General features: G+C 39.0%; 59 protein-coding genes, 1 tRNA gene, 1 other RNA gene and 1 pseudogene (2 of these 62 cut by a window edge). 15 read left to right on the top strand and 47 right to left on the bottom strand.

The annotated features are described in order from the left end of the window. Window positions 1-1018 carry the 5' portion of a FecCD family ABC transporter permease gene (locus ACLHDF_RS12515; protein WP_413919129.1) on the bottom strand. It extends 32 nt beyond the left edge of the window, so 1018 of the gene's 1050 nt are visible here — the first part of the coding sequence; the start codon lies at window positions 1016-1018; the stop codon falls past the left edge of the window. Next, window positions 1015-2019 carry a FecCD family ABC transporter permease gene (locus ACLHDF_RS12510; RefSeq protein WP_413919128.1) on the bottom strand — a complete coding sequence of 335 codons (1005 nt, stop codon included), beginning with the start codon at window positions 2017-2019 and terminating at the stop codon, window positions 1015-1017. The genes ACLHDF_RS12515 and ACLHDF_RS12510 overlap by 4 nt, the downstream gene beginning before the upstream one ends. Before the next feature lie 179 nt (window positions 2020-2198). Between ACLHDF_RS12510 and ACLHDF_RS12505 the strand changes: the two genes are divergently transcribed. Then, a complete protein-coding gene (locus tag ACLHDF_RS12505) occupies window positions 2199-3188 on the top strand; it encodes an ABC transporter substrate-binding protein (RefSeq protein ID WP_413919127.1) in 990 nt (329 codons plus the stop codon). 106 nt (window positions 3189-3294) lie between these two features. Then, window positions 3295-3468 carry a YozQ family protein gene (locus ACLHDF_RS12500; protein ID WP_413919126.1) on the top strand — a complete coding sequence of 58 codons (174 nt, stop codon included), beginning with the start codon at window positions 3295-3297 and terminating at the stop codon, window positions 3466-3468. A gap of 31 nt (window positions 3469-3499) precedes the next feature. Here the strand turns inward: ACLHDF_RS12500 and ACLHDF_RS12495 are convergent, their stop codons facing one another. Further along, the gene (locus ACLHDF_RS12495; protein WP_264388288.1) at window positions 3500-3637 is read right to left on the bottom strand and encodes a hypothetical protein; all 138 of its coding nucleotides are present in this window, start codon (window positions 3635-3637) and stop codon (window positions 3500-3502) included. Between the two features lie 49 nt (window positions 3638-3686). After that, window positions 3687-6776, bottom strand: coding sequence for an efflux RND transporter permease subunit (locus tag ACLHDF_RS12490; protein ID WP_413919125.1), 3090 nt, complete (start codon window positions 6774-6776; stop codon window positions 3687-3689). Between the two features lie 269 nt (window positions 6777-7045). Here ACLHDF_RS12490 and ACLHDF_RS12485 point away from each other — a divergent pair, with 269 nt between their 5' ends. Further along, window positions 7046-7918: a TetR/AcrR family transcriptional regulator gene (locus ACLHDF_RS12485; RefSeq protein ID WP_413919124.1), complete on the top strand. Its 873-nt coding sequence runs from the start codon at window positions 7046-7048 to the stop codon at window positions 7916-7918. Window positions 7919-7942: 24 nt separating this feature from the next. Here the strand turns inward: ACLHDF_RS12485 and ACLHDF_RS12480 are convergent, their stop codons facing one another. Beyond that, window positions 7943-8527 carry a DUF502 domain-containing protein gene (locus ACLHDF_RS12480; protein WP_413919123.1) on the bottom strand — a complete coding sequence of 195 codons (585 nt, stop codon included), beginning with the start codon at window positions 8525-8527 and terminating at the stop codon, window positions 7943-7945. Between the two features lie 267 nt (window positions 8528-8794). Here ACLHDF_RS12480 and ACLHDF_RS12475 point away from each other — a divergent pair. Beyond that, window positions 8795-8905: pseudogene (locus ACLHDF_RS12475) on the top strand (short-chain dehydrogenase); the annotation flags it as partial. 129 nt (window positions 8906-9034) lie between these two features. After that, window positions 9035-10237: an MFS transporter gene (locus ACLHDF_RS12470; protein WP_413919122.1), complete on the top strand. Its 1203-nt coding sequence runs from the start codon at window positions 9035-9037 to the stop codon at window positions 10235-10237. A 195-nt stretch (window positions 10238-10432) separates the two neighbouring features. Here ACLHDF_RS12470 and ACLHDF_RS12465 read toward each other — a convergent pair whose 3' ends face one another. The 4 genes from ACLHDF_RS12465 to ACLHDF_RS12450 all read right to left on the bottom strand — a co-directional run bounded on the left by ACLHDF_RS12465 (window position 10433) and on the right by ACLHDF_RS12450 (window position 14555). Continuing rightward, complete coding sequence (locus ACLHDF_RS12465) at window positions 10433-11059, bottom strand: FMN-dependent NADH-azoreductase (RefSeq protein ID WP_413919121.1); 627 nt, start codon at window positions 11057-11059, stop codon at window positions 10433-10435. A 142-nt stretch (window positions 11060-11201) separates the two neighbouring features. After that, entirely contained in the window at window positions 11202-12557 is a 1356-nt protein-coding gene (locus tag ACLHDF_RS12460) for an ATP-binding protein (RefSeq protein ID WP_413919120.1), read from the bottom strand. After that, window positions 12535-13260, bottom strand: coding sequence for a response regulator transcription factor (locus tag ACLHDF_RS12455; RefSeq protein ID WP_413919119.1), 726 nt, complete (start codon window positions 13258-13260; stop codon window positions 12535-12537). The genes ACLHDF_RS12460 and ACLHDF_RS12455 overlap by 23 nt, the downstream gene beginning before the upstream one ends. A gap of 158 nt (window positions 13261-13418) precedes the next feature. Continuing rightward, window positions 13419-14555, bottom strand: coding sequence for an MGDG synthase family glycosyltransferase (locus tag ACLHDF_RS12450; RefSeq protein ID WP_413919118.1), 1137 nt, complete (start codon window positions 14553-14555; stop codon window positions 13419-13421). Between the two features lie 154 nt (window positions 14556-14709). Here ACLHDF_RS12450 and ACLHDF_RS12445 point away from each other — a divergent pair, with 154 nt between their 5' ends. From ACLHDF_RS12445 to ACLHDF_RS12430, 4 genes are all read left to right on the top strand, one after another. Continuing rightward, window positions 14710-15336, top strand: coding sequence for an undecaprenyl-diphosphatase (locus ACLHDF_RS12445; RefSeq protein WP_413919117.1), 627 nt, complete (start codon window positions 14710-14712; stop codon window positions 15334-15336). A 132-nt stretch (window positions 15337-15468) separates the two neighbouring features. Beyond that, window positions 15469-15648: a hypothetical protein gene (locus ACLHDF_RS12440; RefSeq protein WP_413919116.1), complete on the top strand. Its 180-nt coding sequence runs from the start codon at window positions 15469-15471 to the stop codon at window positions 15646-15648. Window positions 15649-15815: 167 nt separating this feature from the next. Further along, window positions 15816-16253 carry a MarR family winged helix-turn-helix transcriptional regulator gene (locus ACLHDF_RS12435; RefSeq protein ID WP_413919115.1) on the top strand — a complete coding sequence of 146 codons (438 nt, stop codon included), beginning with the start codon at window positions 15816-15818 and terminating at the stop codon, window positions 16251-16253. A gap of 24 nt (window positions 16254-16277) precedes the next feature. After that, window positions 16278-16922, top strand: coding sequence for a nitroreductase family protein (locus ACLHDF_RS12430; protein WP_413919428.1), 645 nt, complete (start codon window positions 16278-16280; stop codon window positions 16920-16922). Window positions 16923-16953: 31 nt separating this feature from the next. Here the strand turns inward: ACLHDF_RS12430 and moaD are convergent, their stop codons facing one another. Genes moaD through ACLHDF_RS12405 form a run of 5 tightly spaced genes read right to left on the bottom strand, consistent with a single transcriptional unit; the run spans window position 16954 to window position 20465 of the window. After that, window positions 16954-17187 carry a molybdopterin converting factor subunit 1 gene (gene moaD / locus ACLHDF_RS12425; RefSeq protein ID WP_413919114.1) on the bottom strand — a complete coding sequence of 78 codons (234 nt, stop codon included), beginning with the start codon at window positions 17185-17187 and terminating at the stop codon, window positions 16954-16956. 2 nt (window positions 17188-17189) lie between these two features. Beyond that, window positions 17190-17654 (bottom strand): molybdenum cofactor biosynthesis protein MoaE, encoded by a 465-nt coding sequence (locus ACLHDF_RS12420; RefSeq protein ID WP_413919113.1) that lies wholly within the window; start codon window positions 17652-17654, stop codon window positions 17190-17192. Beyond that, on the bottom strand, window positions 17651-18178 hold the full coding sequence (gene mobB / locus ACLHDF_RS12415) for a molybdopterin-guanine dinucleotide biosynthesis protein B (RefSeq protein ID WP_413919112.1): 528 nt from the start codon (window positions 18176-18178) through the stop codon (window positions 17651-17653). Before mobB ends, ACLHDF_RS12420 begins: the two co-directional genes overlap by 4 nt. After that, a complete protein-coding gene (glp, locus tag ACLHDF_RS12410) occupies window positions 18166-19431 on the bottom strand; it encodes a gephyrin-like molybdotransferase Glp (RefSeq protein ID WP_413919111.1) in 1266 nt (421 codons plus the stop codon). The genes mobB and glp overlap by 13 nt, the downstream gene beginning before the upstream one ends. A gap of 17 nt (window positions 19432-19448) precedes the next feature. Further along, window positions 19449-20465 carry a molybdopterin-synthase adenylyltransferase MoeB gene (locus ACLHDF_RS12405; protein ID WP_413919110.1) on the bottom strand — a complete coding sequence of 339 codons (1017 nt, stop codon included), beginning with the start codon at window positions 20463-20465 and terminating at the stop codon, window positions 19449-19451. Between the two features lie 161 nt (window positions 20466-20626). On the opposite strand from ACLHDF_RS12405, the gene ACLHDF_RS12400 reads away from it, so the two are divergent. After that, the gene (locus ACLHDF_RS12400) at window positions 20627-21196 is read left to right on the top strand and encodes a molybdenum cofactor guanylyltransferase (protein ID WP_413919109.1); all 570 of its coding nucleotides are present in this window, start codon (window positions 20627-20629) and stop codon (window positions 21194-21196) included. Window positions 21197-21208: 12 nt separating this feature from the next. Here the strand turns inward: ACLHDF_RS12400 and moaA are convergent, their stop codons facing one another. The 3 genes from moaA to ACLHDF_RS12385 form a co-directional block, all read right to left on the bottom strand. Beyond that, window positions 21209-22225, bottom strand: coding sequence for a GTP 3',8-cyclase MoaA (gene moaA / locus ACLHDF_RS12395; RefSeq protein ID WP_413919108.1), 1017 nt, complete (start codon window positions 22223-22225; stop codon window positions 21209-21211). A gap of 46 nt (window positions 22226-22271) precedes the next feature. Further along, entirely contained in the window at window positions 22272-23018 is a 747-nt protein-coding gene (gene fdhD, locus ACLHDF_RS12390; protein WP_413919427.1) for a formate dehydrogenase accessory sulfurtransferase FdhD, read from the bottom strand. Window positions 23019-23084: 66 nt separating this feature from the next. Continuing rightward, on the bottom strand, window positions 23085-23429 hold the full coding sequence (locus tag ACLHDF_RS12385) for a DUF2294 domain-containing protein (protein WP_413919107.1): 345 nt from the start codon (window positions 23427-23429) through the stop codon (window positions 23085-23087). Window positions 23430-23776: 347 nt separating this feature from the next. On the opposite strand from ACLHDF_RS12385, the gene fdhF reads away from it, so the two are divergent. From fdhF to modB, 4 genes are all read left to right on the top strand, one after another. Further along, the gene (gene fdhF, locus ACLHDF_RS12380) at window positions 23777-26716 is read left to right on the top strand and encodes a formate dehydrogenase subunit alpha (protein ID WP_413919106.1); all 2940 of its coding nucleotides are present in this window, start codon (window positions 23777-23779) and stop codon (window positions 26714-26716) included. 11 nt (window positions 26717-26727) lie between these two features. Next, on the top strand, window positions 26728-27207 hold the full coding sequence (locus ACLHDF_RS12375) for a DUF1641 domain-containing protein (protein WP_413919105.1): 480 nt from the start codon (window positions 26728-26730) through the stop codon (window positions 27205-27207). A gap of 125 nt (window positions 27208-27332) precedes the next feature. Further along, window positions 27333-28130, top strand: coding sequence for a molybdate ABC transporter substrate-binding protein (modA, locus tag ACLHDF_RS12370; RefSeq protein WP_413919426.1), 798 nt, complete (start codon window positions 27333-27335; stop codon window positions 28128-28130). Window positions 28131-28137: 7 nt separating this feature from the next. Then, on the top strand, window positions 28138-28794 hold the full coding sequence (gene modB / locus ACLHDF_RS12365) for a molybdate ABC transporter permease subunit (RefSeq protein ID WP_413919104.1): 657 nt from the start codon (window positions 28138-28140) through the stop codon (window positions 28792-28794). Between the two features lie 155 nt (window positions 28795-28949). On the opposite strand, the gene ssrA is transcribed toward modB, so the two are convergent. The 15 genes from ssrA to ACLHDF_RS12290 all read right to left on the bottom strand — a co-directional run bounded on the left by ssrA (window position 28950) and on the right by ACLHDF_RS12290 (window position 44190). Further along, window positions 28950-29311: a transfer-messenger RNA gene (ssrA, locus tag ACLHDF_RS12360) on the bottom strand. A 137-nt stretch (window positions 29312-29448) separates the two neighbouring features. Continuing rightward, a complete protein-coding gene (smpB, locus tag ACLHDF_RS12355) occupies window positions 29449-29916 on the bottom strand; it encodes an SsrA-binding protein SmpB (RefSeq protein ID WP_013059694.1) in 468 nt (155 codons plus the stop codon). Between the two features lie 145 nt (window positions 29917-30061). Then, window positions 30062-32380, bottom strand: a complete 2319-nt coding sequence (rnr, locus tag ACLHDF_RS12350) for a ribonuclease R (protein ID WP_413919425.1) — start codon at window positions 32378-32380, stop codon at window positions 30062-30064. A 62-nt stretch (window positions 32381-32442) separates the two neighbouring features. Next, a complete protein-coding gene (locus ACLHDF_RS12345) occupies window positions 32443-33183 on the bottom strand; it encodes an alpha/beta hydrolase (RefSeq protein WP_029714523.1) in 741 nt (246 codons plus the stop codon). Between the two features lie 267 nt (window positions 33184-33450). Beyond that, entirely contained in the window at window positions 33451-33684 is a 234-nt protein-coding gene (secG, locus tag ACLHDF_RS12340) for a preprotein translocase subunit SecG (RefSeq protein WP_014457843.1), read from the bottom strand. A gap of 208 nt (window positions 33685-33892) precedes the next feature. Beyond that, window positions 33893-35188 carry a phosphopyruvate hydratase gene (eno, locus tag ACLHDF_RS12335; protein ID WP_413919103.1) on the bottom strand — a complete coding sequence of 432 codons (1296 nt, stop codon included), beginning with the start codon at window positions 35186-35188 and terminating at the stop codon, window positions 33893-33895. Between the two features lie 25 nt (window positions 35189-35213). Next, window positions 35214-36746, bottom strand: a complete 1533-nt coding sequence (gene gpmI, locus ACLHDF_RS12330; protein ID WP_413919102.1) for a 2,3-bisphosphoglycerate-independent phosphoglycerate mutase — start codon at window positions 36744-36746, stop codon at window positions 35214-35216. Further along, window positions 36746-37501 carry a triose-phosphate isomerase gene (tpiA, locus tag ACLHDF_RS12325; RefSeq protein ID WP_413919101.1) on the bottom strand — a complete coding sequence of 252 codons (756 nt, stop codon included), beginning with the start codon at window positions 37499-37501 and terminating at the stop codon, window positions 36746-36748. The genes gpmI and tpiA overlap by 1 nt, the downstream gene beginning before the upstream one ends. Before the next feature lie 175 nt (window positions 37502-37676). Further along, window positions 37677-38861, bottom strand: a complete 1185-nt coding sequence (locus ACLHDF_RS12320; protein WP_413919100.1) for a phosphoglycerate kinase — start codon at window positions 38859-38861, stop codon at window positions 37677-37679. Between the two features lie 309 nt (window positions 38862-39170). Beyond that, window positions 39171-40178, bottom strand: coding sequence for a type I glyceraldehyde-3-phosphate dehydrogenase (gap, locus tag ACLHDF_RS12315; protein ID WP_013059702.1), 1008 nt, complete (start codon window positions 40176-40178; stop codon window positions 39171-39173). Window positions 40179-40223: 45 nt separating this feature from the next. Continuing rightward, on the bottom strand, window positions 40224-41252 hold the full coding sequence (locus tag ACLHDF_RS12310; protein ID WP_413919099.1) for a sugar-binding transcriptional regulator: 1029 nt from the start codon (window positions 41250-41252) through the stop codon (window positions 40224-40226). Between the two features lie 133 nt (window positions 41253-41385). After that, a complete protein-coding gene (locus tag ACLHDF_RS12305) occupies window positions 41386-41634 on the bottom strand; it encodes a glutaredoxin family protein (RefSeq protein WP_413919098.1) in 249 nt (82 codons plus the stop codon). A 12-nt stretch (window positions 41635-41646) separates the two neighbouring features. Further along, window positions 41647-42957, bottom strand: coding sequence for an RNA polymerase factor sigma-54 (gene rpoN / locus ACLHDF_RS12300; protein WP_413919097.1), 1311 nt, complete (start codon window positions 42955-42957; stop codon window positions 41647-41649). Window positions 42958-43242: 285 nt separating this feature from the next. Next, window positions 43243-43917 (bottom strand): hypothetical protein, encoded by a 675-nt coding sequence (locus ACLHDF_RS12295; RefSeq protein ID WP_413919096.1) that lies wholly within the window; start codon window positions 43915-43917, stop codon window positions 43243-43245. Window positions 43918-44118: 201 nt separating this feature from the next. Further along, window positions 44119-44190: transfer RNA gene (locus ACLHDF_RS12290), tRNA-Arg, on the bottom strand. A gap of 220 nt (window positions 44191-44410) precedes the next feature. On the opposite strand from ACLHDF_RS12290, the gene clpP reads away from it, so the two are divergent. Beyond that, window positions 44411-44998, top strand: a complete 588-nt coding sequence (gene clpP / locus ACLHDF_RS12285) for an ATP-dependent Clp endopeptidase proteolytic subunit ClpP (RefSeq protein ID WP_013059707.1) — start codon at window positions 44411-44413, stop codon at window positions 44996-44998. A 34-nt stretch (window positions 44999-45032) separates the two neighbouring features. Here the strand turns inward: clpP and ACLHDF_RS12280 are convergent, their stop codons facing one another. The 15 genes from ACLHDF_RS12280 to ACLHDF_RS12210 form a co-directional block, all read right to left on the bottom strand. Then, window positions 45033-45287, bottom strand: a complete 255-nt coding sequence (locus tag ACLHDF_RS12280; protein ID WP_013059708.1) for an HPr family phosphocarrier protein — start codon at window positions 45285-45287, stop codon at window positions 45033-45035. Between the two features lie 28 nt (window positions 45288-45315). After that, window positions 45316-46260, bottom strand: coding sequence for a DNA-binding protein WhiA (whiA, locus tag ACLHDF_RS12275; protein WP_413919095.1), 945 nt, complete (start codon window positions 46258-46260; stop codon window positions 45316-45318). Between the two features lie 33 nt (window positions 46261-46293). Next, window positions 46294-47280, bottom strand: a complete 987-nt coding sequence (locus ACLHDF_RS12270) for a gluconeogenesis factor YvcK family protein (RefSeq protein ID WP_013085391.1) — start codon at window positions 47278-47280, stop codon at window positions 46294-46296. Then, complete coding sequence (rapZ, locus tag ACLHDF_RS12265; protein ID WP_013059711.1) at window positions 47277-48170, bottom strand: RNase adapter RapZ; 894 nt, start codon at window positions 48168-48170, stop codon at window positions 47277-47279. The genes ACLHDF_RS12270 and rapZ overlap by 4 nt, the downstream gene beginning before the upstream one ends. Window positions 48171-48211: 41 nt before the next feature. Further along, window positions 48212-48670, bottom strand: coding sequence for an 8-oxo-dGTP diphosphatase (locus ACLHDF_RS12260; protein ID WP_413919094.1), 459 nt, complete (start codon window positions 48668-48670; stop codon window positions 48212-48214). A 304-nt stretch (window positions 48671-48974) separates the two neighbouring features. After that, window positions 48975-49928, bottom strand: a complete 954-nt coding sequence (gene trxB, locus ACLHDF_RS12255; protein WP_413919093.1) for a thioredoxin-disulfide reductase — start codon at window positions 49926-49928, stop codon at window positions 48975-48977. 111 nt (window positions 49929-50039) lie between these two features. Beyond that, on the bottom strand, window positions 50040-51542 hold the full coding sequence (locus tag ACLHDF_RS12250; protein WP_413919092.1) for a tetratricopeptide repeat protein: 1503 nt from the start codon (window positions 51540-51542) through the stop codon (window positions 50040-50042). Between the two features lie 181 nt (window positions 51543-51723). After that, complete coding sequence (gene hisIE, locus ACLHDF_RS12245) at window positions 51724-52347, bottom strand: bifunctional phosphoribosyl-AMP cyclohydrolase/phosphoribosyl-ATP diphosphatase HisIE (RefSeq protein WP_251397339.1); 624 nt, start codon at window positions 52345-52347, stop codon at window positions 51724-51726. Next, the gene (gene hisF / locus ACLHDF_RS12240; protein WP_025752585.1) at window positions 52344-53102 is read right to left on the bottom strand and encodes an imidazole glycerol phosphate synthase subunit HisF; all 759 of its coding nucleotides are present in this window, start codon (window positions 53100-53102) and stop codon (window positions 52344-52346) included. The genes hisIE and hisF overlap by 4 nt, the downstream gene beginning before the upstream one ends. After that, window positions 53102-53836 carry a 1-(5-phosphoribosyl)-5-[(5-phosphoribosylamino)methylideneamino]imidazole-4-carboxamide isomerase gene (gene hisA, locus ACLHDF_RS12235; RefSeq protein ID WP_413919091.1) on the bottom strand — a complete coding sequence of 245 codons (735 nt, stop codon included), beginning with the start codon at window positions 53834-53836 and terminating at the stop codon, window positions 53102-53104. The genes hisF and hisA overlap by 1 nt, the downstream gene beginning before the upstream one ends. Then, entirely contained in the window at window positions 53823-54470 is a 648-nt protein-coding gene (gene hisH / locus ACLHDF_RS12230) for an imidazole glycerol phosphate synthase subunit HisH (RefSeq protein WP_413919090.1), read from the bottom strand. Before hisH ends, hisA begins: the two co-directional genes overlap by 14 nt. Next, window positions 54471-55055, bottom strand: coding sequence for an imidazoleglycerol-phosphate dehydratase HisB (gene hisB, locus ACLHDF_RS12225; protein ID WP_013059719.1), 585 nt, complete (start codon window positions 55053-55055; stop codon window positions 54471-54473). 75 nt (window positions 55056-55130) lie between these two features. Next, complete coding sequence (gene hisD, locus ACLHDF_RS12220; protein WP_413919089.1) at window positions 55131-56399, bottom strand: histidinol dehydrogenase; 1269 nt, start codon at window positions 56397-56399, stop codon at window positions 55131-55133. A 15-nt stretch (window positions 56400-56414) separates the two neighbouring features. Further along, window positions 56415-57047, bottom strand: coding sequence for an ATP phosphoribosyltransferase (hisG, locus tag ACLHDF_RS12215; protein ID WP_413919088.1), 633 nt, complete (start codon window positions 57045-57047; stop codon window positions 56415-56417). After that, on the bottom strand, window positions 57047-57671 hold the 3' portion of the coding sequence (locus ACLHDF_RS12210; RefSeq protein ID WP_413919087.1) for an ATP phosphoribosyltransferase regulatory subunit. Its footprint extends 557 nt past the window's final position; the window shows 625 of its 1182 coding nt (coding positions 558-1182); its start codon lies off the right edge, out of view — the gene reads right to left on this strand; the stop codon is at window positions 57047-57049. Before ACLHDF_RS12210 ends, hisG begins: the two co-directional genes overlap by 1 nt.

The raw sequence follows: 57671 nt of genomic DNA, 5'->3' as shown, positions 1-57671 counted from the left end.
TGAAGTACGGTGCGCCAATTGCAGCCGTGAATACACCTGCTGGCACTTCGATTGGCAAGAAAAATGTTCGGCCAATTAAATCTGCTGCCGTGATTAAAATCGCTCCGATTAGTGCCGATAGCGGTATTAAAGCTCCAAATGATGAACCTACAAGCTTTCGGGCAATATGTGGAGCAAGTAGTCCTACAAAGCTAATTCCGCCGGCAAATGCAACGGCACTTCCTGTTAAAGCTGTGCTCAGCAACAAAAGTGACAATCGATTTTTTTGAACGCGACTTCCAACGTTAGTCGCAATTTCTTCACCTAACTCTTGAACATTTAAATTTCGAATCATTAAAATCGTGATGATAACCAGCCCTAGTGTAACGGGAACTAGTACGGAAACACTTGCCCAATTTGAGCCATACACCGTTCCGGTTATCCAAATGTTTGCTTGGCTGGCGCGGTAGATAGGACCCATAATCATAAACAACGTGGTCATAGCTTTCGTTAACGCTGTTAATCCAATTCCTATTAATACTAGTGTAATAGGAGAGACGCCATTTTTCCAGGCAAACACATAAAGTAAAAGCGCCACTGCCACCGCACCTAAAAATGCGCTAACAGGCATCCAATTAATACTTACGGTTAATGAGTTGCTTTTATCACTAAACAGTGTCAAAAATAACACCACACCGACTGAAGCTCCTCCTGTTAATCCGATTAAGTCTGGTGAAGCAAGTGGATTTCTTACAAGCCCCTGCAAGATAGCGCCCGCAATAGCTAGACAAATACCGGCACAAATGGCCACGATAATACGCGGCAATCTAAAAGATGTAACAACTAATCGTTCAAACTCCAGTCCATGCCCCGCTAAAATTTTAATCACACGAAATGGATTGATAAATAAATCACCCGTACCTGCACTTAGTAAAAAGAGTGCAACAAGCGCAACTGAAAATCCAGTAATAATCAGAGCTGCTTTTATATTAACTAAAAACGAAATCCGCTTTACGCGAAGAGATAAGTATGTTTTCATGACGCCTTCGCTCCTTTCCTTGCCATATAGATAAAGAAAGGTGTACCAATAACAGCAGTCATGACTCCAACAGGGATTTCTTGAGGCATAATAACATACCTGGCCGCAACGTCAGCTAATAAAATTAAAATCCCGCCGGCAACCGCACTATAGGGAAATACCCAGCGATAATCTTGTCCTACAATTGCCCTTACAACGTGAGGAACAATGATTCCTACAAAGCTAATCGGACCGGCTACTGCAACGGCTCCACCAGCTAAGATAGCAATAATGATGCCGCTTATAATTTTGACTAGAGCCGTTCTTTGACCTAACCCTTTAGCTACATCTTCACCAATCGTTAAAATATTAATTTTGGAAGCGATGAAAAAAGTGACAATAATTGCTGGCACTACATAAGGTAGTATGCCATACAGCATTTCCACCTTGCGTCCTTGCACAGACCCAGCTAGCCAAAAGAGAACTTGATCAAGAGAAGATTCATCCACGGCCAGCAGTCCTTGTGTTAAAGAAGAAAAAAAGGCTGCAATAGCCGCTCCTGCGAGCGTTAATTTAATAGGCGTCAGCCCTTCTTTTCCGATGGACCCAAGAAAATAGACAACCACTACAGTTAATGCCGCTCCTACAAATGCAATCCATGTAAAAGCTTGAAGTGAATTGACCGAAAAAATCATCACTGCAACAACAATAAAAAAGCTGGCCCCAGCGTTCACACCAATAATATCTGGTGAAGCAAGTGGGTTTTTCGTTAACGCCTGCATCATTGCTCCTGCAATTCCTAAACAAATACCTACCACAGCACCGATTATAGCGCGCGGCAATCGAATATCTTGAATAACTATGTGCTCATTCGAACCGTTAAACGCTTGAAAAGCTTCAAATGCTGTTTTGATACTTGTATCTGTGTATCCGAGTACGATACTTAATCCAATACAGATTAAAAGCAGCATGATTCCAATGATGAGCCCCATTACTTTCATTTGAACACTGCGTAGCATCATTTTCATTGCTCTCCTCTAAGATGATTCCTATATATATCTAACCTTTAGTTTAGGAAACATTGAAAAAAGTGTCAATGATTTTGAGAATCATTTTCAATTTTTAATTGACACTGCTTAAAAGTTAGAATATTATCTTAATTGTTAATGAAAATCATTATCACTGACAAGGGGGAAAAGACGTGAATACATATCGTAAAAGTAAGCTATCATATTTGTTATCAATTCTTACAATTATGACATTGCTTGTGCTGGCAGGCTGCGGTAATTCAAACAGCGCTGAAGGCGATAAAAAAGAAAAAAACGCAGGTTCTGGCGAAACCTATACAGTGAAACATGCCATGGGCAAAGCAGACATTAAAGGAACACCTAAACGAGTGGTCGTTTTAACAAACGAAGGTACTGAAGCCCTTCTTGCAATGGGTGTAAAACCTGTTGGTGCTGTTCAATCATGGTTAGGAAATCCGTGGTATGACCACATTAAAGGCCAAATGAAAGGCGTTAAAAGTGTGGGTACAGAAAGCGAGCCAAGCTTAGAAGCAATCGCTGCTTTGAAACCTGACTTAATTATTGGAAATAAAATGCGCCAGGAAAAAGTATACGACCAGCTGAACCAAATTGCTCCAACTGTATTCTCTGAAGAGCTGCGTGGAGACTGGCAATCAAACTTTAAGCTATATGCAAAAGCTCTAAATAAAGAAGAAAAGGGGAAAGAAGTATTAGCTGATTATGATAACCGCGTAGCAGATTTAAAGAAGCGTCTTGGTGAACAGTTAAAACAAAAAATCTCAGTTGTACGCTTTACAGCTGGAGACGTTCGTATCTATCATAAAGACTCATTCTCAGGCGTTATTTTAGATCAGCTTGGATTTGCTCGCCCTGAGTCTCAAGACAAAGATGATTTTGCTGAAATGAATGCAACAAAAGAACGCATTCCCGCAATGGACGGCGATCAGCTATTCTACTTCTCTTATGAAACGGGAGACGGTGAAGCAACAAAGCTTGAAAAAGAATGGATAAACGATCCGCTTTTCAAAAAGTTAAAAGTAGCTCAAGAAGCTCATGTCCACAAAGTAGATGATGCTACTTGGAACACAGCAGGCGGTGTTTTAGCAGCTAATATCGTACTTGATGATATTGAAAAAATCTTCTTAGATAAAAAAGAGCAATAATATGAAAAAAGAGCTTCGAGGAAACGAAGCTCTTTTTTATGTATAAAGCATTTACTTTCATCGCACACTAACCGTGATCTCACTTTATTAAATAGGAGTGGTGAAAATGAATTTAAAAAAACAGCCTAAAAAGCAGCCCAATACAACTGAAATGGCAGACCGCCAGTTCGAAACGGAAGATTATAACCGACAAGATGCACTCTCACAAGGCTTAGCAGAAACGCATGAGCAAGTAAGTGACGCTTATCAAGAAGGATCATTTGAAGATACAGATCGTTAATAAAAAAGAGCTGACTTAAAGTCAGCTCTTTTTATTTTGAATGTTGCCATGCCGTTTTAGGCAATGACATGGACATCCACTGCTGGCGCTTTGATTTATCAATCGTCACTTTCTTTGCTTTAATTCCTTGTTGAATCAGCTGTTTTATTAGTTTATCAATTGACTTCATCGCTATTCACCTCAAAAGCGGAAATTTGTTTTACAAAAATGCTTGGCTTCTATTCTTTTAGTTTTTTGCGCTTAAATTTCATAAAAAACTCATAGACAATTGGAACGATAATGAGCGTGAGTAGCGTAGAACTTGTTAGTCCCCCAATTACCGTAACTCCTAGCCCTTTTGAAATGAGGCCTCCACCTTCAAATCCAAAAGCTAATGGAAGCAGTGCACCAATCGTTGCAATAGCTGTCATTAAGATTGGACGAAGACGTGTCATTCCAGCTTCTAGTAAAGCTTCACGCGTTGAAAGGCCCTCTTGCTCTTTATGAATAACGCGATCAATCAGGACGATCGCATTTGTTACCACAATTCCAATCAGCATAAGAGCTCCAATCATCGAAGAAATGCTAATCGTTTCTCCAGAGATTAAAAGCGCTACTAGCGCACCAATTAGTGTAAACGGAAGTGAGAATAAGATAGCAAAAGGAGCTAACCCTCCACCAAATGTCAGTACCAGTACGAAATACACGATACCGATGGCTGCAAGCATTGCAATTCCTAATTGACTAAATGAGTCATTAATTTGCTCTGATGCTCCGCCAAAGTTAATATCCATATCACTTGGCAAATCAATTTTTTTCACTTCTTTTTGGACGTTTGAAGAAACGCCGCCTACATCGTCACTCTTAATATCGGCACTTACCTCTGCATAAATTTTATTATCACGGCGAGTTACCGTATTTGATGTTTTACCTTTTTTAATATCTACAACTTCATCTAATGTAAATTCCTGTCCAGTTTGAGAGGTCACTTTTGTGCCTGAAAGTTCGGCAAAAGTAGCGAAATCCTCTTTTTCTTTCGGAAGGTACACGTTAATTTCGTTTCCGCCTTTTTGAATAGTTGTTAATACTTCACGCTGTCCAAGGTTCGAGATCTGCATGCCGATTTGACTAGCAGACAAGCCCAGTTCAGCTGCTTTCTTTTGATTCGGTACTAACGTATATTCATCAAACGTATCTGAAAGCGTAGAATCGACATTTTTTAGTTCTTTATGCTTTTCTAAAACGTGCTGAACTTTATCAGCATAAGGTTTAATTTCATCTAAGCTATCTCCGTAAATAAGGACATTTAATGAATTATTGCTGCCGCTAGACGCCGTATTCATTGAGCCCCATTCACCTTGGTTCGCTTGTTTATTAAGAGCTTTTAATACTTTATCCTGCTCTTTATCAAAATTTTGTGTATCCTCGTCATATTGTACAAATGTTAAAACATTATTTTTGCTTCCCGGATTAAAAGAGTTACCTTCGCCGAAAGAATACTGAACCGTTTTGACACCATCACGTTTCATCAAGTACGCTTCTGCACGATTTGCTGCTTTTTCTACATCGCTTTGAGACTGTCCAGCTTTCGGTGTATACGTAAGCGTCAGCGTTTTTTCTTGATCAGATGACAAGAAGCTCACGCCAATAGAAGGAACTAAGAATAAGCTTCCTACTAATAACAATACGGCTAACCCAAAGGAAATAAGCTTATGGTTTAACGTCCAGTTCAAGATTCGCTTATATCCGTGTGCTAGCTTGCTTGGCTTTTCTTCTTTTACTTTTACATTTGTTTTAAATAAAGAATGAGCAAGCATTGGCACGAGTGTTACGGCTACTAGCAGTGATGCTAAAAGCGCAAAGACAACCGTTAACGCAAACGGTAAGAATAGCTCTCCTACCGGCCCTTCCACTAGACCTAACGGTAAAAATACGGCTACGGTTACGACTGTGGAAGAGAAAATTGGAACGAACATTTCTTTCGTCGCAGCGACTATTAAATCTTTCCCTTTAAGCTTTTCTTCCTGATAAGCCATGCGGCGGTAGATATTTTCAATAACGACAATGGAATCATCTACAACCCTTCCGATTGCTACAGTCATCGCCCCAAGCGTCATGATATTTAAAGAAATATCCATTGATTTGAGCGCTAAAATGGCGATTAATAGCGAAAGCGGAATCGAAATAACGGCAATAATCGTTGAACGAATATCACGTAAAAATAAAAGAATGATAATAACCGCAAAGACCGCACCGATAATAGCTTTATTTAGCATTGTATGAACAGAATCTTCAATCGGTTTACCTTGATCAAAAATATTGTCAACGTGAAGGTCTTTATTTTTCTTTTCCAGGCTATTCATTTTTTCTTTAAAATCATTTACAACATTTACTGTGTTAGCATCTTTCGCTTTGACAACTTGCACAGCAATTGAAGGTTTGCCGTTCGTACGAGAAATTGATTCTGCTTTCCCAGTCACTTTAACATCAGCAATTTCTTTTAATTTCACAGTTGGAATAGAAGCTGCGGACGTGGACTGCTGCTGACTCATTCCTTGTTGCTGACCTTGAGCAGCTCCTTGGCTAGGCACAGCCGGAATCTCTAAGTTTTCCAAATCTTTTTCTGTTGTCATCTTTCCGTCTACCACAACGGATTTCTGAGATCCATTCATCGTGTATGTACCAGCTGGCACTTTTGCATCGGATGCTTGGATAAGTTTTTTCACGGTATCTTCATCGAGTCCCAGCTGCTTGAGCTTGTCTTGTTTAAATACAAGTTCTGCTTCTTCAACCTGTTCTCCCGACACGCTGACAGAAGAAATTCCTTGCACTTTTTCAACTTGTGGAACAACTGTATTTTTTACATACTTCGTTAATTCTTCTAATGACTTTTTATCATCTGAAACGCTTAATGAAATAATCGGAAAATCACTAATGCTTTGTCTTGAAACATTTGGTTCCTCTATATCATCTGGCAGACCTACGTTTGAAAGAGCCCGTCTAACTTCGTCTTCTGCCTTCTCCATATTTTTACTAAAACTATATTCAACTTGAATGGTAGCCATATTTTCATAAGAAGATGAGCTAACTGTATCAACACTGCTCAGTCCCTGAAGCTTTTGTTCAATCGGCTTACTCACCTTGTCTGCTACTTGTTCCGGAGTGGCTCCCGGATAAGTTGCACTGACTGTTACAACAGGCGTTGAAATATCAGGAATGGTCTCTAGCTTCATATTAAATCCTGAATACAGCCCTGCAATAATGACAAAGAGTGTTAACAGCCATACTGCAAATTTATTTTTCAATGAAAATTTAATAAACTTCCCCAATGCATATCCTCCTTCAAATGTATGTATACTAATAAAATTGACCGATCGGTCATAACAACTTAAAATATAAATGACTAACCAGTCAGTGTCAACCCTAAGCAGGCCCTCTCCTGACATGTTCATAATAAAGACATATTTACGGGGAAGCGTTTTTTAAAAGAACTGACTCTAGGTCTTAACTTTGATATATACCTATATCTTTTTTAGTGTATGATACTATTATCTAACGAAATGAATGGCGAAATTGTTCAATAAAGGAGGTAGAATACGTGAAAGAAAAAGAAAAAAGAATCATTGAAGCAGCGATTAAGCTTTTTGCGAAAAAAGGATTTAATGCTACCTCTGTGCAAGAAATTGTAGATGAATGCAATATTTCTAAAGGTGCATTTTACCTACACTTTAAATCTAAGGATGCACTTTTATTATCGATTCTAAACTTTTACTATGAAAAGCTTTTTAGCTCTGTTTATGCCCTCGATGAGGAGGTAAACGATGCCCGCAGCCGCTATATGAACCAGCTCATCTATTTCTATGAATTCATTACGGAGCACAGGGATTTTATTATCATGCAAATTCGTGAAAAATCTATTCCATTTAATAAAGATGTGGAAAACTTTGTTCATAAAATGCAGAGAGAAACGTTTTACTTTCACTGCAAAAGCCTTGTTAGCGTATACGGGGAAAACGTAACGCCTTATATCTCGGATTTAACAAAAATGATTGAAGGTATTCATCAGTCCTTTTTAGAAATTATTATCTTCAATCAATATGAACTTACCTTTAAAGAAGTCGCGCAGTACATAATGGACCGAGTAGATGTATTAGTAGAAGATTTATTAACTAAAAAACCTCGTCCCCTTATTCCCGCTTCTTTTGGTGAAAACATATATGGAAAGGAACGAACAGCTTTTTTAAGCAAAAATGAGCAGGTGCAAAAAGCTCTCGAGGAAATTAAACAGCTGTTAGACACCCGTGATCATATTTCTGAAGAGCATGCGGACAGCTTTCAAATTTTAAAAACGGAGCTTAAAAAAGATAATCCTACCGCTGCTATTGTGAAAGGCATGATTGGAAACTTAACAGAGCTTGAGATATTAGAAGAACCACTAAATCTTTTAACAGTCCTACTCCAACAAAAATAACAGAAGGCTTACACAAGCCTTCTGTTATTTTTCTGCTTTAGAACTCGATACTCCCCCAGATAACACGAACTTCATTGCTTCTTCCGGCTTAATATCTAACCATTCAATTTCTTCTTTTGGAATCAAAAAAGTAAAACCGGCTACTTGAAAAGTTTGGGGGATATAGACGGCTACATGGTCTTTTAATGAGTGAATAATCCCTTCTACTTCTTCAGACGTGACAAATCCAATGACTTTCATTGACGTGCCAGGCATCGTCACTAAAGCGACTTTTGAAAATGACTTTTTCTCTCCAAGAAAAGATTGAAATGTATCTTTAATGACGGTATATAGCGTCTTAACAAGCGGTATTCTTTCTAACAATCGGTCGATTAAGTTAATAATTTTCCCCGTAAAAAAACGAGTAGATAGCCACCCTAATAACGTAATTAAAACAAGCGTCGCTAAGATTCCAATACCAGGTATGTAATCCTGCTTCATATAGGGCTTCAATACGTTCCCTAAAATGCTGTCTAAAAAATTAAACACTCTTACTAAAATATAAATAACAAGGATAATAGGGACAATCGTTAAGAGTCCATTAATAAAACTTTTCAAAATTGCTTTCATGCAAACACCTCATTTTTTCTGACATACTGCTGTTCATTATACAATGGATTTGCCTTATCTGCGTCTCATTATTTTTATTCACATATGTATAAACTGGCAACGTTTTATCAAAATAATAGAGGAGGACATGAACATACATACTTATATACTTATTTTTGCGGAGGGATACAATTGGGACGTCTAAAATCAAAAGTTTCTGTTATTACAGGGTCAAGCTCTGGCATAGGAAAAGCAACCGCTGAACGCTCCGCGAAAGAAGGTGCGGTATTATTTTTAGCATCCGATGACAGCTCATATGTAACAGGCGATTGCATTGCGGTAGACGGCGGTCATATGGCTTATACATGGTCTGGAAAAATGCTTTACGGTAAAATGTGAGAATAAAACTAGCTCTATACCATTAGGTATAGAGCTTTTCCGTTTGAATTTTTTCTTTAAAATAGACGTGACATTATGTCAAGACAGGTGTAAACTTAAAGCAAAATTCTTTGCTTCTAGGAGGAAGACATGAAAACAAAACAATTATCAGAACGTCAGCTTCTTGGCATCGCAGGACTAGGATGGCTCTTCGATGCGATGGATGTTGGCATTTTGTCTTTTATCATTGCAGCTCTTCACGCTGAATGGGGGCTTTCCCCTACTGAAATGAGTTGGATAGGCAGCGTCAATTCTATCGGAATGGCCGTTGGAGCTTTGGTGTTTGGATTGCTGGCTGATCGAATTGGGCGAAAAACCGTTTTTAGTGTTACTCTTGTTCTTTTTTCAGTAGCAAGCGGCCTTTCAGCTCTTACTACTACACTTGCTGCTTTTTTAGTATTTCGGTTTTTAATTGGAATGGGTTTAGGAGGAGAGCTTCCTGTTGCTTCTACACTTGTTTCTGAGACCGTGGCGCCGGAAAAACGCGGTAAAGTGGTCGTCCTGTTAGAAAGTTTTTGGGCGTTTGGCTGGCTATTAGCAGCGCTTATTTCTTACTTTGTAATCCCAGCTTACGGGTGGCAGCTAGCGCTTATCCTAACCGCTATTCCAGCGTTTTATGCCATTTATTTGCGCATTAAACTGCCGGATTCTCCTCAGTTTGTAAAAGCGACAAAGGAAAAGAAACCGTCGATTGCGGACAATGTAAAAAGCGTGTGGTCTAAGCCTTATCGCCAATCTACCATTATGCTATGGGTTCTGTGGTTTTGCGTTGTATTTTCATATTATGGAATGTTTTTATGGTTACCCAGCGTCATGATCATTAAAGGGTTTAGCTTAATTAAAAGCTTTGAATATGTATTGATTATGACATTAGCTCAACTGCCTGGCTATTATACGGCTGCTTGGTTTGTTGAACGCATGGGCCGAAAATTCGTATTGGTTACTTATTTGTTAGGTACTGCTGCCAGCGCATATATCTTTGGAAATGCGGAGTCACTTTGGCTGCTGCTAACAGCAGGTATGCTGTTGTCTTTCTTCAATTTAGGCGCTTGGGGAGCTTTATACGCGTATACACCTGAGCAATATCCGACATCTATTCGAGGCACAGGAGCTGGAATGGCCGCTTCTTTTGGACGAGTTGGAGGAATTTTAGGTCCGCTGTTAGTTGGGTATATGTCAACGCAAGGTGCCTCTTTAACCGTTACGTTCTCAATCTTTTGTGCAGCTATTTTGATTGGTGTCGGTTCGGTTGTTTTTCTAGGAAAAGAAACTAAACAAAAGCAGCTCGCATAAAAAAAGACGCTCTTTTAGAGCGTCTTTTTTTGCTTATCATTTATTTCTCACTAAACCTTCTCTTTATTTTACCTCCACTTTGATATCATACTGAGCAACTATTTCTAATCCTGTTTCACTCGTTATATTTTTAAAAGTATACAATAGAAATATAAAGAAGCCATAGTGTGTAAGCCTTGATTTTACTACTGTTATTTAAAATGTTTTGGCTGCTTGTACTGCTTGTTCTAGGCCGCTTTTAATAATTTGTTGAGCACGATCTGGAAATTGATTATGTCCTTCAATAATAACAGAGTTCACCTTTGTGATGCCAAAGAATTGAAAGACGCTGCTGACATATTTAACGGCCATTTCGACAGCGGCTGACGGACCTTCTGAATATACTCCGCCTCGTGCATTTAATAACATCACTTTTTTATCGCCTAGTAATCCCACAGGACCTTCTGGCGTATACTTAAACGTTTTGCCTGCTTGATTTAAATAGTCAAAGTACGTATGAAGCACAGCCGGCACAGTAAAATTCCAAAGCGGAAAGGCAACGACGATTTTCTCGGCTTTCACAAATTGTTCTAAGTAATGGTTAGCAATTTCTGCTGCTTTATTTTCCGCTGCTGTCACTTCTAACCCTCTTGCTAATTTAAACTGACCGTTTATCATGTCTGTACCTAAATAAGGAAGTTCTTCTTTGAACAGATTCAATTCTATTATTTCTTCACCTGGATGCGATTGTTTATAGCTTTCTAAAAACACATCATATAGTTTCACGCTTACGGCTTCACTTGTCGATCTGTCATTTGCTTTTATAAAAAGAGTATAACTCATACTAAAACCTCCACTGATTGTTGATACTCTTATCTTATTCACTTTTTTCTTGCATTTCGAACGACTTTGTAATGAAATACCTTCATACTTTAGTCTGAGAAAAATCACATAATCACACAAAAGCCGCCTAACGGCGGCTTTCTCAGTTTATAGATGAAATAGGAAGATGAATAACAACTTCCGTTCCTTGTTCTTCTTCACTTTTAATAAAAATCTCGCCTTTGTGTTGACGGACAATAGTCTGTGCAATTGATAGTCCAAGCCCCGTTCCTCCCGTGGCTCTGCTTCTAGCTTTATCGACTCGATAGAAGCGTTCAAAAATATGTGCAAGATCTTCTTTCGGAATGCCAATTCCATAGTCTTTTACTTTAATAATGACATCTTCCTTCTTTTTTGTAACGGTCACTTCAATTTTATCCGTACTGTATTTAATCGCATTATCAAGCAAAATAATTAACACTTGCTTCATTTTTAATTCATCCACTTCAATCATAATTGGGGTTTGATCATAATGAAGAACTAATTCTCTTTTGTATACTTGCTGCAGCTGCTTAACGATTTGTTCAAAAATAAGAACAAGATCTGTTTGCTTCATATCAAGCGTTTGTTCTTTTTCTACACTTGCCAGATCAAGCAGAGTTTCAATCATTTTTTGCATTTTAGTTGCTTCTGCATAGATAGTGTCAATCGCATCTAGCGTAATTTCTTCATTTTTAATCCCTCTTCTTCTTAATAGATTAGAATAACTGCGAATAACGGTTAGAGGGGTTTTTAATTCATGAGAAGCATCGGATACAAACTGATTTTGCTTTTCAATATTTTCTCGCAAACGGTCAATCATATGATTAAAGGTAACGGTCATACCCTGCAGTTCATCTCTCGTCTCCGTTTGAATGAGGACCTTTTTAGGAACACCGCTCTCTTCAATCTCTTTCATCGTTGTGACCATATTTTTAATAGGATGCATAATGACGCGTGATAACCATCTTCCTCCTAAAAGAGACAGTAAAATGGAGACAAGCGAACAGAAAATCAAAATCGATAGCAAAATATCTTTACGGGTCTCAAAACCGGTCAAGAGTTCACCAATTTCAAGCGTTTCAACGACTTGATTATTTACTTTGACAGGCATACGAATAACCAATACCTGCTTTTCCCTAATTTTACGAAGCTTCACCTTTTTTTCCTTCGAAAATTCGGGCTTAATTTTCACAAGATGAGGATCATTTGATACTTGATTAATGACCGTAGAGTTTTCTGAGACTGTTCGTATAAATGAATGATTGGTCAAATAAAATTTTAGTAAATCTGAGGAGAGTTCAACAGAATGATCTTGTTGACCTTTTTGAATAATCTCGCGTGCTTTTTCGAATAAAATGTCCTGTTCCATATTCACCGTAGATTTAGTAAAGGAGAAAAAAACAACGATGTTCATGATTAATAAAATAACAACCAGCCATGCTGTTGTCAGCAAATTAATCTTCGTCGTGATCTTCATGTTTCTCCTCTTTCATCATATATCCTACGCCCCGCACGGTATGAATGAGAGAAGTAGAAAAACCTTCATCTACTTTTTTTCTTAAGTGGCGAATATACACATCAATTACGTTCGTTTCTCCTTCGTATTCATAACCCCAAACGTTTGTGAGAATTCCTTCTCTCGTGACAATTTTATTTTTATTCGTAAGCAAATACACAACTAAATCATACTCTTTTGGTGTCAACGTAATGGATTCATTGTTTCTTAGGACTTCCCTTGTTTCGAGATTAATGGTCAAATCACTTATCGTTAAGCGCTCCGCTTCAGCCTCTTTCGTTCCTGACGCTTCTACGAGTGAACGATAGCGAATACAAGAGCGAACTCGTGCTAACAGCTCTTCAATTTCAAACGGTTTTGTAACATAATCATTAGCCCCTTGGTCTAAACCCATTACTTTATCTAGCGTCGTATTTCGGGCAGTTAATAATATAACGGGCGTAAATACTTCCGCTTTCCGAAGTCTCCTTAACACCTCAATACCGCTCAAGCTTGGAAGCATCACGTCGAGCAAAATGAGGTCATATTGAGCGGATATTGCCGTCTCTAACCCGGCTTTTCCATCGTATTCAATATCTACTTCATAATTTTCAAATTCCAATTCAATTTTTAATACTTTTGCAATTTGCGCTTCATCTTCCACAATTAAAATTTTTTCTTTCATATTATACACCTCTCACCACGTGTCTTAAGTGAAAGAATAGCTTCTTTAGATAAAAAAACAACACCTTTTCCAAAAGATGTTTGTTTTTTTATCTAAATTCTACTTTTTCAACATATTTGTCTTTTAGCTTATCCTTATTATTTGTAAACATGAATGTTTTACGCATGAAGACCAATTGTTTGCTTTTCACCTAAAATCCAATTGACTACTGCTAGAAGTTCTTCAGGCGTTTGTGCTTCCATTTCTTTATGGTAAGCAGTAATCGCGTTGTATAATGTGTTCATTTTATCAGCATCTTGCAACACTGCCTGAAGCTGAACTTCTAACGATTGATCCGCTTTTAGTTCTTGAACTAATTTTCGTTCTGTTAAATAGCGTAAATTCACTTCTTCTTGACCTGGTAAAGCAGAATGAACAAAAATCGGTAAATTTTTGCGAAGAGCTTCACTGACCGTGATACCACCTGGCTTTGTTACTATAGCATCCACTTGTTCATACAATTCATTCATTTCTGCACGTGACGAAATATACGAAATTGGTGTAACATGTTGTAATTTCCACCCATTGATTTCTTCATATAACTTTTGATTTTTGCCACATAAGACAAAATAATGAAAATGGCGAGCGTCTTTTAAATCATTGTAGAAATCCATAATATTTCCTAAACCGCTGCTACCTCCAGCAATTAAAATATTTCGGTTACCAGGATGTTTAAAATTTCTTGTTTTTGTTATTTCTTCATGTACCGGTATTCCTGTGACCATCATATTTTGAAGTGGAATTTCACTTTGGGCAAGAAGTCCTTTTTTTACTTCTTCACTAGGAAGAAAGTGAAAGTCAATCTCTTCTTTTCCCCATAAATTATTAATAAAGAAATCCGTGTAGACATTTATAACTGGAACATTGCACTTGCCTTTTGCTTTTAATTGGCTGAGCAAATAAGAAGGAAATCCGTGTGTGCATATAATTAAATCCGGGTTTTCCTCTTTAACTAAGTGCTCCATTTTTTTTGCAAAAACATGATGGTACCATTTGAATGAATGAACAGGCGGCTCGTAAAAAAGGTGTTTGTATGCCATATTGTACGTTTCTGGAGCATAACGAATCCATTTCAAATATGTGCCTGTGACTACTTTTTCTAGTAGTTCGTTTGTATAACTTAATAAATCTATTTTTTTATAACAAATATTTGTTGTTCTTTTTTCCAATATATCCATTAACGCCTCTGCCACTTGATGATGGCCAGAAGGCATTTTTAGAAGAGGTAAAAATAAAACTTTTTTCAACTGTTTCATCTCCTATTCTAAAAGCAGTTTCTTCCTCTCTTTTTTTATATCATTAAATGCCCTTAAATTTTGGATTTTAATTGATTTTTAATGTGAAATTCATCGTTTTTTTAGAGTGTCAATCTAAACTAAGAGTGAAAATTACTGCATAAGGAGAAAACAAATGAACAGCAATTACGAAGTATTTCAATGGATTAACTCATTTGCTGGTAAATCCAGCGCAATGGATTCTGTAATGATTATGGTCACGAATAGCGTTCCTTATTTTATAATGGTTTGTTTGCTTTTGCTTTGGTTTAGCGGAAAAACAGAAAGAACGATTTATCACCGTTACACGGCTTTATACATGTTGTTTACAATTGTACTTTCTCTATGTATCAATGAAGTCATTCACTTGGTGTATTACCACCCACGTCCGTTTGTGGATCATCATGTTCATAAGCTGATTCCACACCCGGCTAATTCATCTTTTGTTAGTGATCATTCGATTTTAGCCTTTTCTGCTGCGTGGATTATGTGGCTACGAAAAAATAAATGGAGAAGCGTCATTTTTATATGGGCCGTCATTTCAGGCCTTTCACGTATTTACGTAGGCGTCCACTATCCGGCAGATGTACTTGGAGGCATGGTAATTGCGGGAGCTATCGGCTGCTTTATTATATACGTTTCAGATAAAACAGCTCCTCTTATTCAGCGATTCTTCTGGATTCACGATGTGATTATCAAGCGTATTCCGTTTCTATCTTCCTATACGCATGAACAACTTAGCAAGAAAAACCATTCAGCTTAAAGAAGCTGGGACAAAAGTATTTTAGTTGAAGGAAAACGATGAATCGAGATTCTTGATGGAGAATCCAACTCGTTCGGATTTTTTCATAGTTATGGTGAACCTAGGTTTCATGTATGTAGTGGCTTCTTGCTGTTGATTGGAGGGCAAGGCGAAGATTCCTGCGGACAAGGCGGAATAGGTGAGACCCCGCAGGAGCATAAGCGACCAGGAGGCTCATCGGCCGCCCGCGGAAAGCGAAGCCTTACACGGAAATCAACAGCGGTGGAACAAGCAATCCATACTAGCTCATTTATCCAATTTGTTCATCTTTGAATTGGATTGATTTAGTTATGTCCCAGCCTCTTTTATTACTTATAAAAAAAGATCGTTCACTTTCTTGACTTTCACTTTTATTTACTTTATATTATTTGATGTATCAAACATTGATGCATCAACTATTTATTTATCAACAAATATTATAGAAAAAGGGAGCGACTTTCTTGTCACATTCATGTTCTGAAAAAGCAAATGTTCTATATGCTCTGCAAGAAGTTAATAAACAAATTAATCAAAAGTTTGAGCATTGTACCGGTGTTAGCCAATCACGTCTTGATATTTTACATCAGCTTTATGAAACAGGTGAAATGAGTCAAAAGGCGCTTCAACAGCAAGTAAACATTGACAACGCTGCAATTACAAGGCATTTAAAGCAGCTAGAAGAAAGAGATGTTGTATCACGCCGTAAAAATCCTGATGACAACCGCGTAACATTTGTAAAGCTTACGAAAAGCGGACATGAAAAAATCGGTGCATTTCGAAACGAAAAAGCTCGCTTTATTGATGAAGCACTTAAAGATTTCAGCGAAGAAGAACAGCTGCTGCTTTCCAAAATGCTTAAGCGTTTAAAAGTAAACATTTCGGCCATTGAACGGTCATAACATCTTTAACATAAAGGAGAGTTCATCGTGACACAAGCAAAAACACTAAACAATGATTTCCAAGATATTATTACGGGACGCAGATCTATTCGTTATTACGATCCATCTGTCAAAATCAGCCGCGAAGAAATGAAAGAAATTTTAACAGAAGCGACGCTAGCTCCATCTTCTGTTAATGCACAGCCTTGGCGCTTTCTAGTAATTGATAGCCCTGAAGGAAAAGAAACATTAGCTCCGCTTGCTAAATTTAATCAATCACAAGTGGAAACTTCAGCAGCTGTTATCGCTATATTTGGCGATTTAAAAAGCGAAGAAAATTTAGATGAAATTTACGATAAAGCTGTTGAACTAGGCTATATGCCGCAAGAAATTAGAGATATGCAAATTCCTAAAATCAAAGCGCACTACGCAGCTGCTTCTGAAGAATTAAATAAAGAAACAGTGTTAATTGACGGCGGTTTGGTATCCATGCAGTTAATGCTTGCTGCACGTGCTCATGGTTATGATACAAACGCTATCGGCGGTTATGAAAAAGATAAAATTGCGGAAGCATTCGGTTTAGACAAAGAGCGCTATGCACCGGTTATGTTACTTTCAATCGGAAAAGCAGCAAATAGCGGTTATCCATCTGTACGTTTACCAATCGAAAAAGTAGCTCAATTTAGATAAGAAAAAAGGTGCTGTGTATTCAGCACCTTTTTTATCCTCCACTAACGGGCGGAATGAATGCAACGGTATCTCCTGTCCCAATGGTTTCTTCATCTGTTACAAACTCTTCATTGACTGCTGTCATCGTTTGATTGAGAGAGGACAGCTTATACGTTTTTTGCACGTATTCTTTTAATTCCTTCACTGTGATACCTTGCTTATCAATTATTACCTTTTCCACTCCAGCCTCTTCACGTATAGCAGCGAAAAATAAGACGTTAATCATTTTTACATCTCCTTCAATGGCTTTCCTTCAGGATATTCTTTCGTTTCTAACTGATCTCCAATCCATTTTGTTCCGTCTTCCCAAAATTCCTTTTTCCAAATTGGTACAATTTGCTTAATACGTTCAATGGCATACTCGTTTGCTTCATAGGCTGTTTTTCGATGCGGAGAAGAAACGGCAATAACTACTGCAACTTCTGTTATATCAAGCTTCCCGATTCGATGAGTAATAGCTGTCAAAGCATCGGGCCACCTTTCTTCAATTTCGTCACCAATTTGGCTGAGCATTTTCACTGCCATTGGCACATAGGCTTGGTATTCTAGGGAGAGCGTCTTCTTGCCTTTTGTAAATTCTCTCACTGTTCCAATAAATGTCGTAATAGCTCCCGCGTCTCTTCTAGAAACTTTTTCAATTATTTCATCTACCACAATTGGCTGATTTACTACTTCAAATAAGTCCTGGTTCATCTTCTTTCCCCCACTTCTTTCAATAGAAAATTAAGGTAAAGCTCATCTTCTTGTAAGTGAAACATTGGATATGCTCGCTGCACTTCTTTTTTAAGCGGAACGTGACTAATCACACATATAATATTTGTTAGAGAGGAAAGTAAAACTAGATCTTCTTCACTTCGAATTAAGACTACTTTTGGATAGGATTCCTTTTTATATCCTTCAACAAAGATGACATCTGGCGAGAAAAATTGATAAAAATCAATCAGTTTTTTTAGATTCCAGCCTTTACTATCTGCCGTAAGCTGAAGGATTCCGTCTCCTTCTACACCCACCACATCAGCACCTGCTTGTTGGTGGCGATGACTGTCTTTTAGCTGACTGCTGCTATCTGGAGGCCCGCCGTGTCCATGATGCTTGATAGAACCTACATATAGATCGAATTGTTTCGCTTTTTTAATTAACTTTTCCACTAAAGTGGTTTTGCCGCTGTTTTGAAATCCGACTATTTGTAAAACGGTGCAACGAGCTACCAAGGCCATTCACTTCCTTGTACGTCATCTAACAATAAGACGTCAACCAACATTCCTTCTTTGTATCCTCTCGTTCCTCCAGGAAATATAATTAACGTATCCGCATAAGCTAAGGACGAAACCGCACTAGATTTCGTAAAGCTTAATGGAGAAGCAATCAGCTGTCCTTCCCTGTATGAAAGCCTCCCAGATACAAATCGCATAAAAGGGTTTGGCTTTAAAAAATCCTTTCCTAACAAAGCTTTTTCTTTCCTGAGATGAGGCGTTCTCTTCCCAGCATATGTACTGATTGCCGGACGAGCCAGAAGTTCAAAACCGACATAGCACGCTGTAGGATTTCCGGATAGGCCAAATAGAAGCTTGTCTTCCATACGAGCAACTGTTGTTACACTGCCTGGTCTCATTGCTATTTTATTAAAAAGGACTTCAGCCTGTAATTGTTTATATACATCCGGTAGATAATCATAGTCCCCTACTGAAACGCCGCCCGTTGTAATCAACATGTCCACTTCTGATAGCGCAGATTTTACCACGCTGTAGCACTGACTTAAATCATCGGGCATAATGCCAAAATAGTTCACTTCGCCTCCAGCTTTTTCAATTTGTGCACGAAGCATATGAGCATTGCTATTACGAATTTTACCATGCTCAACAGGATCACTTACTTCCACTAGTTCACTTCCGGTTGCAAGTAATCCAACTACAGGCTTTTTGAAAACAGCTACGTTACTATAGCCAAATGTGGCTAGAAGAGCAGCTACTCCCGGAGTGATATACGTTCCTTTTGAAGCTAGCACAGTGCCTTTTGTTGTTTCTTCTCCTTGAAAAGAAATGTTATCTCCGCTGTTAAACGAACGTTTGATTTGAACGACTGGCTGATTGTCTCTCTTATATTCTTTTGCTATTTCAAGCATCGCAACCGCATCACAGCCCTTTGGAATAGGAGCCCCTGTCATAATACGCACAGCCTGCATCGCGTTGACTGTATGTTCAAAAACAGAACCCGCTCCTACTTCTCCTCGAATAACCAGTTCTACCGGATGAAGTGATGATGCTTCTTTCGTATCTTGTGAACGAACGGCAAAACCATCATATGGAGAACGATTAAAAGGAGGAATATCATGATCTGCCATTAAATCTTCAGCTAAAAACCTGCCGTAAGCTTCTTCAAGCGCGATTGTTTCTTGCTTTCTGTTGTTTGCATACTGCATCACTCGCCCAACGCATTCCCCGACAGGGATAGGAGTTCGCTTTTCCCTCATTCTTTTCACTCCTTTACTCATCCTAGTAAACGATAATACAAACTTTTGGCAAATTGAATATCATTCGTTCCATGAATAAATACACGGCCATCTTTAAAAATAACAAAGCGCTGCTCTGGAAGCTGACATGACAGAAGATATGGATTGCGGTCTACTTTCCCATGATTTTTTAAACGCTTCTCCAATTCATCGAAGTTGTGCAAATACTGCTGCGAGGGTCTAATTTGAACTGTCTCTCTGCCGCAAAGAACTTCTGTTTTAAGCTGATTTTCATACGCTAAGTACGGATATGTTCGTATCGATCCACAAGAAAAACATTCATGACTTTTCATTTTACCTGTCTTAAATTCAAGGTGCTGGTTATTCCAGGCGTCAAAAGTTAGAAATGTATTGCGCAAAGCTTCAACATCTCCCACTAAAATTTTTAATGCTTCGGTTACTTGATAGGCTGCCACAATTTGAACAGCTGGACTGATAATTCCTGCTGTCTCACACGTTGCTCCCCCCACAGGCACTTTTTTTAATATGCAGTGCAGGCAAGGGGTTACATTTGGAATAATGGTATACGTGGTGCCATAACTCCCTACACATGAGCCGTATATCCAAGGAACCTCGTGCTTATGTGACAAATCATTTAAAATAAAGCGGATGTCGAAATTGTCTGTCGCATCAATGATAACATCAGCTGTTTGGACGATATTTTCTAAATTAGCAGGCTGAGCATCCATTACCAACGCTTCTATCTTCACTTCTGTATTTATTTGACGCAAACGATTTTTTGCTGCTACAGCTTTAGGTAGTTTGTTTTGCGCATCTTGTTCTATATAAAGCTGCTGACGCTGTAGATTACTCCATTCTACATAATCACGATCTACAAGAGTCAGTTTTCCAATTCCAGCACGCACGAGAGCTTCTGCGCTAGCACTGCCTAGAGCTCCTGCACCTACAATTAACACATGCTTACTTTTAATCTGTTGCTGCCCTTTATTTCCAATAGGCTGGAAAAGCTGCTGACGTGAATAACGTTCGGTCACTCTTCTCTCTCCCTTTCTTGTTCAATCTCTGACTTTACTATCTATTCCTTCGTCAAAGATATTTCTTTAAAAACATGCTATTATACACGTAACGCTAAGCTGCTTTACGGAAGCTTAAGTGCATAAATATACAAATATATTTTGATGGAGGTATGTGATAAATGTCTATTGCCGGCGTTGTATTAGCAGGAGGAAAATCTTCTCGCTACGGTCAACCAAAAATGTTTGAAACCTATAACAAGAAATCATTTTACGAATATAGTATAGATGCATTAAAAGAAAATCACGTCACGCCTATACTCGTGTCTACCAATCAAGATTTACTTCCTTATTTTCAAAGAAAGGATGTTGCATTTGCAGTTGAAAAACGTCCGTATCAAGGGCCTTTGTATGCAATCCATCATGCTTTAACTGCGATCGATTGCCGTGCCGAATGGTTCTTTATTCTGTCATGTGATATTCCTTTTATTAATGCTGAGTTTGTTCGTCACATGATTACACTGACTCAAACGAACTCACCTGATATCATTCTTCCTGTTCAGCCTGATTACACTCACCCGCTTCTAGCACTCTATCACCGTAGAACCCTTCCTCTTATTGAACAGCTCGTTAAACAAGGTGAAAGAAGGCTTAAACGATTGTTAAACCAGACAAACGTCCTTCGCGTGCCTTTTTCAGCAGAAGATCCCACTTTTATAAATGTGAATCATCGCGGTGATTGGCATGTATGAAGCTTTTTGGAATTACCCACCAATATGAGACATTTCCACTTTCTCAGCACCCTGGACTCGCCTTCCATTAGCTCGTTCATCGGAGTAACGATCTTGGCGCTGGTTCCAGATATCAGAAATGGTATCACAAACTGCACGGTCAGATGCTTCTGATCGTATCAGTTTTCGGAGGTCGTATCCTTTTGACGCAAACAAACAGGTATAGAGCTTTCCTTCAGCTGATACTCTTGCGCGTGAACAAGTCGAACAGAACGAATCTGTCACGGATGAAATGATACCAATTTCCTCTTCTGTCCCAACATAACGATACCTGGTAGCTACTTCTCCCGTATAATGAGGCGGGATTTCTTCAAGAGGCATTTCTTTTCCGACTATATCAAGAATTTGTTTCTTTGTTATAACCTCATCCATTTTCCATCCATTTGAATTTCCAACATCCATATATTCAATAAAGCGCAGCGTATGTTTTTTATCTTTAAAATATTGGGCCATCGGAAGGATATCCTCCTCATTCTTGCCTTTTTGGACAACCATGTTTATTTTGACTGAAACCCCCACAAGAGCTGCTGCCTCTATTCCTTCTAATACTCGTTTTACACTTCCTCGATTTCCATTCAGCTCTTGAAATCTCACTTCATCAAGTGAATCTACACTAACGGTTACTCTTGATAATCCTGCTTTTGATAAGGCTTCTGCATGCTTCTTTAACAGTGAGCCATTTGTTGTGATGGCAATATCATCTATACCCTCGATTTTGTTCAGACGATAGATTAAATCAGGCAAGCCTTTTCTTAGCAGTGGCTCTCCTCCAGTTATACGCACTTTTTTTACTCCTAGTGATGCGAATATTCTAGTAAGTCTCTCCAATTCATCAAACGAAAGAATATTTTCAGCAGGTAAAAATGGATAGTCTGCTCCAAAAATTTCTTCAGGCATACAATACCGACATCGGAAGTTACAGCGATCTGTTACGGACAAACGCAAGTCTCGTAAAGGACGCTTTAAAGTATCGAATATAGCGTATGACATCTGCATAACCTCTCCTCTCTATAGCTGTCAGCTTCTCCACAACAGATTAATTATCTCTTAAAATCCTTTCTGGGCACGTATAAATATTCAACGAGTCATTTCTAATAAACCCTACCGTTGTAATTCCTAGTTCTTCTGCTAGATTTAAAGCAAGTTCAGTTGGAGCGGATTTTGAAAGAACCACTTCACATCCAATCTTAGCTACCTTTAACAAAATCTCTGAAGAAATACGGCCGCTGAAAACGACCACTTTATCCCTAATTGAAATATGGTGTTTTAAGCAATACCCGTATAGTTTATCTAAAGCATTATGCCTACCAATATCCATTCGGCTAAGCATAAAACCGTTTTTATCACAAATGGCAGCGTTATGAACACCACCTGTTTCTTGAAACGTAGCAGCAGAGTGCTGCAGGTTATTCATCAGTTGAAAACAATCTTTAATTGAAAGTTCTACCGATATATCATTCATTTTTTTAGCAGTCAGCGCATCATTTATAAACACAAACCCTTGTCTGCTCGCCCCGCAGCAAGACGTGATATATCGTTTATTTTGAAGGTTTTGAAAATAAGGGTTTAATTTATCTATTGTAACATGAGCATATCCTTCTTTTTCTTGGACCCATATATTTTTAATATCTTTATATTCTCGAATAACCCCCTCAGATGCTAAATAGCCAATTACCATATCATCGATGTATTGAGGGCTACATACCATCGTGACAAACTCTTCTTCATTAATTTTCACAGTCACAGGAAACTCTGTTACAATTTTATCTTCCACGCTTTCCATTTGACCATTTTTAAATTTAAGAACTGTACGCTTCTTAACGGTCGAGTTCATGTGATGTCTCCTTTTTTAGATAATGTTTTTATCAAAGACGAATACGGAAACCGCTATATTTTCTTTTATTTTCATATCTGAAAATAAATTCACCAGCTTTGCTCCCACCAATTCTTCTAGCCCTTCTGGCGGATTTGATGCATATACATCTTGGATCATTTTTGTTCGAGCTAAATGAACCATGTCACATCCTTCAGAAGTTCTTGCAATAAATGTTTCCGTTGGTGTTAAATTTCCATACAATGTTGAGACAGCCATATTTTCAACAAAAACCGTATGTATTCTTTCCGGTCCTTTTCCAAATAAATCTTTTCGAAGCTTCCGAATAATATCATTAAATTCATGAATGGTTTTTGACATAATCAACGCTCTCCCACTGATTAAAATTAAATTTTTCATTTTATTCCTACAGTTTTTTTATCATAAATCAACACTTCAAAAAATAAAAGCCTAAAATCTTTGCAGCAAAACTTTTGAAGAGAGTTGTGCATTTAAAAATGTAGCGATATAATTATAAATAACCGAGATGGAATAATAATAATGAATTGTTATTACTCTATCACTTTTTCTTAACAATATAAATGGGGCGGATTGGCATATTAGTAAGACCTGCTAGTAAACTATTCCACCATGATTGCACTTCCCTTATTTCATTAGGCATGTGTATTCATGGTGGTTTTTTGTTTTTATATAAAGGAGGAAAACAAATGAGTCGTGATACCATCACTGTTCATATAAATGGGAACGAATACAAGGCAGCTTCAGGCTCTAGCATACTCGAAATTATTAACCAACAAAGCATTGAACATCCGCAGATTTGTTATGTACCTGAAGTAGACCCTATTCAAACTTGTGACACCTGTATTGTTGAAATGAATGGCGAGTTAGTTCGATCTTGTTCCACAAAGGCTAAAGACGGCATGAAGATTGAACTACAGTCACCACCCGCAAAAGCGGCGCAAACGGAAGCAATGGATCGTTTATTAGAAAATCATTTGCTATACTGTACGGTTTGCGATAATAACAACGGGAACTGTAAGCTACATAACACAGCCGAAATGATGGAGATTGAACATCAAAAATATCCATATACCCCCAAGGTCTCAGAAAATGAAGTGGATATGTCTCATCCGTTCTACCGTTATGACCCTAACCAATGTATTGCTTGTGGACAATGTGTAGAAGTTTGTCAAAATCTTCAAGTGAATGAAACACTCTCTATCGACTGGGAAGCAAAACGCCCCCGCGTCATCTGGGATGACGGTGTAGCAATCAATGAATCTTCTTGTGTGAGCTGCGGTCAATGTGTCACAGTATGCCCTTGTAATGCCTTAATGGAAAAGTCGATGCTTGGAGAAGCTGGATTCATGACTGGACTTCCAAAAGACGTTCTGAACCCAATGATTGATTTAGTTAAAGAAGTGGAACCCGGATATAGCGGAATTTTTGCTGTTTCAGAAGTCGAAGCAGCTATGCGCGAAACTCGCACAAAAAAAACAAAAACCGTCTGTACATTTTGCGGAGTTGGATGTTCATTCGAAGTATGGACAAAAGGTCGTGAAATCCTTAAAGTTCAGCCTAGCTCAGATGCCCCTGCAAATGCTATTTCAACCTGTGTAAAAGGAAAATTCGGCTGGGATTTTGTAAACGCTGAAGAACGCATTACTAAGCCTTTAATCCGCAAAAATGGCGCATTTGTAGAATCTTCATGGGAAGAAGCACTCGACTTAGTAGCAAGCAGGTTAAGCTCTATTAATCAACAGTATGGACATGGATCAGTTGGTTTTATCTCTTCTTCTAAAATTACAAACGAAGAAAACTATGTTATTCAAAAGCTGGCTCGCCAAATGTTTGAAACAAATGACGTAGACAACTGTTCTCGCTACTGTCAATCTCCTGCAACAGATGGATTATTTCGAACAGTGGGAATGGGAGGCGATGCCGGCACGATAAAAGACATCGCAAAAGCTGGACTAGTTATCATCGTGGGCGCTAACCCTGCTGAAGGTCACCCTGTATTAGCAACTCGCATCAAACGCGCGCATAAGCTTCATGACCAAAAGCTAATCGTCGCAGATTTGCGCAAAAATGAAATGGCTGAACGCTCTGACATTTTCATCAGCCCAAAGCAAGGCACGGACCAAGTATGGCTAATGGCTGTAACAAAATACATGATTGATCAAGGATGGCACAACGAAAAATTCATTCAAGAAAACGTCAACTATTTTGAAGACTTTAACTCCTTGCTTGAAAAGTATACGCTTGAATATGCTGAACAAATTACGGATATTCCAGCAGCAACACTAATTCAAATAGCTGAAATGATTCGTGACGCCGACGGAACCTGTGTGCTGTGGGGAATGGGCGTAACGCAAAATACAGGAGGCTCTGACACATCAGCGGCTATCTCAAACCTCCTTCTTGCTACTGGAAACTATCGACGCCCTGGAGCAGGTGCTTATCCACTTCGAGGTCACAATAATGTCCAAGGAGCATGTGATATGGGAACTCTTCCTGCTTGGCTACCAGGCTATCAGCACGTCACAGACTCGGTCGCCCGAGAAAAATTTGAAAAAGCATACGGTGTAAAAATCAAAGACAAACCGGGTCTTGATAATATTCAAATGCTTCATTCAATTGGTGAAGGAAAAATGAAAGCCATGTACCTTGTAGGAGAAGATATGGCTCTTGTCGATTCAAATGCTAATCACGTGCACGAAATATTATCAAATTTAGACTTTTTTGTCGTCCAAGACATTTTCCTTTCAAGAACAGCTCAATATGCTGATGTTGTGCTGCCTGCTGTTCCTTCTCTTGAAAAAGACGGAACGTTTACCAATACAGAGCGACGTGTACAAAGATTGTACCAAGCATTGCCAACGCTTGGTGATTCAAAGCCGGATTGGTGGATTGTTCAAGAGATTGCCAACCGCTTAGGTGCGAACTGGACGTATACACATCCTAGTGACATCTTTGCAGAAATGGCTAGTTTATCACCTCTGTTCAGCCAAGCCAGCTATGAAAACCTTGAAGGCTGGAATAGCTTCTTATGGGGGAGCTTAAAGGGAAAAAGCACGCCGTTACTTTACGTCGATGGGTTTAATTTTCCAGATAAAAAGGCACGCTTCGCTTTGTCAGATTGGGTGCTTCCTGCTGAATTCCCGGAGGAATATGATTTACACATTAATAACGGAAGAATGTTAGAACATTTTCATGAAGGGAACATGACCAATAAATCGAGCGGTATTCAATCAAAAGTACCGGAAGTGTTTGTGGAAATTTCACCTCGACTTGCCAAAGAGCGTGAAGTTGAAGAAGGTTCGCTTGTCCGATTAATCTCACCATTTGGAGCAGTAAAAGTGCGGGCATTAATTACAGAACGGGTCAAGGCAAACGAGCTGTATCTTCCAATGCATTCAGTCCATAAAGATTCAGCTATTAATTTCTTAACGGGACCTGCAGTCGACCAACGAACAAATACGCCGGCTTACAAACAAACAAAAGTACGGATGGAAGTATTAAGCAAAGGTGGAGAAATTCCTTTACCGTCTACGAATCCGCGTAACAAAAAACGTCATCCTCAAAACGGGGTCGAGGTTCAACGTAAATGGAACCGCCCTGGCTACGTTCATTTAACAAGTAAATAGGAGGAAAAAAGATGGCACAACCTATTACAGAAATTAAGAAACCTCTTCTAAGCGAGGAAGAAAAAAAACAGCGAAAATTGGAAGACTTAACTTCTCTATTGGCAGATAATGAAGAAGCGTTAAATCGTATTCTTGGTATTGTTGGCGAACTTAATGACATGGGCGTTCTTGAAGCTGCTGATTCAATGATTCAGGCGAAAGAAAAAATCTCAAAAATTGCGCTTCATCAAATTTCTAGAGAGCCGGTAACCAATTTAATTAATACCCTTATGGGCGCAAGCAGTGGTTTGATGAAGGCAGATCCAGAGGTCACTGCTAAACTTGTGAACAGCGCAACGGCTGGTATGAACGAAGCTAATGAATATATAAAAACAGGAAAAAAAGTAAGTGCATTAGCTCTTATCAAAGCGCTAAATGACCCTGATATCAATCGTGCAATCGGATTTGGCCTTCACTTTTTAAAAGGAATGGGCAAAGCGTTGGAAGAGTAAATGAAACAGCGACTTGAAAGTTTTTCCCCTTTCAAGCCGCTGTTTTCTTTTTAGGAAGTCATTTTGTAAATGAACGTGATATAGTTATACTAAATCGCTCTACTACAACTTATTGAGGTGATATGATGCAACAATACTTTAAACCCTTATTCGCACTATTATTTTTAATTATGTTTACTGCTGCTTGTTCGAACGGACCTAATGCAAGCCAATCAGCAGCTCAGCACAAAAACATCAGCTTAACGATATCCGCTGCGGCCAGCTTAAAAGATGCGCTCACTGATATTCAAAAGCAATATGAAAAAAAGCATCCGAATATAGACTTAAAATTTAACTTCGGAGCTTCAGGTTCGCTGCAACAGCAAATTGCAAACGGCGCACCGGCTGATTTATTTTTTTCAGCAGCGGAAGACAAGTTTGATGCGCTAGTAAAAGCAGGAGCTATCTCCAAAGAAAATGGAACTGACTTGGTTGGCAATGACCTTGTGCTTATCGTGCCAAAGAATAATACATCTGCTATCAAAAATTTTGAAGATCTATCAAAGCCGACCGTTCAAAAAGTTGCACTTGGAATACCAGAATCCGTTCCTGCCGGACAGTATGCGAAGGAGACTTTTGAACACATGAATCTCTGGAAAAATATTGAGCCAAAAACCGTCTATGCTAAAGACGTACGCCAGGTTCTTTCCTACGTGGAGACAGGAAACGTTGAAGCTGGGGTGGTTTATAAAACCGATGCGTTGATTTCAAAAAAAGTGAAGATTGTAGCTACTGCAGATAATAACACTCACAAACCAATTGTATATCCTTTAGGCGTTATTAAAGATTCAAAGCACCCGCAAGAAGCAAAGGCTTTTTATCAATTTTTACAAAGTAAGACGGCTCTTAACACTTTAAAGAAATACGGTTTCACTGCAAATTGAGGCCGCTATGATTCAAGAGTTTTTATCCCCTCTTCAGCTATCGCTTAAAATTGCATTAGTAGCAGGATTTATCGTTATTATTTTAGGCACTGTTATAGGAAAACTGTTATCCAGGAAACAGTTTAAGGGAAAAGTGATAATTGAAACGGTGCTGATGCTCCCGTTAGTTCTCCCTCCGTCCGTTGTTGGATTTTTATTGATTGTTATCTTTGGAAAACATAGCCTAATCGGCCGGGCAATTGAATGGGTCTTTCAACAACCCGTTATTTTCACATGGTGGGCAGCTGTTATTGCATCTGTTGTCGTTGCGTTTCCCCTTATGTATCAATCTGCCAAAACAGGCTTCCAAGGCGTAGACCATGAAATTGAAGACGCAGCCCGAGTAGATGGTGCAAGTGAATGGAAAGTCTTTTTCTTCATTTCCATCCCTTTAGCTTCTAAGGCTATCGTAACAGGAGGTGTTTTAAGCCTGGCAAGAGCACTTGGAGAATTTGGGGCTACTTTGATGTTTGCTGGCAACATTCCGGGTGAAACCCAAACTGTACCTACCGCTATCTACGTGGCGATTGACTCTGGAAACATGAATCTCGCTTGGTTATGGGTTATTTCGATCGTCTTTCTTTCTTTTCTTATGCTGCTTTTTGTTCAGCTTAAACAAAAATAAAAGGATGCTTCCTACACAAAGAAGCATCCTTTTATTTCTGTCCTGCTCTTCTCAGTTTTACATACACTATAAATTAAAAAGGAGCTAATCAAATGCAGCTCATACATTTAATTAGCTCCTATTATAAGTAAGGTAAGCCACCATACAATATGTATTGGTGGAGACGGTGGGAGTCGAACCCACGTCCAGAAATATCGCCACTTAAGCGTCTACGAGTGTAGTTGGCATATTGATGATTCGCGAGCTGTTCTGCCTACCAACAGGCGTCCCAGTCGCTAGTCTGATTATTCTCTTCCTTCGTCCTCAGACGGCGAACTCCGGCGTAGCCCACTTAAAGTGAGTCCCTTACCCTACCACATGGGCGATGGAGGGAGGAACCGCTAAGCTACTATTATGCAGCTAAAGCGAAGTTATTGTTAGATTTGCCAGTTATTATTGGCGTTGATGTTTTAACGAGGCCATCTCCTCGACTCGCAACCTAAGCTCGAACTACCCCTGTCGAATCCGTAACGTCCCCATATAAAAGGGAGTCGGAATGTGTAAGAAAGAATCTTACATCAGATAGCGACTTCAGTGTGCAAAATGAAATCTAACTGATAACAATATTTATTATATCATAAAATGAGCATTTTGCAATTGTAAGATTTTGTAATATCACATTTTTTGACGATCACGAAATGCTCGTTCGATATCACGCTTGGCTTCTTTTCGCTTCAAGTCTTCACGCTTGTCATATTTCTTTTTACCCTTACCAAGCCCTAGTAAAACCTTTGCATATCCATTTTTCAAATATACTTTTAAAGGAACTAGTGAATAACCCGTTTCTTTTGAATAACCAATTAGCTTGCTGATTTCGCGTTTATGCAGCAATAGCTTTCTTGTACGCAATGGTTCATGATTGTATCGATTTCCTTGTTCGTAAGGACTAACGTGCATATTGTGCAAAAATACTTCTCCGTTTTGAACACGAGCAAAAGAGTCTTTTAAATTCACGCGACCATTACGAATTGATTTGATTTCCGTTCCTTGTAGAACAATACCTGTCTCATATGTTTCTTCAATAAAAAAGTCGTGGCGGGCTTTTTTGTTTTGTGCAATTAATTTCCCTTCACCTTTTGGCATAAAACGTTCCTTCCCTTCAGCCGTACTTATGTATATGTATGATATTATGTACCATTTTACTGTATGGAAATCTAAACAACAACTAAAACGTTTAATTAAGCTGTTTTGAAGCAGAAGGACTATCCTTCTGCTTCACTGCTGTCGATTATCTGCGCTTTTTCTTTTTGCGCTTAACGTTCGGGGCGCCTTCGAAGAATCTTTTTTTCTTTTTCTTCTTTGGCTTTTGAGTAGACCACTCTTCATTTTTGCTTCGGCTGCCCTCTCGACTTTTTCCTTTGTCCTCTTTGCGTGACTTTTGTTTTGCTTTAATCACTTTAGGACGGTCTTTAGATAAGCGTTTGCGACTTTCTTTCATTCCTACAATAACAAAGTCTACTGAACGCTCGTCTTTATTCACAGCGGCAACTTTTACTTCAATTTCGTCTCCAATTCGGAAGACATTGCCGGTTCTTTCTCCAATCATCGCATAATGACGTTCATCGTAACGATAATAGTCATCCGTTAAGTCACTAACGTGGACTAACCCTTCAATCGTATTTTCTAGCTCCACGAACATTCCAAAGTTGGTAACAGAGCTAATAATACCATTAAATACTTCTCCAACTTTATCAGCCATAAACTCAGCTTTTTTCATATCGTCTGTTTCTCTCTCAGCGTCCACTGAACGGCGTTCCATATTAGAAGAATGCTCAGCAATATCAGGCAGAAGCTCGCGCCATTTTTCTTGCGTTTGCTGATCTGATTTTCCTTCAATTAAATACGTTCGAATTAGACGATGAACAATCAAATCCGGGTAACGACGGATTGGAGATGTAAAATGCGTATAAAACTCAGCTGATAAACCGAAGTGGCCTAAACTTTCTGCTTCATATTTCGCTTGTTTCATCGAACGAAGCATAACAGTTGAAATAACCATTTCTTCAGGCGTGCCTTTTACTTCTTCTAAAATATCCTGCAGCGCACGCGGATGAATATCGTTGCCTGTCCCTTTCACCGTGTAACCAAAGTTTGTAATAAACTCTAAGAAACGAGTAAGCTTCTCTGCATCAGGATCTTCATGAATACGATAAATAAACGGTACGTTCATCCAGTGAAAATGTTCCGCTACTGTTTCATTTGCTGCCAGCATAAATTCTTCGATTAGCTTTTCAGCAACTGAACGTTCACGCAAAATAACATCGTGCGGATGGCCATCATCGTCTACCAATACTTTTGCTTCTTTGAAATCAAAATCAATGGCACCTCGATCCATTCTCTTTTTACGAAGAATAGCGGCCAGCTTTTCCATACGCTGGAACATCGGAACGATTGGTTCATATCGTTCTAAAACTTCTTCATCTTTATCCACTAAGATTTTGTTAACGTCTGAATATGTCATTCGTTCTGTCGTTTTGATGACACTTTCAAAAATCTCATGTTTGACTACTTCACCTTGTGCATCGATTTCCATCTCACAAGAAAGCGTAAAACGGTTGACTTTTGGATTTAATGAGCAAATTCCATTAGATAAACGATGAGGAATCATTGGAATAACTCGGTCTACTAAATAGACGCTTGTTCCGCGATCTGCTGCTTCTACATCAATGGGAGAACCTTCTTTAACGTAGTGGCTTACATCTGCAATGTGAACGCCTAATTTGTAGTTTCCATTTTCAAGCTCTGTAACCGTTACGGCATCATCCAAATCCTTTGCATCTGCTCCGTCAATGGTTACAATAACCTGATCACGAAGATCACGGCGGTTGCCGATATCTTTTTCATCAATCGTCTCAGGTGTATCAATTGCTTGGGTTAAAGCATCAGCAGGAAATTCTTGAGGAAGACCGTGCTTATGGATAACAGAAATGATATCAATCCCCGGATCGTTTTTATGTCCAAGAATTTGAACAACTTTTCCTTCTGCATTCATGCGGCCTTCCGGATAGGTTGTCAGTTCTACTACTACTTTATGACCTTCAACTGCACCGTTTCTTGCTGCTTTAGGAATAAAGATGTCACCTGCAATTTTTTTGTCATCCGCAATCACAAAGCCGAAATTTTTGCTTTGCGTATACGTACCTACAATTTGCTGGGTACCTCGTTCTAAGATTTTTACAATTGTCCCTTCACGACGAGCACCTGATGATTCTGATGACACTCTTGCAAGCACAATATCCCCGTGCATAGCATTATTTGTTTCAGTAGGCGGAATAAATACATCTCCCGCGTCTTTTTCTTCAGGAACTACGAACGCAAAGCCTTTTGCATGTCCGCTTACTTTTCCTTTGACAAAATTCATTTGTTCCGGCAGCCCGTAGCGGTCGTTTCTTGCTCGGATAATTGAACCCTTCTCTTCCATAATAACAAGTGTCTTCACAAAGTCTTTGAATGACTCTGCATCCTCATTATTAAATTCTTTTGCAAGCTCTTGGACAGTCAAAGGTTTATAATTATCCCTTTTCATAAAATCCAATATTTCATTCATATAGGGGTGATTTTCTTCTTTCACTTCATGTCCCTCCTTTTTCTTTATTCGTATTATATCTATTACCAATCAAGTGATTCCAAAAATGCATATACATCCTCGTGAAGCTGATCACGCTCTTTATCAAAGGTAATGGTATGACCAGATTCTTCGTACCATTTTATATCTTTTGTAGGAGACTCAACGCTATTATAAATAATATTAGCGCTGTCTGTATTAATCATATGATCATGACGACCTTGTACAACAAATGTCGGTGCATAAATCATATCAACTGAGTTTCGCACTTCAGCGATTAATTCCTGTAAAGACTTTAATGTGTTCATTGGTGTTTGTTTGAACTCTTCCATTTCCTGTTCAATCTGTTCAGACGATTTACCTTCACGCTTTTTATATTCGCGTGCATAGGCTAAAACACCTTCATACATGACTTCTTCACTCTTTATATACATAGGCGCGCACATAGGCACAATACCCTTTATAGGTACAGTGTAACCTAATTTCAGTGAAAATACGCCACCTAGCGAAAGACCTACAGCAGCAATACTTTCATGACCTTTGCTTTTTAAAAACTCATAGCCTTCCATGACATCTTTCCACCAATCTTCCGGACCAGTATGAACAAGCTCTTCAGGCGCTACACCGTGTCCTTTATAATGAGGTGCATGGCATGTATATCCTTTTTTCTCTAAAAAACGACCTAACATACGAACATCAGCAGAATTTCCGGTAAAACCATGAAGTAATAAAACAGCTTTTTCGCCGCCTTCAAATGTAAATGGCTTTGGTTGTGCAATTTTCATATATCATTTAACTCCTTTTAGTTATAATATCTGCAGTCATAATAGAAAAAAACATGTATTTATGTGACGGTCATCACATAACAAAAGAAGTGGCCGTCCACTTTTACGCTTTTATACTATATTTAGTACTTTTTTCTAAAGCTATATTATATCATTACTTAAAAATGAAATTAAAGTATTCAACACGCCCATTAAAAAACCACCTAATACATAAGTTGGTATACACCAAGTACATATGCATTAGGTGGCAGTCTATCCAGTAACATATTAAAGTTTGAAATAAGATACAGCAAGTGTTAACGCAAAAAACAAGATAGATAACACTACTGTCAAACGGTGTAAAACTAAGTCAATTCCACGTGCTTTTTGTTTTCCAAATAATGTTTCAGCTCCACCGGAAATAGCTCCAGATAATCCAGTAGTTTTGCTTGATTGTAAAACGACCACAACAATCAATGCAATTGAAACAATCACTAGTAAAGTAATCAGCAATGTATGCACTAAGACACACCTCCTACACCAAGTAATAGTCAATCAGCGGGTTTTCTTCATCCCTTCTGATTGGCATTACCGGGGATAAAGTACGCGCACTACGCTAAGGCTAATTTATCATAAAAAACCCTCTCATACAAGTAATGACAGCGAAATACACGGGATTTTAACGTAAAAAAACGGATGACAATCGTCATCCGTTTTTTATGATTTCAACTTATTTTTTTAAGTTGTAGAAAGATTTAGCACCATCGTATACAGCTAGAACACCTAGCTCGTCTTCGATGCGTAGTAATTGGTTGTATTTTGCAATACGGTCTGTACGGCTCATAGAACCAGTTTTAATTTGGCCAGCATTTGTTGCAACAGCGATATCAGCAATTGTTGCATCTTCAGTTTCACCAGAACGGTGAGAAACTACTGCTGTGTAACCAGCACGTTTAGCCATTTCGATAGCTTCAAACGTTTCAGTTAACGTACCAATTTGGTTAACTTTGATAAGGATAGAGTTACCTACGCCTTGTTCAATACCTTGAGCAAGTTTTTTCGTGTTCGTTACGAATAGATCGTCACCAACAAGCTGTACTTTGTTACCGATGCGCTCAGTTAATAGCTTGTGACCATCCCAGTCATTTTCGTCTAAACCGTCTTCGATTGAAACGATTGGGAATTCGTTAACTAACTGCTCGTAGAAATCTACCATTTCAGCAGAAGTTACGCCTGTACGGCCTTCGCCTGCTAAGTCATATTTACCAGTTTCTTTGTTGAAGAACTCAGAAGAAGCTACGTCCATACCTAGTTGGATGTCTTTACCAGCTTCATAACCAGCTTTTGTAATCGCTTCTACGATTACTTCTAATGCTTCACGGTTAGAACCTAAGTTAGGAGCGAAGCCACCTTCGTCACCTACAGCTGTGTTTAAGCCTTTAGCAGCTAAAACAGATTTTAAGGCGTGGAATACTTCAGCACCCATACGGATTGCTTCTTTGAATGTAGGAGCTCCTACAGGTAGGATCATGAATTCTTGGAAGTCAACGTTGTTATCAGCATGAGAACCACCGTTGATGATGTTCATCATTGGAGTTGGTAATTGCTTCGCGTTGAATCCACCAAGGTAACGGTATAATGGAAGACCTACAAAGTCAGCTGCTGCGTGAGCTACTGCCATAGATACACCAAGAATAGCATTAGCACCTAATTTACCTTTGTTTTCAGTTCCGTCTAGTTCGATCATAAGGCGGTCGATACCGATTTGATCAGTTACGTCCATACCTACTAATTCAGGAGCGATAATTTCATTTACGTTTTCTACTGCTTTTAATACACCTTTACCTAGGTAGCGAGATTTGTCACCATCGCGTAATTCTACTGCTTCATATTCACCAGTAGAAGCACCACTTGGTACTAGAGCGCGTCCGAAAGCGCCTGATTCAGTATATACTTCAACTTCAACTGTTGGGTTACCGCGAGAATCTAATACTTCGCGTGCATAAATGTCAAGAATTGCTGGCATTTTAAAACTCTCCTTTATAATTCAATTATTTAATTAATGTTTTACCTGTCATTTCTCTTGGCTGTGCTACATCTAGAAGGGTTAGCATTGTAGGAGCCAAATCTCCTAAAATACCGTCTTCACGAAGCTCTAAGCCTTGTTTTGTTACGATTACTGGAACAGGATTCGTTGTATGAGCCGTCATTGGATTACCTTCAAGCGTAATCACTTCATCAGCATTACCATGGTCTGCTGTGATGATTGCTGTACCACCTTTAGCTAAAATTGCATCTACAATTTTGCCTAAGCACTCATCTACTGTTTCAATTGCTTTTACCGTTGGTTCTAACATACCTGAATGACCTACCATATCAGGATTTGCAAAGTTTAATAAAATAGCATCTTGCTTGTCGCCTTCAATTTCTGCAAGCAACGCGTCCGTCACTTCATAAGCACTCATCTCAGGTTTCAAGTCATATGTTGCTACTTTTGGTGAATCGATTAAGATACGCGTTTCACCAGGAAACTCTGCTTCACGTCCACCGCTCATAAAGAACGTTACGTGAGGATATTTTTCTGTTTCAGCAATACGAAGCTGCTTTAAGTTATTTTGAGATAACACTTCACCAAGCGTATTATCTAAGTTAATTGGCTTAAACGCTACATATCCGTCAACTGTTTCGCTAAAGTGAGTTAAACATACAAAATGTAAGTTTTTCGGATGTTTCTCACCGCGATCAAATGAACGGAAATCTTCGTTTGCAAACGTATTTGAAATTTGAATTGCGCGATCCGGACGGAAGTTGTAGAAAATTACTGCATCTTCGTCTTGAATTGTCGCAACTGGCGATCCGTCTTCTTTTGTAATAACAGAAGGTAAAACGAATTCATCATAGATTCCATTTTCATATGAATCTTTTACGCACTCTTCAGCACTTGTATATGATGGACCTTCGCCATACACCATTGCGCGGTATGATTTCTCTACGCGCTCCCAGCGTTTGTCGCGGTCCATTGAGTAGTAACGTCCTGAAAGTGTTGCAATTTCACCAACGCCGTACTCTTCAATTTTTTCATTAAGTTCTTTTAAATACGTTTCAGCAGATTGAGGTGCTACGTCACGACCGTCTAAGAAGCCATGAATGTAGACTTTTTCTAAGCCTTCACTCTTAGCTAAACGCAATAATGCATACAGATGATCAATGTGACTGTGTACACCGCCATCAGATAAAAGCCCGAAAAGATGAAGGTTTGTACCTTTTTCTTTTGCGTGTTTTACAGCTGCTAGAAGCGTTTCATTTTGTTCAAACTCGCCTTCACGAATTGCGACGTTTACACGAGTTAGGCTTTGGTACACAACTCGGCCTGCGCCGATGTTTAAGTGACCTACTTCAGAGTTACCCATTTGGCCTTCTGGTAAGCCTACAGCTTCTCCAGATGCCTGAAGTGTAGCATGAGGATACTCGTTCCAGAAACGGTCGAAGTTTGGTTTTTTCGCATGTGTTACCGCATTACCTTTATCTTCATCGCGTAATGCAAAACCATCTAAGATGATTAATGCTACTGGCTTTTTACTCATTACTTACCAGCCTCCAAAAGCTGTAAGAAAGAATCTGCTTCTAAGCTTGCTCCACCTACTAAAGCCCCGTCAATGTCTGATTGAGACATGTATTCTTTAATATTAGCAGGTTTTACGCTACCGCCATATTGAATGCGTACAGCATCTGCAACATCTTGAGAGAATTGTTCTGCAACAACGCTACGGATGTATGCACAAACTTCGTTTGCACCTTCAGCAGTTGAAGATTTACCTGTACCGATTGCCCAGATTGGCTCATATGCGATAACTGTTTGCTTTACTTGCTCATCAGTTAGACCAGCTAATGCTTTTTGTACTTGATTAGCTACAACTGTTTTTGTTTGATCTTGCTCGTACTCTTCGTTTGTTTCACCGCAGCAAACGATTGGTGTTAAACCATGTTTGAATGCAGCAATTGTTTTTTGGTTTACTGTTTCGTCCGTTTCAGCAAACATTTCACGACGCTCAGAGTGTCCTAAAATTACATAGTTCACACCTAGGTCTGCTAAAGCAACAGGGCTCACTTCTCCAGTGAACGCACCGTTTTCTTCAAAGTGCATGTTTTGTGCACCAATTTTTAAGTCTGTGCCTTTAGTCGCTTCTACTAAACGATCTAAAAATAATGCAGGTGCACATACTACTGAATCTACGCTTTCAGGAGATGGTACTGCTCCATTTACTTCTTCAATAAAGCTAGTTGCTTCAGAAAGTACTTTGTTCATTTTCCAGTTTCCTGCAATAATTGGTTTACGCATGTATAACACCGTCCTTTGTTTATTGTGGGTTTTCCCTTCACGCGTTAGATGTCCAAGAGGGTGCTGTTAAAAGTGATTCGGTCCCTTTTATCTCTTGGTCATTCTTCTTCGCTGCTTGATAATTGTTTATATTATCAGTCGTCAGGTCGGTCCTCCGTCTTACTGAAACATAAACTTACTTATCGTTTAATGCAACTACGCCTGGAAGTTCTTTACCTTCCATAAACTCTAGTGACGCACCGCCACCTGTAGAAATATGGCTCATTTTATCAGCTAAGTCGAATTTTTCAACAGCTGCTGCAGAGTCTCCTCCACCGATTACTGAATATGTGTCAGTTGCTTCTGCTAAAGCTTCCGCTACTGCTTTTGTTCCGTTAGCAAATGTGTCTAATTCAAATACACCCATTGGTCCATTCCAAATAACTAACTTAGAGTTTTTGATTACGTCAGCATAGATTTCACGCGTTTTCGGTCCCGCGTCTAAGCCTTCCCAATCGCTTGGAATGTTTTCAATTGATACAACTTGAGTATTAGCATCATTTGAGAAGTCATCTGCTACTACCACGTCCACTGGCATGTAGAAGTTTACCCCGTTTTTCTTAGCTTTTTCCATGAAAGATTTTGCAAGTTCAACCTTGTCTTCTTCAAGAAGTGATTTACCTACTTCATGGCCTAGTGCCTTAATAAATGTGTAAGAAAGTCCTCCACCGATGATTAAGTTATCTACTTTATCAAGTAAGTGGTCAATTACACCGATTTTGTCTTTAACTTTTGCTCCACCAACGATTGCAGTAAATGGACGTTCTGGGTTTGATAATGCTTTTGATAGCACATCAAGCTCTTTTTCCATTAAGAAACCTGCTACTGCTGGAATATGGTGAGCAATTCCTTCTGTTGAAGCATGCGCACGGTGAGCTGCACCGAATGCATCGTTTACGTATACATCTGCTAATTCAGCAAATGCTTTTGCTAATTCAGGATCGTTTTTCTCTTCGCCTGGGTAAAAACGTACGTTTTCAAGTACTAAAACATCGCCTTCGCTCATGCCGTCGATTGTTTTCTTTACTTCTTTACCAAAAGCTTCGTCAGCTTTTGCAACATCTTTACCAAGAAGAGCTTGTAAACGTTCTGCAACAGCATTTAGACGTAACTCTTCAACAACTTCGCCTTTTGGACGTCCAAGATGGCTAGCTAAAATTACTTTTGCACCTTGTTCTACTAAATATTGAATAGTAGGAATAGCTGCACGAATACGAGTTTCGTCTGTTACTTTTCCGTCTTTCATTGGTACGTTAAAGTCTACGCGACAAAATACTCGCTTTCCTTTTACATCGATGTCTTTCAACGTTTTTTTGTTCATCGTTAAAAGGCCTCCTTAAGTATTTATGGTACTAAGCAAGTAGGCTTCTATGTAATCATCAATCCACAAACCAACGCACATTTCATTTTATATATTGGCGCCTTTCTATATAAAGTGAAACTCCAGTTAGCTGCTTATGACGCGTTTTCATGTAGAAGCCAATACATAAATCAAGGAAGAGGGGGTATGCCCCTCTCTTCCTTAGCAAGTCTTATTATAGTCGTTCTATTTTCAGATATCCAATAAAAAAAGAAAGTCTAGTCGATTTCTGTCTTATTGAATAAAATAGAAGCGATTTTTAAGTTATTCTTATAGTCCTTTAGCAGCGATGTATTGAGCAAGGTCTACTACACGGTTAGAATATCCGCTCTCATTATCGTACCAAGAGATAACTTTAACCATGTTACCTTCCATTACCATTGTAGATAATGCATCGATTGTAGAAGAGTTGATGTTACCGTTGTAGTCACCAGATACTAGTGGCTCTTCGCTGTAACCAAGGATACCTTTAAGATCGCCTTCAGCAGCTTCTTTAAGAGCGTTGTTTACATCTTCAACAGTTACTTCTTTGTCAAGTTCAGCAACTAAGTCTACTAAAGAAACGTTTGGAGTTGGAACACGCATAGCTCCACCGTTTAATTTACCTTTTAATTCAGGTAATACTAGAGATACAGCTTTAGCAGCACCAGTTGAAGTTGGGATGATGTTTTCAGCAGCTGCACGAGCACGACGGTAATCTTTATGTGGTAAGTCTAAGATTTGTTGGTCGTTTGTGTAAGAGTGAACTGTTGTCATCATTCCGCGTTTAAGACCGAACTTGTCGTTTAACACTTTAGCAAATGGCGCTAAGCAGTTAGTTGTACAAGAAGCGTTTGAAATTACATTGTGGTTAGCTGCATCGTACTTGTCTTCGTTAACACCCATTACAATTGTGATATCTTCGTCAGATGCTGGAGCAGAGATAATTACTTTTTTAGCTCCTGCTTCTAAGTGTTTTGCAGCGTCAGCGCGTTTTGTGAAGAACCCAGTAGATTCAACAACGATTTCTACGCCTTGTTTGCCCCAAGATAATTGAGCTGGGTCACGTTCAGCAGAGATTTCGATTGTTTTACCGTTTACTACTAAGTTGCTACCATCTACTACTACTTCTGCATCTAATTTTCCGTGTACAGAATCATATTTTAAAAGGTGAGCAAGCATGTTAGCATCTGTTAAGTCGTTAATTGCTACTACTTCAACGTTATCATTTTTTAAAGCTGCACGGAATACGTTACGGCCGATACGACCAAATCCGTTAATACCAATTTTTACTGCCATGGGTATTTCCTCCTTGAATGTAAAAAGTATTTTTTATATGAGGGATTAATTAAAATCCCTTACTAACTCTTTTGCGGCGCCTTCATCTGTAATGAGAATCGAATCATGCGCTTGTTGCATAAACGCTTTAATTGCCTTTGCTTTTGATGAACCTCCTGCAACAGCAATAACACATTTATTGTTCTTTAAATCATCGAGTTGTATGCCAACTGTTTTAACTTTATGAACAACTTCGCCTTGATGATTAAAATAGTATCCAAATGCCTCACCTACAGCATGTCCATTTTTCACTTTTTCTAAGTCAGCTCGTGGTGTTTTACGGCGTTCTGCCATTGTCATAGCGTCTCCTATTCCGTGAACAACCATACCAGCGGACTTAATTAAATGAAGCATATCTTTAATAGATGGTTCACCGATAATAGATCGGTATGCTTCATCACTAAGCTGATCTGGAACATGAAGCAAGCGATAGTGACTCATGGACTTTTCAGCCATCTTAGCACAAATCGTGTTTGCTTGGTTTTGTACATTTTCCCCTAGCCCTCCGCGAGCAGGCACAAAAAGTACATCAGGGTGTTTTGAATCAGGCGTCATCATTTCGGCAACAGCGGCAAGCGTTGTACCACCTGTAACAGCAACGGTATTTTTTTTACCAACAAGGCGCTCCTTGATACACGAAACAGATGCTCGACCCATTTCATTTTTGACCCAAGGAGACTGATCACTATCTCCAGATACAACAACAACTTCTGATAAAGAAAACGCCTCTTTTAATGTTGTTTCCAATAATCGAAGTCCTGAAACTTCCTTCATTACCTCTTCTAATTCAGCTAGAAGCAATTCTCCCTCATTTGTAAGTGTCATCCCACTAGGGTAAATGTCAATCAAATCTTGTTCTTTTAAGAATGTTACTTCGCTTCGTAACACACGCTCTGTTAGCCCAAGGCTTACAGCTAAGTTTCTGCGACCAATCGGTTGCATTAAACGTATGTATTGCAAGATTTGATAGCGCTTTTGCATAACTGAGAGAAGTTCAGGTAATAATTTTCGTTGTACTTCTATTAAAGAACGCATGTTAAAATCCCCTTAAGGCATAAACTTGCTGGACACTTTTTGTCCCGTATAGACATATTATGTCCCACCTTGCGCAAAAAAAATTCACCCTGCTACAAGATCTATTCTAACAGGAGTGAATCCTTTATTCAACTCATGTGTTGCCTATTTTTAAAAGTAAGCGTTTTCTTAATGGAATACCTGTTATTTTTCCGTATTCCACTTCTTCTCCATCCATTTCTACTACAGGAATCGCAAGGTGATACTTTTCCAGCCACTCATCGTTTTTGTAAATATCTCGTTCAATAAGCTGAAAGGAAAACTCAGACTGCATCTCTACAAACAAATCCTTTGCATCATCGCATAAGTGACACCCATTTTTGGTATACAGTATAACTTCCACGTCCCCACTCCTTTACTGCGTGACAAAAAGTTTTCGTTGACTGGACGGCAAAACGTTTAATTGATCTCGATATTTGGCTACCGTTCGTCTTGAAATATTAACGTTATAATCGCTTTGCAAGACGTTAGCTAACTGCTGATCTGAAAGCGGACGCTGCTTGTTTTCTTCCGATACTAGCTTTTTAAGCAGCTCTTTTACGTGAGTTGTAGAGGTCGCTTCGTTGTTGCCAAGTTGAATACTAGTTGAGAAAAAAGATTTCATTGAAAAGGTGCCAAAGGGCGTTTGAATATATTTGTGCCGAGTAGCACGGCTAATCGTTGATTCATGTACAGACGTTTGTTCAGCGACTTCCTTCATCGTTAAAGGCTTCAAATACGAAGGACCCTTTTTAAAAAAGGCTTCTTGTTCAACTAGTAAGGTGTTCATTAATGCGTTTAATGTGTCTTTTCGTGTGTGTAAGCTTTTCATAATCCATTGGAACTCACGGTATTTCTCTTGCAAATAAGAGAACATCTCTTGGTTCTGCCTATTTTTCAGCTGAAGTTTGTATTGTTCATTCACTGAAAGACGAGGTTCCAAATCCTCATTTGCATAAGCAACGACATTTCCATCTTCAATTTTCACAATAAAATCCGGGACAATGAATCGTTCATTGGACTTCATATAAAATGAGCCGGGACGAGGATTTAACTTTTTGATCTGTTCATGTAACTGTTGAAGATCTTCAAGTGAGATTTGACATAACTTTGAAATCTTCATCCATTTTTTATACGCAAATTCTTCAAAGTGATGTGTCAAAATTTGCTCTATTTTTTCCGTCCACTGATTACTTCTTTTTAATTGAAGCATTAAACACTCTTGTAAACTTCTCGCTCCTACTCCTGCAGGGTCCATCTGCTGCACAAATTGAAGAGCCTTTTCAACCTGCTCCTGACTTTGGCCAAGCTGGTTAGCAAGTATGACTAACTCATCGTGCAAATAGCCGGCATCGTCTAGACTATGAATAACAAACTCAACGGCTGCCTGCTCACATTCATCTAATTTTAATAATGCGGCTTGATTCATTAAATGTTCGTACAGCGTTTCTTTAGGAGCCGGTATACTGCTCATATAATCTGTTGAATCAGAAGTTGCATGATTTTTTTGATTGTGAGATGTATAGACGGGCAGCTCTGAAAAATCTATAAGCGGATTTTGAAGCGCCTGCTCATGTAAAAACGCTACAATATCCATTGATGAATATTGTAAAAGAGAAATAGCTTGTGATAATTCTTTTGACATCGTCAGCTTTAACGACTGCTGCTGAAATAATCCAATCTCCATTATTTCTCCCCTCCCCTTTATCTATTTTACTATAAAAACGCTTTCAAAGAATACAGAACTATTTTTTATACGTAATTTTTTCATCAAAAAATCTCCGTCAACTCTTGTTAACGAAGCGGTTCATTCTATATTTTATTACGAACCATCAAAAAAGTAATAGAGCTATACACCTTTATAACTTTTCATTATAATTGGCACCGACTATATGGTACGAGTAATAATTCGACATGAATTTTTCTTCGTCATGTCGAATTATCTGCATTTGTATAATAGTGGAATAATCGCTTATTGAATGGTTTTTGCCATTTGCATGAACTTGTCTAAGTTTTCTTTGTTATTTTTCGTAAAGATAGTTAGCTTCATTGGCTTCTTTCCTTTAACTAACACAGCATTCACCGTATGATCTCCAGAATTCGCTTCATACCAAACAGAATCTTTGAAGATTCCATCCTCTTCAAGATTCTTTTTCTCTGCTGCATTCTTATTAACTGCTGTTGCCGTTTGTTTAACAGATTGAGCAGCATCGTCCATCGATGTTTCTGATGAAAGCATCTCTATACGCATAAATTGAGAATCATCTAAAGTTAATACTAATGCATCTTTTCCTGGTTCTTCACCCGTTAGTTTATAGCCGTCCATTACTTGGATAGAATAGTCTTGCTCTGGGCTTTTTGTTAGTTTTGTTTCTTGAGAAGAGGTTGACTGTTCATCTTCCGCTGTTCCGCTAGTTGCTAACTGATTTCCTGAAGGTTTGGTTGAGGCCTCGGAAGAATCAGCATCTTTTTTCGTCTCTTCTTTTTCAGCGCCCGATGTTTGATCAGATTTGGAAACCATATCCTTCTGAACATTTTCTGTTTGATCATTAGACTTCGACTGAGCAGAATCCTCGTTCGTCCCGCATGCAGATAGTAATAGCGCTACCGATACACTGACAATGAAAAATTTGTTCATATATTTCATATTTATTCCTCCTCCGTGTTTCTTTTCCTTATATACTGTTTTATAGTATTCTGACAAATTCCGCAACCGGTACAATGGAATTAATTTCTTGCTTCCTTGCGCGTATAAAGGGCTACAGGAGAAAAATAAATATTATTTTTTGAGAAGATGAGCCTTTTTACTCAAAATAAAAAACGTTGCGTAATCTGCAACGTTTTAAGACGCCCTCGACAGGATTCGAACCCACCCTAAGAGAACCGGAATCTCTTGTGCTATCCACTACACTACGAGGGCATATTTATCACAACTTCCATTATAGGAGAGAAAACTTCTCTTTTCAATAGAATCCTACGTTTATTTTTTTTAGAAGCGGGAAAAATTTTAATAATGTCAAAGAGGAATACATAGTCTTTTAAGCGAATATGTGTAGTAGAGGTTCTTTTGTTTGACCTTTATTGACCATACGTGTATTATAGGTACATAACAAATTATTCTTGTTAAGGAGGAATTTAATATGAACTTAATTCCTACAGTTATTGAACAAACAAACCGTGGTGAACGTGCTTATGACATTTATTCACGTTTATTAAAAGACCGCATTATTATTTTGGGTAGTGCTATTGACGATAATGTAGCTAACTCAATCGTTTCTCAGCTTCTATTCTTAGCTGCTGAAGACCCAGAAAAAGATATCTCACTTTATATCAACAGTCCAGGTGGCTCTATTACAGCTGGAATGGCTATCTACGATACGATGCAATTCATTAAACCAAAAGTCTCTACAATTTGTATCGGTATGGCTGCATCAATGGGTGCTTTCTTACTGGCTGCTGGTGAAAAGGGCAAACGTTTTGCTCTTCCAAACAGTGAAGTAATGATTCATCAACCTCTTGGCGGTGCTCAAGGACAAGCTACTGAAATCGAAATTGCGGCAAAACGTATTCTATTCTTACGCGAAAAACTAAATTCAATCTTAGCTGAGCGTACAGGTCAACCGTTAGAAGTGCTACAACGTGATACAGATCGTGATAATTTCATGACTGCTGAGCGCGCTTTAGAATACGGTCTAATTGACAAAGTATTAGAAAACGATCCTAAATAAGAAAAAAACCTTTCCCATTGTGGGAAAGGTTTTTTTATGCATCGTTCTCTACGTAAGCTACTAACGCATCCATTGCTTCTTTTTCATCTACCCCTTCAACGATAAGCGTAATAAGCGAACCATTATTAATCGCTAAGCTCATTAACCCCATGATACTTTTAGCATTGACTACTTTCTCATCTTTCTTCAAGTACACATCGGATGTAAAACGAGTTGCCTCTTGCACGAATAGTGCTGCAACACGAGCTTGTAATCCCGTTTTTAATTTTACTTCTACTTGTTTTTCCATGATAAAATCCTCCCCCTTGCAATTCCCCTTATGTGACTGGCTGACCGGCGCGAAGCTTGTCTGCTATTTGGTCAATTTTACGCAAACGATGGTTAATGCCCGATTTGCTAATTTGACCTCCAGATACCATCTCACCAAGCTCTTTTAACGTAACATCTTGGTATTCCACGCGCAAACGAGCAATTTCTCTTAGCTTTTCTGGTAAGATGTCTAGTCCAGCTGTTTCATCAATATAACGAATGTTTTCCACTTGACGAATAGCTGCTCCAATCGTTTTATTTAAGTTAGCTGTTTCACAATTAACTAAGCGATTAACAGAATTCCGCATATCTCGGACGATTCTTACATCCTCAAACCGTAAAAGGGCGTTATGAGCTCCGATAATATTTAGAAATTCCGTAATTTTTTCCGCTTCTTTCAAATAGTTGATGTAGCCCTTTTTCCGCTCTAGTGTTTTACTATTCAATTGAAATTCGTTCATTAAATTGCATAAAGCCTCATTATGCTCTTCATACAATGAAAAGATTTCAAGATGGTACGATGATGTCTCTGGGTTATTAATAGAACCGCCAGCTAAAAATGCGCCTCTTAAGTAGGATCGCTTACAGCATTTCTTTTGTACTAGCTCTGGTGAAATACGATGTGTAAACGTGAATCCTTCTTCTACAATTTTTAAGTCTTCCAAAAGCATTCTCGTTTTTTCTACTAATCGAACAATATACACATTGTTTTTCTTCAAACGCATCTTCTTGCGCACAAGCAGTTCTACTGACACATCATAAATTTTCTTAAGCAAGACATAAATGCGCCGAGCAATCGCTGCATTTTCTGTTTGAACATCAACCGTGAATTTTTTATTCGAAAAGGAAAGTGAACCATTCATTCGAATTAATGCAGAAAGCTCTGCTTTTGCACAGCAATCTTTAACTTCTAAATTCGTTAACTCTTTTTTTGTTTCTGATGCAAATGACATAACTTCACCTCCAATCTACATACGAAAATATTGTTAAACACCCGTATTCGCTTTACCTTGCAGCGATGTAAGCATAGAATACACAAGCTTTGCGACTTTTTTTGTATCATGCCTAATTACGCTGCCGTCATACTGAATAATTTGATCTTCAATTACTTCTAACCCTAATTTTAGCAATACTTCACGATCATATTCTACAGGCTGAGCCTGCTCTACTTGATATTTCTTTTTCAATGGTGCTGGGATAGGTGCATTATTGACGATAATCGCATCTAAAAATGCACACGGCATATGATTGTAAAGCGCTTTAATATGATCACTCGCTTTAAACCCTAACGTCTCGCCTGGCTGCGTCATTACGTTGCATACGTACACTTTCTTTGCTTTTGTCGAACAAAGCTCATTACAAATATCTTGCACCAGTAAATTCGGCAAAATACTTGTATAAAGACTTCCGGGCCCCAATACAATTAAATCGGCACGTCGAATAGCTTTTATTGTCTCGACAAGCGGTTTCACATCGGCAGGCGATAAAAATACCTTATTAATTTTTTTATTGACTTCTGGAATTTTAGATTCACCTGTTACAATAGAACCATCTTGCATCTCCGCATGCAGCACAACACTTTGATTAGCTGCCGGAAGTACTTTGCCTCTGACATTTAGTACTTTGCTCATTTCTCGTATAGCATGCACAAAATCGCCAGTAATAGACGTCATAGCTGCAAGCAATAAATTGCCAAGAGAATGGCCTGTAAGCTCATTTCCTGTATCAAATCGATGCTGAAAAAGCTCTTCAACTAGTGGCTCTACATCAGATAAAGCAACTAGCACATTTCGAATATCACCAGGAGCAGGGATTTCAAGTTCATCGCGCAATCGGCCAGAACTTCCCCCGTCGTCTGCTACGGTTACGATGGCTGTAAGATCAAGAGGGTATTCCTTTAACCCTCTTAACAGCACTGGTAAGCCCGTTCCTCCCCCAATGACGACAACTTTTGGAAGCTGTTCACTGCTCATCTATGATTTTCCTTTCTCCTCTCAATGTCACGATGAGAAATATGAGTTTTGTATTCATTCTGGAAATGGTGGCCTAGATATTCAGCTAATGTGACGGAGCGATGCTGTCCGCCTGTGCATCCTATAGCAATGACCAGCTGGCTTTTACCTTCTCGCTTGTACTGTGGAAGCATAAACGAAAGTAAATCTACTACTTTTTCAATGAACTTTTGAGTTTCCGTCCATTTTAATACGTAAGAAGAAACCTCTTCTTCAAGCCCTGTTTTAGGACGCATATGGTCAATGTAGTGAGGATTCGGCAAAAAGCGCACATCAAAGACTAAATCAGCGTCAATTGGCACTCCGTATTTAAAACCAAACGACATCACATTAACAGTAAAAACTTGTGAAGCATGCGAAGAAAACTGAGTTAAAATCTTTTCTCTAAGCTCTCTTGGCTTTAACTCTGACGTCTCGTAAATAAGCTGAGCTCTTCCTTTTAACTCCTCTAATAGCTCTCTTTCCATCCCAATTCCTTCTAACGGTAAACCTGAAGGAGCTAGCGGATGTGAACGTCTCGTTTCTTTGTAGCGCGTCACCAATACAGAATCTTTCGCATCTAAAAATAAAATTTGTGGCGTGACCCACGTTGTTTCACTCATGTTATCTAATGCTTCAAATAGGCTTTCAAAAAACTCTCTGCCTCGCAAATCCATAACAAGAGCAACTTTATTCATTTTATTCCCTGACTCTTTCATGAGTTCTAAAAATTTCGGTAGCAATGTAGGGGGTAAATTATCTACACAAAAGAACCCTAAATCTTCAAAACTCTGAATTGCTACTGTTTTTCCTGCACCTGACATTCCAGTAATAATCACTAATTGAATATCGCTTACAGACCCAGTACTCATTTTCCATCCCCCTCAATCTATGCATACATGTCTATTTAACATTAACAAGGATCAATTCGATAAGATAATAACTCGAAATCCGTTGTATACGTAAAGTTGCCGTAAATAACACCCGATCCTTTTGCTACATAATCGATAATGTGATGATCTCCCGGTGCCATCGGCAATTCACTTACTTCACTCAAATTATGCCAACCGAGTTTGCCTTCTTCTGATTCTAGCACATTTGTCCCATCAAAATCTGTAGCAAAAAAAGTAAACATCATCCACTCAGATGAAATTTGGTCGTTTTCTTTCATCGTAAAAGTAAAGATACCTTTTACAGTGGGGTTTTTTAAATAAACTCCTGTTTCTTCACGAAATTCTCTTACAACAGAGTCTTTTACAGATTCTCCTTGCTCCATTTTCCCACCCGGGGCCACCCACCAGTTTCTTCTTGGCTTTTGAAGCAACAATACTTTATCATCTTTCATTAATACACAATTTGTGACCCTTTGCATTTTTTCCACCTCATTGTATGTATACTGACATTTTCTTTTATTATACTACGAAACAAACTTCTCTCACAACGGAGATGAACTAACTATTACTAAATTTTCTGAAAATATCCCCTTGCTGTTATATACATGAATTCCATCTGTTATAGTCAAAAAAAAAGAGGCATAGGAACACGTCCTATGCCCGACATACATATATTTTATAAAAGGGGGTCAATTACTATTTATATAGTACCCCATCAATGTTTCACAGGTGTTACAGAACAGTTAAAACCGAATTACGTTTTGTAAAAGGTTGATTTCAGCCTTATTGCTGAATAGCTTTTAACTTTTCTTTTAGCTCTTCTACATAGTGCTGAGCCGCTTGAGCAGCAATACTTCCATCACCTGTAGCTGTTACAATTTGACGAAGAGCTTTTTCACGAACGTCTCCAGCCGCGAACACACCTGGTACTTTTGTTTCCATTTGCTCGTTCGTTTCAATATATCCTTCTTTGTTCGTAATGTTTAGGCTTTCGAATGGTTTTGTTAGTGGAACCATTCCAACATAAATGAATACGCCGTCCGCACCGAATTCACGCTCTTCACCTGTTTTGGTATCTACTAACGTTACGCCGCCTACTTTACCGTCTTTTTCATTTACTTCTTTGACCGTTGTATTCCAGATAAAATCAACTTTTTCGTTGTCAAATGCACGCTGTTGTAGGATTTTCTGTGCACGAAGCTCATCGCGTCGGTGAATAATTGTTACTTTTGTTGCAAAGCGTGTTAAATATACGCCTTCTTCAACCGCAGAGTCTCCACCACCTACAACGACCAGCTCTTTGCCTTTAAAGAATGCGCCATCACATACAGCGCAATAAGATACGCCACGGCCGCCTAGCTCTTTTTCTCCTGGCGCGCCTAATTTTTTATATTCAGCACCAGTAGCAATGATTACTGAACGTGTTTTATATTCTTTGCTGCCTGCACGAACAGTTTTGTATTCTTCTCCGTCGATGATTTCTTTAATATCACCGTACGCATATTCAGCACCGAATTTTTTTGCATGCTCAAACATTTTGTTTGAAAGGTCTGGACCAAGGATATGATCGTAACCTGGATAGTTTTCTACATCTTCCGTATTAGCCATTTGACCGCCTGGAATTCCGCGTTCAATCATTAGTGTTGATAGATCTGCACGAGATGTATATACAGCAGCAGTCATACCTGCTGGGCCTGCCCCAATAATAATGACATCATAGATTTTTTCTTCTGTCATTTCTTTACACTCCTTTTAGGAAATTTCTTCGTAGTTGATTCCAAATTTATGGATAATTCTTTCGTTATCACTATCGTAATATGTCCTTACTATTATCGTCTATTTTTTTGCTCAATTTAATAACGCATTCACAATCTTACTGTATCTTCTAACTGTTGCCGCGGAAATGGAATATTGTTTTGCCGCATCGGCTTGAGTAATAGACTGTTTTTTTTCTTTCGCCCATATATATGTGACGGCTGCAGCCCATGCATTTACATTCACATGTTGAAAATCATAGGATTGTTTATATACCTGTACGTATACATAGAACCAAAAGCTTAAAAGGTCCTGGGTATCACTTTCAGTCTGTGATTCCATCTCCAGTTCAATAACATCTGCCACCTCAAAAATCACATGATGTTTATCCTGCCATACATACGTATATACTTCATCTAAAAGTGTACTCATATGTATAGACGACTTGATTTCTTCTAAAAGAAGCAGACGCTGTTGTTCAGGAAGCTTCTTCGCCATATACAAGCTGTAAAGCTGATCATGAACGTTTTTTGTTGCACACTTCTTTTTCGCTGTAAAATCCACTTTCGATTGAAAAACCTTCGCAGCTTTCTGACTAAGGCGCCAAGGCTCCTCTCCTTCTTTATCAGGAACGTCTTCCAATGCCAGCTTCCACATTTCTTTAGCGAACGCTTCACGTCCAGTATAGTAAGAAGCATATGAGAGCCAATAATGAAATGAGTTGTCTCCTTGAAACCCTTGTGTATAAAGCTTTTTTAACCATTTGTAAGATAGCCTGTATTGACCAATCAATGCAAATGTTGCTCCAAGCTTATATCGGTGTTCAAATGACATCGGATAAACTCGGCTAAGCCCGTCTGTAAGCTCCTCAACTTCTTTATGCTTATGGCAATAATAATAGAAAATAAGCTGATTGCATAACGCATGAAGATTTCCAGGGTTATTCTCCAATACTTCATTCAGCAAATCTATTGCCTCATCAATTTTATTTAAATAAAAATAAGCTAACGCTAAATTATTATATGCAGACCAGAATTCTGGATACTCATCAATTATTTCAGTTAACAAATCTACTGCTTCTTCAAAATTTGTTTCTTCAAGCAGTTTTTTTGCTTGTTCTTGTTTTATAATCAGCATGTCACCCAGCTGATTTTTGGGCTCTTCATCTTCTTCATCCACATCAATTGATAGTAAATCTAACAGATCTGTAGCCGATCGAAAGAGGTCGCCATTTGGAAAATGCTCAATGTAATACATCGCGTATTTTTGTGATTCTTCAAACAGTCCAAGATGCGCATAGCTGTTGGCTATATAGTAGTAACAGCTTCCCAATGTATCCTCCATATGATGAATCACATGGAGGAAAAGCTCGTTGGCACCTTGATAATCTCCCCGCTCCGTTAAAGCTACTCCAACGCTTGTAAGAAGCTGTGGATTACGGGCATTTTCCTTGTTTGCACGCGTTAAATACTTGAGCGCTTTATCTGACTCCTCTTCTTCAAACGCCTGCAGCGCTTTTTCGAAATAGAAGTCACCCGTTTGCGAAAATGGAATTACTTGTGCCATTTTTTGAATTACTTTTGAGTGTTTTTCCATTAAGCCCTCCAAATAAGTTGATAATTTCGACGTTCGTAGTATATCACATTTGCCAAGAAGTTTAATACCTCTATTCAAAAAAGGAGCCTGCAGGCCGTCGTTCCTTGACGCAAATAAGATAAGGGATTGCCTCTTTTATGTAAAATGAGGCAATCCCTTATCTCCTTTCACTATGTAGCTATTAGCTAGAGTGACGCTCCCTTAATACTGATAGGACATCATCTAAAGGCAGCTTTTGCTCACGAAGTAAAACAAGTACATGGTACAATAAATCTGCCACTTCCCACTTCAGCTCATCATGGTCACGATTTTTCGCTGCAATAATCACTTCACCAGCTTCTTCCCCTACTTTTTTGAGGATTTTATCTACGCCTTTATCAAATAAGTACGTCGTATAAGCTCCTTCTGGCATTTCAGCTTCACGCTTAGCGATTACTTCTTCTAGCTCATTAATAATGGCAAACCGATTATCGTTTTGTTTGTTTTCGCCAAGAATTGTTTCATTAAAACAGCTGTAAGCACCCGTATGACAAGCAGGGCCTTGAGGCTCTACTTTTACAACAAGAGAATCAGCATCACAGTCATATGCCATACTCACAATTTTTTGTGTATTTCCAGAAGTTGCGCCTTTGTGCCACAACTCTTGTCGAGAACGGCTGTAAAACCATGTTTCACGTGTATCAATTGATTTTTGAAGTGATTCTTCGTTCATATAAGCCAATGTTAAAACTTCTTTGCTCACAGCATCTTGTACAATAGCTGGCACAAGTCCATCGCTGTTGAATTTAATGTTTTCAATCGTCATCGAATGCTCACTCCTTGTTGTTTTGCATAGCTTTTAATTTCTTTTACAGATGTTTCTTTATAGTGAAAGATTGAAGCTGCCAAAGCCGCATCAGCTTCTCCTTTTTCAAACGCATCGACAAAATCTTGACCGTTTCCTGCGCCGCCAGAGGCAATAACAGGAACGCTCACCGCTTGGCTGACTGCTTTGGTTAAAGCTAAATCAAACCCTGACTTTTCGCCGTCTTTATCCATACTCGTTAACAAGATTTCACCCGCACCGCGCTTCACTGCTTCTCTTGCCCAGTCGATCACTTCCCAATCCGTTGCGTTGCGGCCGCCGTGTGTATAGACTCGCCATGATTGTAAACTTTCATCATACTTAGCATCGATTGCTACTACAATGCACTGGGCTCCAAAGAAGTCAGACCCTTCTGTAATCAGTGCAGGGTTGAGTACGGCAGCTGTATTTAATGATACTTTGTCTGCACCTGCACGGAGCATTCTTTTCATATCCTCTAATGCATTAATTCCTCCACCCACAGTAAAAGGGATTGCTAACTGAGACGCTACTTCTTCTACAACGTGCACCATCGTTTTGCGTCCTTCATGAGAAGCAGAAATATCCAAAAAGACTAATTCATCTGCGCCTTCTTCATCGTAAAATTTCGCTAACTCCACAGGGTCTCCTGCATCTCGAAGTTCCACAAACTGAACTCCTTTTACAACACGACCGTCCTTTACATCTAAACAAGGAATGATTCGCTTTGTAATCATTACGCTTTCACCTCTTGAAGTGCTTCAGCTACTGTAAACTTGTTTGTATAAAGTGCTTTCCCTACAATCGCACCAATAACCCCATCAGCTTCATGTTTCTTTAATGCATCTAAATCAGCAAGTTTACTAACTCCCCCTGATGCAATCACACCTTTTCCAGTAGCCTTAGCCATCTCAACAATTCCGTCAACGTTTGGGCCAGACAGCATACCGTCTGTAGAGATATCGGTGAAAATAAACGTTTCCGCACCAGCATTAGCCAATTCTTTTCCTAGTTCTGTCGCTTTGATTGTAGATGTTTCAACCCAACCTTCTGTCGCAACGTAGCCATCGCGCGCATCAATACCGATAGCAATACGCGCACCATATTCCTTCAGCATTTTTTTCACAAATTCAGGATTAGAAATAGCCGCACTTCCTAAAATAACGCGGTCAATTCCATTCTCTAAATAGTAAACAACATCAGCTTCTGAGCGAATGCCTCCTCCAATTTGAACACGTACATCTAATTTCTTTTTTACGCCTAGCACAAATTCATCATTCACGCGCTTGGCCGCTTTTGCACCGTCCAAATCAACCATATGAATCCACTGAGCGCCTTCACTTGCGAATTGTGTGGCCATATCTACCGGGGAATCTCCGTATACCGTTTCTTTTGTGTAATCTCCTTGAAGCAAACGGACGCACTTTCCTCCGCGCATATCAATTGCTGGATATATTTCAAATTTGCTCATACGATGGGCTCCTTTTCTCTACGAAGTTTGCATAATTTTGTAACATTTGCATTCCGATTGCACTGCTTTTTTCAGGGTGAAATTGAGTACCAAATACGTGGTCTTTTCCAACAACCGCTGGAACTTCAACATCATAAGGACTTGTTGCTAAAAGCACGTCTTGGTCATTTGTTTTTACGTAATAAGAGTGGACAAAGTAAACGTGGCCTTCACTAATTCCATCAAGCAAGGCAGACTGCTGATGAAAATCTAAAGAGTTCCAGCCCATATGCGGAACTTTATATGTCTGTCCGTCAGCAGTAATGCCTGGAATACGCTCGACTCTCCCTTTTAACAGTTCCATCCCTTTTGTTATGCCGTTTTCATCGCTTTCTTCAAATAATAGCTGCATACCTAAACAAATTCCAAGCAACGGCATTCCTTTTGCTACTTCTTCTTTAATAAAGTCCGTCAGCTTTGTTTGATTCAGCTGTTCCATCGCATCTTTGAATGCTCCAACTCCAGGAAGAATCAGCCCTTTTGCTTTTCTTAGTTCTGCAGGATCTGCGGAGATAATATAGTCATAGTTTAATCGTTCAAGAGCTTTACTCACGCTGTATAAGTTCCCCATCCCATAGTCAATAATTCCAATCATTTACAACATCCCTTTCGTCGAAGGCACGCCTTTGACACGCGGATCAATCGTTGTCGCTTCGTCTAAAGCACGTGCTAATGCCTTAAATACCGCTTCAATAATATGGTGTGTATTTTTACCGTAGTGTACGATTACATGTACATTCATGCGAGATTCTAATGCGAATTTCCATAAAAATTCATACACAAGTTCTGTATCAAATGTACCGACGCGAGACGCGGGAATGTCACCTTTAAATTCAAAGTGAGGACGATTACTTAAGTCTACTACCACTTGAGCCAACGCGTCATCCATTGGTACAAAAGCATTTCCATAGCGTTTAATTCCTTTTTTATCACCCAGTGCTTCTTTGAACGTTTGACCAAGACAAATACCGATATCTTCTGTTGTATGGTGGTCATCAATCTCCGTGTCTCCATCCGCTTTTACATCAAGGTTAAACTGTCCGTGCTTTGTAAATAAATCGAGCATATGATTTAAAAAAGGAACGCCTGTGTCAATGTTCGCTTTTCCTTCTCCGTCAATTCCAATCGCTAATGCAATATCCGTTTCGTTCGTTGTACGTTTAATACTTGACTCTCTCATTGTGAAACTCCTTTCAACTATGCATGTAATAGGTAAAGAAAAGAATATTTCTACTCTTCCCTTTTCATCTTCACCTTATTTTTTAAAACGTTCTTCAACCGCCCTTGCATGAGCTTCTAATCCTTCTAAACGAGCAAATGCTGCGATTTTTGAGACATTTTTCTGAAGTGCTTGCTGGCTATATGAAATGATACTAGACTTCTTCACAAATGAATCAACTGATAAAGGACTTGAGAATTTGGCTGTCCCATTGGTTGGAAGAACATGGTTTGGTCCCGCAAAATAATCACCAACAGGTTCTGAACTGTATCTTCCTAGAAAAATAGCACCGGCATGACGAATTGAGCCTAAAAGTTCAAGCGGACTTTCAGTCATAATTTCTAAATGCTCAGGAGCTAATTGATTAACAGCTTCAATCGCTTCTTCTAATGACCCTGTCACATAAATAGCGCCATGATTATCAATAGAAGGTTTTGCAATTTCTTTACGAGGTAAAAATTCTACTTGTTTTTCTACTTCTTCTTTAACAGCTTCGGCTAATTTCAGAGAAGACGTAACTAAAATACTTGAAGCTAATTTGTCATGTTCTGCTTGAGATAATAAATCAGCCGCCACTTCGTTCGGCTTGGCCGTATCGTCTGCTAGTACGACAATTTCACTAGGTCCAGCAATTGAGTCAATGTCTACTAAGCCATATACTTCTCTCTTAGCTAATGCAACAAAGATATTACCAGGCCCTACAATTTTATCGACGGGTTTAATTGTTTCTGTTCCATAAGCAAGTGCTCCTACTGCTTGAGCTCCCCCTACTTTATAAATCTCTTCGACCCCAAGCTCACTCGCTGCTACAACTACTCCAGCAGGCAACGCGCCGTCTTTTCCTGGAGGCGAAACCATCACAATGCGTTTTACCCCTGCTACTTGAGCAGGAATTACATTCATTAAAACAGAGGAAGGATACGCCGCAAGACCTCCCGGTACATAAACACCTACTGCATCTAAAGGAGTTACTTTCTGTCCTAAAATTGTGCCATCTTCTTTTGTTGTCATCCAAGACTGTTCGACCATTCTTTCGTGATAGTCACGAATGTTGTAAGCTGCTTCACGAATGATTGACAGCATGTCTGAATCAATCAGCTCATAAGCACGCTTCTTTTCTTGTTCTGTCACAAGCAAAGAAGAAAGCTCCACTCCATCAAATTCGACTGTATACCCTTTTAAAGCTTCGTCTTTTTGCTCTTGTACTTGCTTTAAAATATTTACGACAATTTCTCTTTGTGCACTGGTCCCTTGATCAATCGTACGTTTTAAGCTCACTTGTTCTGTTACACGTGTAATTTTCAATGTATGCCACCTCTTTTATGCAGGTTGAACCACTTGAGCTAAGCGATTCACTAAATCATCAATTCGTTCGTCTTTTAAGCGATAGCTCACAGGGTTTACAATCAAACGTGATGTAATATCTTCAATGTGCTCTAATTCCACAAGTCCGTTCTCTTTTAGTGTTTGTCCGGTTGATACAATATCGACAATCCGGTCAGCAAGGCCGATTAAAGGAGCTAATTCAATCGAACCATTCAATTTAATAATTTCTACTTGCTCTCCTTGCTCTCGGAAATAAGTAGATGCTACATTCGGATATTTGGTTGCCACTTTTTGAGCAATTTCTGATTTTTTAGCATTAGGCAAACCTGCAACGGCCAGATGACATTTACTAATATTCAAATCCAATAGCTCATAAACATCTCGCTCTTCCTCTAACATTACGTCTTTACCTGCAATACCAAGATCCGCTACTCCGTATTCTACATAAGTAGTAACGTCCATTGGTTTCGCTAAAATAAAGCGCATGTTCTCTTCAGGAATGTCTACAATCAGCTTGCGCGAATCGTCAAATTCTGGCGGCAGTTGAAAATCTGCTTGACGCAAAAGTTCAGCTGCTTCTTCAAAAATACGTCCCTTTGGCATTGCAATCGTTAATAGTTCACTCATTATTGTCCCCCCTTGCCTCGTTTTCCAATTAGAAACGTGACTTCTTCAAACTGTGCAGTAAATACATCAACATCATCTACGCCTGCAATTTCCTGTGTTACTACCCGGTATCCTTGCTTGCGCTGTTCAGCAGCTAAAGCTAACGCCTCATCTAAACGCTCTTGACTATATAAAATACCGTATACTAATGAAGGTTCGTAAACTTCCTCCCCTAGCGCTTCAATTAAGCGATCGAGCTGAATTCCAAATCCCGTAGCTGGTGTTTTAGACGCAAATTTTTCAAGAAGTTGGTCATACCGTCCTCCATTACCGATATGGAAACCAACGTTTTCAGCAAACACTTCAAATAAAATACCTGTGTAATAGCTCATATGGCTGACTAAGTTAAAATCAATTTTAATCTCGTCCGTTACCCCATACGCATCAAGCATATTCCATAGCTTTTTCAAATCACCGGCCGCTTTTTTACCAGCTTCGTTTTCGACTAGTTCAACCGCTTCTTCGATTTTCTTTTCATCTCCACGCAGGTTAAGCAGCTGAAGAAGACGCTGTTTATCAATAGAAGATAGATTCAAGTCTTTTACATGATTACGATAGCCTACGTAGTTTTTCTCATATAAAAAG

It is taken from the genome of Priestia megaterium, assembly GCF_046599315.1.
Taxonomy (GTDB): Bacteria; Bacillota; Bacilli; order Bacillales; family Bacillaceae_H; genus Priestia; species Priestia megaterium_F.
The sequence above is the reverse complement of the archived record's forward strand: the minus strand, read 5'-3'. Positions and strand labels throughout refer to the sequence as shown.

Bases quoted from the DNA above. Each gene is read 5' to 3' on its own strand.
- ACLHDF_RS12510 (WP_413919128.1), bottom strand. From the start codon at position 2,019: ATGATGCTACGCAGTGTTCAAATGAAAGTAATGGGGCTCATCATTGGA.
- ACLHDF_RS12500 (WP_413919126.1), top strand. From the start codon at position 3,295: ATGAATTTAAAAAAACAGCCTAAAAAGCAGCCCAATACAACTGAAATG.
- ACLHDF_RS12495 (WP_264388288.1), bottom strand. From the start codon at position 3,637: ATGAAGTCAATTGATAAACTAATAAAACAGCTGATTCAACAAGGAATT.
- ACLHDF_RS12480 (WP_413919123.1), bottom strand. From the start codon at position 8,527: ATGAAAGCAATTTTGAAAAGTTTTATTAATGGACTCTTAACGATTGTC.
- ACLHDF_RS12470 (WP_413919122.1), top strand. From the start codon at position 9,035: ATGAAAACAAAACAATTATCAGAACGTCAGCTTCTTGGCATCGCAGGA.
- ACLHDF_RS12465 (WP_413919121.1), bottom strand. From the start codon at position 11,059: ATGAGTTATACTCTTTTTATAAAAGCAAATGACAGATCGACAAGTGAA.
- ACLHDF_RS12460 (WP_413919120.1), bottom strand. From the start codon at position 12,557: ATGAAGATCACGACGAAGATTAATTTGCTGACAACAGCATGGCTGGTT.
- ACLHDF_RS12455 (WP_413919119.1), bottom strand. From the start codon at position 13,260: ATGAAAGAAAAAATTTTAATTGTGGAAGATGAAGCGCAAATTGCAAAA.
- ACLHDF_RS12450 (WP_413919118.1), bottom strand. From the start codon at position 14,555: ATGAAACAGTTGAAAAAAGTTTTATTTTTACCTCTTCTAAAAATGCCT.
- ACLHDF_RS12445 (WP_413919117.1), top strand. From the start codon at position 14,710: ATGAACAGCAATTACGAAGTATTTCAATGGATTAACTCATTTGCTGGT.
- moaD (WP_413919114.1), bottom strand. From the start codon at position 17,187: ATGATTAACGTCTTATTTTTCGCTGCTATACGTGAAGAGGCTGGAGTG.
- ACLHDF_RS12420 (WP_413919113.1), bottom strand. From the start codon at position 17,654: ATGAACCAGGACTTATTTGAAGTAGTAAATCAGCCAATTGTGGTAGAT.
- mobB (WP_413919112.1), bottom strand. From the start codon at position 18,178: ATGGCCTTGGTAGCTCGTTGCACCGTTTTACAAATAGTCGGATTTCAA.
- glp (WP_413919111.1), bottom strand. From the start codon at position 19,431: ATGAGGGAAAAGCGAACTCCTATCCCTGTCGGGGAATGCGTTGGGCGA.
- ACLHDF_RS12400 (WP_413919109.1), top strand. From the start codon at position 20,627: ATGTCTATTGCCGGCGTTGTATTAGCAGGAGGAAAATCTTCTCGCTAC.
- moaA (WP_413919108.1), bottom strand. From the start codon at position 22,225: ATGTCATACGCTATATTCGATACTTTAAAGCGTCCTTTACGAGACTTG.
- fdhD (WP_413919427.1), bottom strand. From the start codon at position 23,018: ATGGAAAGCGTGGAAGATAAAATTGTAACAGAGTTTCCTGTGACTGTG.
- ACLHDF_RS12385 (WP_413919107.1), bottom strand. From the start codon at position 23,429: ATGTCAAAAACCATTCATGAATTTAATGATATTATTCGGAAGCTTCGA.
- fdhF (WP_413919106.1), top strand. From the start codon at position 23,777: ATGAGTCGTGATACCATCACTGTTCATATAAATGGGAACGAATACAAG.
- ACLHDF_RS12375 (WP_413919105.1), top strand. From the start codon at position 26,728: ATGGCACAACCTATTACAGAAATTAAGAAACCTCTTCTAAGCGAGGAA.
- modA (WP_413919426.1), top strand. From the start codon at position 27,333: ATGCAACAATACTTTAAACCCTTATTCGCACTATTATTTTTAATTATG.
- modB (WP_413919104.1), top strand. From the start codon at position 28,138: ATGATTCAAGAGTTTTTATCCCCTCTTCAGCTATCGCTTAAAATTGCA.
- smpB (WP_013059694.1), bottom strand. From the start codon at position 29,916: ATGCCAAAAGGTGAAGGGAAATTAATTGCACAAAACAAAAAAGCCCGC.
- rnr (WP_413919425.1), bottom strand. From the start codon at position 32,380: ATGAATGAAATATTGGATTTTATGAAAAGGGATAATTATAAACCTTTG.
- ACLHDF_RS12345 (WP_029714523.1), bottom strand. From the start codon at position 33,183: ATGAAAATTGCACAACCAAAGCCATTTACATTTGAAGGCGGCGAAAAA.
- eno (WP_413919103.1), bottom strand. From the start codon at position 35,188: ATGCCAGCAATTCTTGACATTTATGCACGCGAAGTATTAGATTCTCGC.
- gpmI (WP_413919102.1), bottom strand. From the start codon at position 36,746: ATGAGTAAAAAGCCAGTAGCATTAATCATCTTAGATGGTTTTGCATTA.
- tpiA (WP_413919101.1), bottom strand. From the start codon at position 37,501: ATGCGTAAACCAATTATTGCAGGAAACTGGAAAATGAACAAAGTACTT.
- ACLHDF_RS12320 (WP_413919100.1), bottom strand. From the start codon at position 38,861: ATGAACAAAAAAACGTTGAAAGACATCGATGTAAAAGGAAAGCGAGTA.
- gap (WP_013059702.1), bottom strand. From the start codon at position 40,178: ATGGCAGTAAAAATTGGTATTAACGGATTTGGTCGTATCGGCCGTAAC.
- ACLHDF_RS12310 (WP_413919099.1), bottom strand. From the start codon at position 41,252: ATGCGTTCTTTAATAGAAGTACAACGAAAATTATTACCTGAACTTCTC.
- rpoN (WP_413919097.1), bottom strand. From the start codon at position 42,957: ATGGAGATTGGATTATTTCAGCAGCAGTCGTTAAAGCTGACGATGTCA.
- ACLHDF_RS12295 (WP_413919096.1), bottom strand. From the start codon at position 43,917: ATGAAATATATGAACAAATTTTTCATTGTCAGTGTATCGGTAGCGCTA.
- clpP (WP_013059707.1), top strand. From the start codon at position 44,411: ATGAACTTAATTCCTACAGTTATTGAACAAACAAACCGTGGTGAACGT.
- ACLHDF_RS12280 (WP_013059708.1), bottom strand. From the start codon at position 45,287: ATGGAAAAACAAGTAGAAGTAAAATTAAAAACGGGATTACAAGCTCGT.
- whiA (WP_413919095.1), bottom strand. From the start codon at position 46,260: ATGTCATTTGCATCAGAAACAAAAAAAGAGTTAACGAATTTAGAAGTT.
- ACLHDF_RS12270 (WP_013085391.1), bottom strand. From the start codon at position 47,280: ATGAGCAGTGAACAGCTTCCAAAAGTTGTCGTCATTGGGGGAGGAACG.
- rapZ (WP_013059711.1), bottom strand. From the start codon at position 48,170: ATGAGTACTGGGTCTGTAAGCGATATTCAATTAGTGATTATTACTGGA.
- ACLHDF_RS12260 (WP_413919094.1), bottom strand. From the start codon at position 48,670: ATGCAAAGGGTCACAAATTGTGTATTAATGAAAGATGATAAAGTATTG.
- trxB (WP_413919093.1), bottom strand. From the start codon at position 49,928: ATGACAGAAGAAAAAATCTATGATGTCATTATTATTGGGGCAGGCCCA.
- ACLHDF_RS12250 (WP_413919092.1), bottom strand. From the start codon at position 51,542: ATGGAAAAACACTCAAAAGTAATTCAAAAAATGGCACAAGTAATTCCA.
- hisIE (WP_251397339.1), bottom strand. From the start codon at position 52,347: ATGACGATTGAAAACATTAAATTCAACAGCGATGGACTTGTGCCAGCT.
- hisF (WP_025752585.1), bottom strand. From the start codon at position 53,102: ATGATTACAAAGCGAATCATTCCTTGTTTAGATGTAAAGGACGGTCGT.
- hisA (WP_413919091.1), bottom strand. From the start codon at position 53,836: ATGAGCAAATTTGAAATATATCCAGCAATTGATATGCGCGGAGGAAAG.
- hisH (WP_413919090.1), bottom strand. From the start codon at position 54,470: ATGATTGGAATTATTGACTATGGGATGGGGAACTTATACAGCGTGAGT.
- hisB (WP_013059719.1), bottom strand. From the start codon at position 55,055: ATGAGAGAGTCAAGTATTAAACGTACAACGAACGAAACGGATATTGCA.
- hisG (WP_413919088.1), bottom strand. From the start codon at position 57,047: ATGAGTGAACTATTAACGATTGCAATGCCAAAGGGACGTATTTTTGAA.